Origin of the sequence: Glutamicibacter sp. (assembly GCF_050701915.1) — a bacterium.
Lineage (GTDB): Bacteria > Actinomycetota > Actinomycetes > Actinomycetales > Micrococcaceae > Glutamicibacter.
This window is the reverse complement of record NZ_JBOGEG010000026.1, coordinates 1-55995: the sequence shown is the minus strand read 5'-3', so window position 1 is coordinate 55995 and position 55995 is coordinate 1. Positions and strand designations below refer to the sequence as shown.

Genomic DNA, 55995 nt, shown 5'->3' with positions numbered 1-55995 from the left:
CCAATGAAGTTGCCGGGGGCCGTCGTTTGCCTGCGGGCCTATTCGGTCGGCTTCAGCACCATGGCTGAACCGCCTCCGCGCCTGGTGGGCTCGGCCGCTGCGGTGAGCGTGCCATCGGCAGCGATTTCCACCGCTTCAACCGCTCCGATTTCCGCCTGCGGAGTAAAGGAATCGCCAGCTGGCGTGAGCTTGTGGCCGAAGGCTTCAAGCGCGGAACCGTGGGCTTCGATAAACTCCGGTTCCGCGGTGACAGCGGCCGTATTGCGCTGGGAAGCACGCGGAGCGGCGATGGCTTCGCTGATGCTCATGCCCAGGTCGATGCGGTTCACCAGGGTCTGCAGAACCGTGGTGATGATGGTTGAACCGCCGGGGGAACCGATGGCCAGCACCGGATCGCCGTCCTGCAAGACAATGGTTGGAGCCATCGAGGAACGTGGGCGCTTGCCAGGTTCAATGCGGTTCGGATCCGTCGGGTCGTACACCGTGGAGAAATCGGTCAGCTCGTTGTTCAGCAAGAATCCGCGATCGGGAACCACCATGCCCGAGCCACCGGTCTGCTCGATGGTCAAAGTGTAGGAAACGGCATTGCCCCAACGATCCACGACCGACAAATGGGTGGTGGAGATGTTTTCCGTATCCTGCTCTTTTACCGGTTCGCTGGTGGCAGCGGGGCATTGGCCATCATAGTTTTCAAGGTCGCCCGGAGCGACCGGCTTCGTTGCAGCCTGCTCCGGATCAATGGCGCAAGCACGATCCGTACCGAATAATTTGTCCGTCAGCGTCTGGGTCGGGACGCTGGTGAAAGCGGGGTCGCCGACGTACTTGCCGCGATCAGCGTAGGCGAGCGCAGTTGCCTCGAAATAATGATGCAACGCATCGGGTGCTTCCATAGCTGGCAAATCGAACTCGCCCAGAATGTTCAGCGATTCGCCGATGGTCGTTCCGCCACTGGACGAAGGAGCCATGCCGAAGACGTCATAGCCCCGGTAGTCCACCTTAGTTGGTGCCTGCTCCACCACTTCGTAGCCGGCCAGGTCGGCGGTGCCCAGCTGCCCTGCGGGAACCGGGAGGGCGGTGTCTTCGCTCTTTGGCGGAGCCTGCACCGTTTGGGCGATTTCGGCAGCCAATTCGCCCTCATAGAATCCCTGGAGGCCTTGCTTGGCCAGCATCCGGTAGGTGTGTGCGAGATCCGGATTCTTGAAAATGCTCCCGACCTCCGGGGCATCTCCGCCGGGCAAGAACAAGTCGCTCGTGGAGGTGAACGCGGCGAATCGTTCCTTGTTATCCAAGGTCTGTTCACGGAACGTCTCATCAATGACAAAGCCGCGTGAGGCGATCTGGGTCGCCGGCCGCAGAACCTGCTTCAGATTCTGCGAACCCCAATTATCCAGTGCGCGCTGCCACGTGGCCAAGGTCCCGGGCACGCCCACGGCCACGCCACTGGTGACCAGTTCCGGGGTGAAGTTGTACGGCTCGCCGGTTTGAGGATCGATGAATGCATCATGCGCAATGCCTGCCGGTGCGGTTTCGCGGCCGTCGATGGTGCTGACCTTGCCCGACTTCGCATCGTAGTAGAGGAAGTATCCGCCACCGCCAATGCCTGCGCTATATGGTTCGGTGACGCCGAGTGCTGCTGCGGTTGCCACGGCCGCATCGACGGCGTTGCCTCCCTTGCGCAGGACTTCGATGCCGGCAGCGGTGGCCTCCGGGTCTACCGAAGAGACTGCGCCACCAGTTCCGACAGCAGTCGGGTCCTTCTGGGTGTGTCGTGGTTCCGCGCTCGCCGGGAAGGCCGAGAAAGCTCCCAGGCCCAAGGCAAGGGCGGCCGCGCAGGCAACTGACCTTAAACGTGCTCGTGACATACTTTGATCTCCTCTGGAGGTGGGGATGAAGTATGCGCAAATTTACGGGAGCGGGAACTCGCCGCACGGTTGTGACACGCGGCACTATGGGTTTGCGCGGCAATTTCGCCCTGGTCGCGCGAATATTCTTGGTTATGACGCTTTAAAGCAGCGGGCAGGCACCACGGCCTTGATCGCCGCGAATGCCTGCCCGCTGGAACCCGATTCCGAATGGGCTACTTGTTCAGGTTGTCCTTGATGACTTTGCCCAAGGAGGCTGGGGTGCGGCCGATCAGCTTGGCCAGCTCCCCGGAGTTCACCTCCAGCGCTCCTTCTCGAATGCGCATGTCGGTATCGACGAGGATGTGCGCGAATGGTCCGGGGACGCCAGCATCAGCGTAGATCTTTTCCAGCTGTTCGGGATCCATCTCCTGGTAGGCGATGTCCTGGCCGGCGGCGGCGCCAACAGCGCCAGCAAGCTGGGCGAGGGTGAATGGCTTGTCGCTGCCCAGCTCGTAGATATTGCCGTTCTGGTCCTCATCGGAAAGCAGCACGGCCGCAGCGGCCTCCGCATAATCGGCACGGGCGGCAGCGCTGATTTTGCCCTCGCCCGCTGCACCGAGCACCATGCCGCTGTTGAGGTAGCCCATCAGCTGGTCGGTGTAGTTCTCGATGTACCACCCATTGCGCAACAGCACGTAGTCGATGCCGGATCCGGCAAGCAGGCGCTCGGTGGCGATGTGCTCGTCGGCGAGCTTCATGCCGCCGGTCAGGGCGTTGGCAATGGAGGTGTAGGCGATCAGCGAGACATCCATGTGCTTGGCTGCGTTGATGACGTTCTCGTGCTGGGCGACGCGCTGGCCTACTTTGCTGGCCGAGATCAGCAGCAGCTTGTCTACGCCTTCGAGTGCGGACACCAGAGTTGGCTGGGCGTTGTAATCGGCAACGCGGGTTTCCAAGCCTTTGCCCGCCAGCGGTTCCAGCTTCTGCTCGGAGCGGCCAATGGCGACCAGGTCAGCGGCATTCGCCCCACGAGCCAGCAATGCGTCGATGACTAGATTTCCAAGCTGTCCGGTGGCACCGGTAATTGCGATCTTCATGAGGTCCTCTCGTTGGTCTGCAATCCACTACAACCATCGAAGGCATCGCCGAATTCCCCACCCATGATTGCTGGGGAAAGTCAGCGAGCGGGGGCAGAACTCCAAAGGTTCCGTCATAGAAGGGAAAAGTAGCGAAATATGTCAGATTGCTACGTGGATTGTTGCGCGATTTCCATGTGGAACCGGCCGGACTATGACTTGATGACGCCGATTGAAGTAACGCTTGCCGGCCTGCGGGCATGGACTACAGACTTGAATTGTTCGGCTCGTACAACCGAACACACACCATCCAGAGCGACTGAGAGATCTGGCTCAACGACGTCGCAGCAACCACCCGAAAGGGAGCGGTGCTACAGCCAGGACCGATGGAGTACTTTCACTTCGCGACGGAAAATCTGTGGATCACAGATGATTCTCGCGAGGTACGCTCCGCACAACCACGCACCAAGGGAGCGATGATGATTCGTCTTGAAAACGTAACGACCGCTTTTGGCAAGAGCAAAGATCAATTCACAGCCGTCAAGGATGTCTCACTGGAAATCCAGGCCGGAACCATCCACGGAATTATCGGATTTTCCGGTGCCGGCAAATCAACGCTGTTGCGCAATATCAATTTGCTGCAGCGTCCCACGTCGGGCCAGGTCATCGTGGACGGCGTCGAGCTGACCGGGCTCAGTGAAGGAGACCTGCGAAAGCAGCGCCACGAAATCGGGATGATTTTCCAGCACTTCAACCTGCTTAACAATCGCACCGCGCAACAGAATGTCGAGCTGAATCTGAAGTTCGCCGGTGTTCCGAAAAAGCAACGCCGTGAACGCGCGCTGGAAGCGCTGTCCATTGTAGACCTCGCTGACAAGGCCACCGCCTATCCTGGACAGCTTTCGGGCGGCCAGAAACAGCGCATCGCCATTGCCCGCGCGCTGGTCACCGAACCCAAGGTCCTGCTGTGCGATGAGCCAACCAGTGCCGTGGATCCAAGAACGACAACCTCGGTGCTGCAGTACCTCAGCGACATCAACGCCAGCCTTGGCATCACCACCGTCATCGTCACCCACGAGATGAACGTCATTAAAGCCATTGCCGACAAGGTTTCGGTCATGGAAGACGGAGCGGTAGTCGAAGAGTTCGCCTTGAGCTCGCTGCAAGAACCAAGCTTTGAACCGACGACGCCAATCGGCCGCTACCTGATCAGTGACGAAATCACGCTGACCCGCCAGCCCAAGCAGGCCCAAGCCCTCGCTGCCACCGTAGCCCGCGTATAGAGAACCTGGATTACCAATGAACTTCACGACAGTAGTGCTAGCCACGAGCAACGGCAGCGCAGCAGCTTTCAACCTTGACCGCATCATCGAACTTGCCCCGGAAATCTGGGTGGCCATGGCGCAGACCTTTGCGATGCTGCTGGTCTCCATCCCGATCGCGATTCTCCTGGGAACCCCGCTGGGTATTTGGCTGTACTCAATGTCTCCCAACGGTTTGCGCCCACGTCCGCGACTGCACCGAATCGTTGACGGGCTGGTCAATACGATCCGTTCCTTCCCATTCCTCATACTGCTGATCGCCATCATCCCGTTCACCCGATTTGTTGTGGGAACCACCATCGGCACCGCGGCGGTTATCGTGCCGCTGACCATCAATGCGATCCCCTATTTCGCCCGCTTTGTGGAGCAGAACATCAGCCAGCTTGGCAATGGCGTTGTCGAAGCAGCGCAGGCCATGGGCGCCACCCGGGGGCAGATCATCCGCGAAGTGCTGTTGACCGAAGCCAAGCCCGCACTGCTGTCTTCCATCACCATCATGACCGTCAGCTTCATCTCGTATTCGGCCATGGCCGGCCTGGTCGGCGGAGGCGGCATCGGCGACTTCGCCATCCGCTACGGCTACTACCGCTATGAAACCGGAGTCATGCTGCTGGCCATCGTCCTGATGATCCTGCTGGTGCATGCAGTTCAATTCTTCGGAACTCGGCTATCGCGCGCCGCCGACAAGCGCTAAACACAGAACCCGCTCAACTCGCATTTCAGCAAAGGACAACACCATGGCATTCTCTCGCCGCACCTTCTTGACTCTCGCCGCCGGCTCCGCCGCGATCCTCGCACTGTCTTCTTGCGGCCTGGCAGGTGGACAGGCAGCCGGCACGGGTGACAAGACCATCAAGGTTATTGTCACCGAATCGGCCCCATCCCAGGAACCAACCAAAATCGCCCAGAAACTGCTGGCCGAAAAGGGCTGGACCCTGGAAGCGACCTATGTCACCGACATCGTGCAGCCGAACCACGTGGTGTCCAATGGCGAATACGACGCCAACTTCTTCCAGCACGGCGCCTACCTCGAACAGTTCAAGAAGGACCAGAACGTCGACGTGGAGCCGGCCTTCTACATGTACAGTTCACCTGCCGGAGTGTACTCGAAGAAATACGACGACATCAAAGAGCTTCCCAACGGCGCGACCATCGCATTGCCGGTGGATACCGCCAACAACGGACGCGCGTTGGCCCTGCTGGATAAGGCCGGTGTCCTGAAGGTCGCCGAGGGCAAGAGCGTGATCCACCTGTCGCAGAACGACATCCTGGAGAACCCCAAGGGCCTCAAATTCGTTGAGGTAGATCAGCAGTCGCTCTCCAAGACCCTGCCTGACGTGGATGCCGGGTTCCTCTTCGCCCGGCTCGGCGCCGAGATCGGGCTGGCCCCGAAGGATGCACTGCTCTTTGAAGAGGAAGAGGAAGCGCTTCCGTACATCAATATCATCGGCGCAAAGCCAGGGTTTACGGACACCGAAAAGGGCAAGGCGCTGGAAGAGGCCTACCACTCCGACGAGGTGCGCGAATGGTACGCGAGCTACCTCGACGGTGCGTTGGGCACTCCATGGGATCGCGATCTTGAAGCGGACTTCGCCACCTGGAATAAGTAGGCCCTTGGCCCCCACGACGGTGATTTTCGGCGTTGTGGGGCCGCCACATTTTCTGACTCCTCTACTCAAAGCATCGACGTCCTGCAGGGAGAACCAATGACGATTATCGCCACGGCCGCAATCGAAAGCCGCTACCAGGAACTTCTCGAGCGATTCCAACCAGTCTTTGCCAGAATTGCTGACGGAAGCCGCGAACGCGAGCAGAACCGCATCCTGCCTTTCGAGCAGGTGCAATGGCTCAAAGATGCCGGTTTCACCACCGTGCGTGTGCCAGAAAGCCATGGCGGTTCGCCAATCAGCCACGAGCATCTGTTCCGCTTGCTGATCGAGCTGGCCGCGGCGGACTCGAATGTGGCGCACCTGCTGCGCAGCCACTTCTCCTTTGTCGAAACCATTTCCCTGCAGCCCGCAGAATTCCAGGACCGCTGGTTCCCGCGTGTGCTGGCCGGAGAAATTTTCGGCAACGCCGCCACTGAACGAGACGGCAACGCTTTGGGCACTACCAATACCAAACTGGTCCAGACCGAACAAGGCTGGGTGCTACGCGGCGAAAAGTACTACACCACTGGCTCGATCTTCGCCGATTGGGTAGTGGTCATGGCGACGACCGATGGTGTCGAGGGGCGCCAATACGCCATCATTGATCGCCATGCCCAAGGCGTGGAGATCCTTGACGATTGGGATGGATTCGGCCAGCCGCTGACCGGTACCGGTACAGCGATATTCACTAACGTTGCGGTGGAAGAAGCCAACATCATTCAGCGCAAGGTAGCTTCCACCCTCGAACCTGCCTTCTTCCAGCTGTGCTTGCTCGCCGTGCTGGCAGGTATCGGCAAGGGGGCCCGCAATGCCGCAGCTGACATCGTTGCCAACCGCACGCGAACATTCAACACCGGGTCCGGCGCACTGTTCAAGGATGATGCGCAGATCCAGGAACTTGTCGGCCGTTTGGCGGCTAATGTCTTCGCTGCCGAGTGCATCGTGGTCACCGCTGCCAGGGAATTGGACTCAGCGGTGGATGAGGAGTTGGGACTGGATCCGCAGGCTGCCTACCTGCGTGCGGAGCTTGCAGTGCAGCAAGCGCACGTGGCGACTCCAAAACTGATTCTCGATGCCACCAGCGAAATCTTCGACGTCACCGGTGCCTCGGCAGTATCGACTTCGAAATCGCTGGACCGCTTCTGGCGCAATGCCCGCACGGTGGCCACCCACAACCCCGTGGCCTTCAAGGCACGCTCGGTGGGCGACTACTTCATCAACGGCACCATTCCAACCGGTCTGAACTCGATCGGCGAAGCAAAGGCAGGAAAATAATCATGGGTACCTTCAACGAACGCCCGCGTTTGCTGCTTTCTGCCTTCTTGATGAACACCTCCAGCCACATCCTTGGAGGAATGTGGCGCCACCCGGCAGCGCAACAGCATCGGTTCAATGAGCTGGGACTGTGGGTTGATCTGGCCAAGAAGCTGGAAGATGCAAAGTTCGATTCGCTGTTCTTTGCCGACGTTGTCGGCCTGTACGGCGAGCATGAGGGCGGCTGGGCATCGCACGTGCGCAAGGGGCTGCAGGTCCCGAGCCATGATCCGCTGGTTCTGCTCTCGGCATTGGCCGCCAGCACCAAGGACATCGGCCTGGCGATGACCAGCTCGGTCATCCAATCCCACCCGTTCCAATTCGCCCGGCAGATCTCCACCCTGGACCACCTGTCGCAGGGGCGTGTGGCCTGGAATATCGTCACCAGTGTATTGGAAAACGCGCACCGCAATTTCGGCGGGAAGGAACTGGTCGGGCACGATGACCGCTACGGCTGGGCCGAAGAATACGTGGATGCCGCCTACAAGCTGTGGGAGGGTTCCTGGGAAGACGATGCCCTGCTGGCCGACAAGGCTTCCGGTGTCTACGCAGATCCGGCCAAGGTCAACAAGATCAACCACCGTGGCGACTACTACTCCATCGATGGTCCGCACCTGGCACTGCCAAGTGCCCAGCGCACCCCGTTCCTTTTCCAGGCTGGTTCCTCGGCTCGCGGCTCGCAGTTCGCGGCCACCCACGCCGAGGCGACTTTCCTCTTTGCCCCGCACGCCCAGTACGTGGCGAAGAAGAATTCCCAGCTGATCGAGCATCTTGCTGCTGCCGGACGCGAACGCGAAGACATCAAGGTCTTTGCCGGATTGTCCTTTGTCGTCGGTTCCACCGAAGCTGAAGCCAAGGCACTGGAAGCCGAATACGACGATTATCTGGATTTGGACGCCATCATTGCGCACATTGGCGGCGGCATCGGAGTGGATCTGGGCGGACTGGACCTGGACACCCCGATCGGCCAGATCCAGACCGAGGGCGCGCAGGGAGTACTGGAAGCAGCCCGCGCTTCGGTGCCGGGCGGCAATCCAACCCTGCGCGACTTGGCCTATTACCGTGCCAAGGCACAGCAGATTGTGGGAACCCCGGAGCAAATTGTCGATGAGCTTGAACACTGGCAGGATGCCGGCATCGATGGCCTGAATGTGATGAACCATGTTCTTCCCGGCTCCTACGACAACTTCATTGACGGAGTGCTGCCAGAACTGCGCCGCCGCGGCCTGGCCCAGGGCGAATATGCAGACGGCAGCCTGCGTCACAAGGTCTTCGGCCGTGGCGATTACCTGCCCGCGCATCATCCGGCAGCCAAGCACCGCAGGGCTTTCTCGCAGAACAGTGCGGCAGCCACGTCGAAAGCAGGTCAGCTGCAGTACTGAATTCCAAAAGCTTGAACGGCCAGTGGCATGGATGGGTCCTGGCCACTGGCCTTTCTCCAGTACCCTGACGCCAAAAGCTCCAGCAAAGCGGTATGGTGTCGTGCATGGACACGCACCACGTAAATGATTCGGGAACGATCCGCAGGCTGTTGAGCACACCTGGACGCTGGGCGGTTGTCGGGCTGACCAATAACCCAGCTCGCGTGGCTCCGTCCATCGCTCGTTTCTTGCGCGATGAACTGTCGATGCAGGTTATTCCGGTGTCGTTGGGCGCGGAAACTGTCATGGGTGAACCGGGGTTTGCGAAGCTTGCCGATATTCCCGGACCCATTGATGTGGTGGATTGCTTCGTGAACTCTTCCAAGGTGGGGGACATCGTTGACCAAGCCATCGCCGTGGGTGCGAAAGCGGTGTGGTTGCAGCTGGGCGTCATTGACGAAGCCGCTGCCCAACGGGCGAAGGCAGCGGGATTGGACGTGGTGATGGATACCTGCCCTAAGATCGAGTACCCATTTCGGTAGTGAGGCATTGATGGCAGAAACAGCTGGTCAAGAAGAATTGGAAAATGCGTGGGCGCAGCTGTGCCTGAGCATGCCGTGCGCTTACGCCGATTACCCCTTCGGCCCCGACAGCACCGTATTCAAGGTGGCGGGCAGGGATCCGAGCAAAGGCAAAATATTTGGGCTGCTCATGCACCTGCACGGTGAATTGGTGCTGAATCTGAAGTGCGAACCTGCCCTGGCAGACCAGCAACGCAGCGAGCATTCGCAGATTACCGCGGGCTATCACATGAATAAGAAGCACTGGAATTCCGTTCGTCCAGGACTCGACCCGCACCTGATGCGTGAGCTCATCGAGGATTCGTACGATTTAGTGGTCGACGGCATGCCCCAAAGGGACAAAGAATACATCCGTTTGCAAGGCACAATTAACGAGGGAACCCTAGACTAGAGACATGTACTTCATCGTTGTTAAATACCAAGTAAAGCCAGAATCCACCCCGAACTTCATGGGCCATGTCGCTGAATTCACCGCGGCAACCCGCGCCGAAGAGGGCAACATCTTCTTCGATTGGTCCGTGAGCGTCGAAGACCCCAACGAATTCGTCCTGGTTGAGGCCTTCCGTGATGACGAGGCCGCCGCGAACCACGTGAACTCCGCTCACTTCGCTGCCGGCCTTGAGTCCATGCGACCACACCTGGTCTCCACCCCGAAGATCGTTTCCCGCAAGGTAGACGGCGAAGGCTGGGATTCCATGGGCGAATTGGTCATCGACTAATTTATTGGGACAAAGGCAAAGGGAAGAACCTCTTGGTTCTTCCCTTTGCCTTTGCCAGCGGACTTTAGCGGCCGGCCTTGTTGCCGAAACGGCGTACCAGTACCAAGGCGATGCCTGCCAGGACAACCACACCAGCGACGATGCCGATCCAGCTGGTGCCGAATCCGGTATCGGCTAGATCTTCAGTGTCCCGGTTCTTGGAATCATCCTTCTGCTCATCCTTTGGCTCGTCAGTCGAGTCAGGGGACCCAGTCGCGTCCTCAGTTGGCTCTGGCGAACTGGATGGTCCTTCGGTCGCGTCCTCGGTTGCATCTTCAGATGGTTCCGGCGAATCGGTTGGATCCCCGGTTGGGTCATCTGAAGGATCCGGCGACTGCGTTGGTGCGTCAGGCTCTTGCAGGACCGCGCGGCCCAGTGGAGCCGGCTCAACAACGTCGTGTGCCTTGAAGTAGTTCACGGTAGCGTCCAAATCGATCTGGCCGGAGTCAGCATGATCGGTCCCGGCTGCGAACGCAGCGAAGTTATCGCCACCGGTGGCCAGGAAGGCATTGGCTGCGACACGGAAGGTCGCTTCCTCGTCCAGTGGCTCGCCCTGGAAATCGATGTCTTTGATGTGCTCGCCCTGGGCGGCCTCCTCGACGTAGGTGTAGGAGAGTCCCTCGGAAATACCCAGGTGCAGCTTGTTGCGCTCCGATCCTGCGGGCTGCCACTGCTGCTCCAGGGCCTCGCGGATCTGCGCCCCGGTGAGGTTGAAGGTGATGAGGGTGTTGGCGAATGGCTGGACCTCGGCTGCGGCCTTGTAGGACACTGTGCCGTCCTCGCCGTAGAGCAGGTCGGCACGCAGGCCGCCTGGGTTCATGAAAGCGATCTCGGCAGGTTCGCTGGCGAAGTCTTCATTCGAGGTAGCCCATAGGTGGATGTCGGCTACGGTGTTGCCCAGGGTGGATTCAACGCCACGGTCCTGGCCGGGCTCTTCGCCACCACGCAGGATGTCTTCAGAAATAGCGCCGATCTTCACGCTGCCGACCACTTCAGCCTCGGCTTCAGCGGCGCTAACGATCTCTGCGACCTCGGCATTGGCGTCGAAGTTGCCCACCCAATCGCCGTCGGCAACCTCGGTGGCCAAGGCGATGCGCTCGGTAGCGGCCTCGGTGACCTCGCCAGTCTCGGGATCTACCTGCAAGGAAACCTTGCCCAAGGTGGTGCCGTACTGGTGGGACTGGACAACCGGGCGGTCCGCGATTTCGCAGTCGTAGGACTGGTGGGTGTGGCCCGAGAAGATCGCGTCAATCTCGTTGCTGGCCTCGCGAATGAGCTTGCCATAGGTGCTGTCCTCTGCGGCAATATCTGCGCACTGATCGCCAGCGGAACCGTTGTGGGTCAGCAGTACCACTACGTCAGCTTCTCCGTTCGCTTCATCGCCATCGGAGAGCTGCGCAGCTACACGGTTCGCTGCTTCCAGTTCGCTACCGAAATCCAGGTCGGCAATGCCCGCCGGGGAAACCAGCGATGGCATGTCTTCGGTAACGGTGCCAATGAATCCCACGGAGACACCGGAGACCTCGCGGATCGCGTATTCCTGGAGGGCAGGAGTAGTGGTGCCCTTTTCATAGACGTTGGCACCCAGAGCGAAGTCTCCGCCGTTTTCGCCGGAGGAATCGGTGTAGCTTTCGATGACGCGCCCGGTCAGATCCGCGAAGCCCTTGTCGAACTCGTGGTTACCTACCGCCGAAACATCCAGGCCGCCAGCCCCCAGGGCAGCGATGGTTGGTTCGTCGTCCTGTGAAGCGGAAGCGAAGGTCGAGGCCCCGATGTTATCGCCGGCAGAGACGAAGAGGGTGTTTTCGTTTTCTGCGCGCATCTCATCCACAGCACCGGATAGTACTGCAGCGCCTGCGGAGCTTCTGTCAGCGGAAATGCGGCCGTGGAAGTCATTGATGCCAACTAGATCCACGGTGACGGCTTCGGTACCCGCCGCTGGGGACAGGGAAGCGCTCTCGGTGGATGTAGCCTGAGCTGTTGCGGCACCGGTGGCGGCCAGCGAGATCGTTGCCAGCGAAGCGAGGCCGAGTTTTCTTATCTGCCTGAATGCAGACATGGGTACTCCTAAAAGTGACGAGTGTGACAAAACATATGTCTATCGCATCTGAATGAACCTGTCGATGCTTTGGCGTTAAATTCATCTGAATGAACCTGTCGATGCTTTGGCGTTAAATTTAGGTGCAGAGGTACAAGTTCTGTCGGTTATTCAACAGAAGCAACCTCCCAGCCGTAGGCCGAGAGGTTGCTTCTGGTGAAAGAGGCAGGCAGCTACTGCTGACGCTTTTGCGGCGGGTCTCCTGCGGTGACGGAAGAGGTTCCAAGAATCGCACTCAGCAGCAGCATGGCTGCTCCAATGAACATGAGGGCGGAGACTACCCAGCAGGCAGTGGCTGCACCACGCTGTGTGGCGGTCAGCGCAAAGGTGAAGATGCACACGCTGGAAACCAGTAGGAGGACTCCGGGAACTCGTGTCTTCATCATGCGCCCTTGCAGTAGAGGATTAGGCCAAACCATCGCAGAACATAATCGCTAACGTGTTGAATAACATCCATCTTGCCACAAGTCCATCGATTTGACGATAAGCCTTAAGGCGGATGTTTCCTTGCGTTGTGCTGCGTGCGGCCATGGATCGCGGTGAAGCTGCTTGGCTGCTAGATGCAGGATTTCAGGATGTTCCCGATCGCAGCGTGCTCTGCCTTGGTCATCCAAACGTCGTATTTTGCTTTTACCTGGGTCTGTCGCGAGACATAGGCGCATCGGAAACTCTTGTTGGGCGGCAACCATGATGCCGCGTCCTTATCGCCCTTGGAAGCATTGGTTGGGCCATCGGAAGCCAGCAGGTTCAGCGGATCATTGGCAAATTCCAAGCGGGTGTCGGCATCCCAGCGCTGCGCGCCCTTTTGCCAAGAGTCGGACAGGGCGACAACATGGTCGATTTGCACTGCGGTGCTCGTGCCCTGGCCGCGCTTGAAGTCGATGGTCTTGCCAGTGTAGGGATCATCGAACTTTCCGCTCAATACAACGCAGGGCCGCTTGGCCGATTTATAGGTCACGTCCACTAAATCGCGCGAGAGGATGTCGTTGCGGGCATCGCATCCATTGCGGTCCGGATCTTTCCATCCCTTGCCGAACTCCGCTCTTTCGTAACCGGTTTTCGGTGCGCGGCCTTTGACCGTAACCTCATTGAGCAGTTCAAGGGATTCCGCGTAGATATCACCTTGCTCCGCGGTGCTTGGGGTAGGTGCGGCTTGCGCATCAGGCAGGGGCGGGAACTCCATGGTTTCCAATGAAGAACACGAGCTTAGAGCCAGAGTGGATACGAGGACGAACAAAGATAAGGTGCGACGCAGCGAACGCATGCGGTAGTACTACTCCTAAAGTGGCCGGTGCTTGAGCTAGAAGGTGCTCTGCCTTGAACTATAGGCAGTGGGGCCGACCGTATAGTTGTGGATGGTCCGTGTTGTGGCGTGATATCGAATGTACTGACTTCAAAGGATGCTGCTACTCGAGCTCAGAAGAGCTCAGACCTGGAAAATCGTGTTCGAAATAGTCCAAGATTTTCTGGGCTGCGTAGTAGTCCAGAAGGTGGGGAGAGGTGAGCGGGAAGACGCTGCCGCTTTGCACCGATGGCAGCTGGGCCAATGATTCATCCGAGGTAAATGCCGTGGTGGCTTTTTTGCCCGCTGCCAATAAGAAGGTGGCATCTGCAGTGAGCGTTGCTGGCAGATCGTTGTAGCTGACGAAACTGAAATCTTCTCTTGGCTGTGTGGAGGTGTCGAACTTCTTTGGCGCTGAAACCACAGTGAAGCCGAGTCCTCTAAACAGCTGCGCGTATGGCCCGGTGGTTTTAGCGATCGGAGAGATGCCGTGGGCTGCGTAGGAAATGATTGAAGCAGTTGTTCCGGAAGGGATCGCCAGCATGCTTCTTATTGTTGAAACCCGTTCGCTAACGGCGGCAGTGTTCTGCTGTGCTTTTTCTTCAGTACCGGTGGCTTCCCCGAGCAACTTTGAAAGTTCGTTCCAATCCTTATCTGCGTAGTCCACGACAATGGTTGGTGCAATCTTTCGCAGGGCACCAAGGCTGTCCACTTCGGAGTCTGCTCCGGTTGCTGCCACGACGATGAGGTCGGGCTTCTGGTCCTTGATTTCTTCCAGATCGAACTTTCCGATTTCGTAGAGCGGTTCAACTTTGCGGTCCGAAGCAACATCAGCCCAGTGCTTGAAGAAGCCGTCTCCATCGGCGTCGGGCCCCTCCGGTGCCGTTGCGCTGGCAATGACCGGCGCGTCCAGGGCCAGTAGTGAACCAGTGAGTCCTACCGAGGTCGAGACGATACGTTCAGGTTTTGCCGGGATCCTTATGGCGTTATGCATTGAATCAGTGAAAGTGCGTGGCCAATGCCCGACTTCAAATGCCGCGGTGCCCGTATCCCGCGCTTGCTCGGCGGGTGCCGTCGCGCAAGAGCCAAGGGAAAAGGCCAATGCACCGATGCACAGGACAACTGCGATTCGTGACAAGCTGGGACGCACTAGGATTCTCCTGGGCCGACGGCCAAAAAATGGCCAGGCGGCATAGAATGGCAATGAATTATTGGAAGTCTTTCCGAACCTATTTTATGTTCCCCAGCCACGGGCTCGCGTGTTGGTATAACAACATAAGGAATCAGGTTGATGGTGCAAAAGCTCATTTCCTGCACAAGGTGGTGCCTTCGGGGAAAGCTGGCTTCCCTTCAAGCAACGAGCCGGTGAAGGCCACAAGATCCTCATTCAGGGCTGAGCCTGTCCCGACTAGCGGCATGTGGTCCAGTCCGGCGTACTCGCGGTAACCGATCTGAACATCCGGGGTACAGGAACTTCTGAAGAACTCGCGCTGCATTGAGGGCAGGACCAAAGAGTCCGCAGCGCCCTGGGCAATAAACACCGGGTAGCCAGCCGGCACGATCGACGAATTGCGTTTCAGCACCGAGTGCAGCTGGCCGTCGAGAGTTTCGGGACTAAGAATCGGTTCGAAGAGCTGGCTTGCCTGGGCTAACCCGGTCAGTGCGCCTGTACCGGAAAAACAATTCTGGGATAACTGGTCTACCGCCATGCGAGAACGGGCTGTCAGCCGCTCTTCGATGCCCAAGCCCGGATACAGCTGGTTCCAGCTGGCGGCAATGTAGCTGGAAATGATTTTCCCCGCCGCGGTATCAGCAACCGACTCGGCCAATTTCGGGAGGTTAGTTGCCGGGGCCATGGCGGCAATGCCGAGAATCTCCAGGTTTGGCGCGTAGTCCCCGGCGGCTTCAGCCGTGGCCAGAGCCGCGTGGCCGCCCTGGGAATGGCCCCATACTACGCTGGACTGTCCCAGCTGGACTCCGCGTGAATGCAGGTCTCGCAGCTGACCTGCTGCGAGGGTAGCGTCGAGCACCGCGTACGCCTCGGCAGCAGGAATCAAGTAGGGATGAGGGCCAGCGGTGCCCAAGCCGACATAATCGGTGGCGACGATCGCCCATCCGTCAGCCAACATGGTTTCACGGGCAACAGCTGGACCATCATCATAAGGATTCGGTCCCATGGACAGCGCGCACTGTGAAATAACGCCCTTGGTCCCATTGGCCCAAGAGATAACCGGTAGGGTTCCCGTGGCGGACTCGGCCACGGTCACCACGCCCGATGCTATTGCTGGAGAGCCATCGGGACCTTGCGTTGTATACAGTATTCGCCAGGCAAGAGTATTCGGCGGAGTGCCCTTTGCCAGCGGTTCTGCGCGCAGCAACTGACCATGTGCAGCAGGAACGCTAGCCGGTGGCAAATAGAAATCATCTGCGGCGGCCATATTGCTTTGGCCATGGAGGAAAGCGGTGATTGTTCCGAGCCCGAGCACGGCGACGAGACCCATCGCGCTCATTCCTGTCACGCCAGCGCTACCGGCAGTGCGGAGCCAGGCAGGAATTGCCGGAAGGCGAGGCCGGAGAAAAGGCCACAAGCAGCGGGCGCCCAAAAGGAACAGCCAGCCGCCAAAAGCGACACCGAGAACCCACAAGGAGAGCCTGGGCCAAAACATCACGAGAGCCGCGCCAAAGACACCGGTAAGTGCTGTGAGAGCGCCGCGGAAGGAATGCTGCCGCTGCCCGCGGAGCACCGCGGCCAGTCTGAGCACTCCGCCCAGGAGAAGAACCAGCGATACCGCCAACGCCAAGACCGGCAAGCTGGCGCCCTGCCAGAGCGGGAGAGCGAACCCGCTGAGCACCAGCAGGCCACCAGAAAACAAGACCGGCCAGCGGCGAACTGAGCCGTGTTGCGCCTCGGCAAGACGCAGCAGGCCCGCAATCAACAGGCCAGCGCCCAGCAGCCAAATGATCAGTCGGACCGCGCTCGCCGAGTTGAACACTAGGACGAGTCCGATGGCAATCAGCAAAACACCGCCGAGAAAGCGCGCGAAGTTGCTGGTGCTATCGGGCTGGGCCATGAACACTCCTTGGGAAACCAATGCGGATGCGATTCTTCCAAGGTTATCCGGAGTTCAAGCGCTTGCCCCCGTGCGCGCAGCTGTGATGTTGAGGATCACTCTGATTTAGCTTTTAGCGGCGTAATCTCCCCTCGCGCAGGGTCCAGTAAGAGGAGATATGGGTGGAACGCTTGTCGAGGTGCCAGTGTCGCGCAATTTGGCTGATCTCTTTGACCGTGGAACGCTCAGCGTGAGCGATTAGCCCAAGCCGACGATGGGGCAGCGGCAAGGAACGGAGCTCGTCGGCCAGCAATGAGCTGCGGCCCGACGGAACGCCGTCGCGCGGCAACCAGCGTAAATCAACGCCTGGAGGATGTTTCACGTCAAACATTGCGTTCTGATCGGCAACTTCGAGCAGCGCTAGACCGCGCGCCTCTGCGGGCAATGCTTCGAGGGCTTTGCAGATCGCGGGGATGCCTGCTTCATCCGCGGCCAGCACATAGTACTCGGCATTCAGCGACAACGATGACTTGCTCCGTGATGGTGAAATCACCAGCGGGGCCCCGGGCTGCGCTGTCCCGGCCCAATGGCCAACAGTTCCCGGCTCGCCATGAACTACGAAGTCGATAGCTATTTCCGGCACGACCGCATCGATCCAACGTATCGTGTACGACTTGGACCGTGGAACTTGGTCGCGGGGCAGGCGCTGCCGCAAGGCGCGCAGGTCATAGGGAGGCTCTAATCCGAGCGCGGGATCAGCAACAAAGACTTTCACGTATTCATCGAGTGCCCCGTTGGAACGGTAGCCGTCCAAGTCGGGGGCCCCGGCAATGATCCGCACCATCTGGTCGTTCAGCTGTTCTACCCGGGTGATTGTCAGAATGTGCTGATCAACTTTTTCCCTTGGCGGTTCCAGATATCCCAAGGCGGGGGTGTGCTGGGCGACGGGCTCCTCGTAGGTTTCCGAATAGCTGCGCGTCTGCGGAGGAGCGAATGGCCGCGGGGCAAGCGGCCCGGCGGGCTCCTGCGCCGTCGCGTGGTGGTGGTGCTTGAACGAGGTGCGCAGTGTCTTATCCAGGACTTTGCGTGCCGCGGTGAGTGCCGCCGCGGCGCCGGCGCGTTCGGCAGCGGCCAACAGTTCGTCGGTTTGCTGCTCGTTGAGCACTGAGCTGTTGCCGATGTTCCGGTACAGCTGCTCTTTGGCCACCGCGTATCCTGCCTTCGCTCCGGCCTTTTCGGCCTGAGCGAGGATTTCCAAGGTGAGCCCTTCTCTTGGCGTCACCGTGTACTGCGGACCGTAGCTCTCGTACTTGTGGTGCTTAGACATGGTGTGCCCCTAACCCGGCTGGTGTGAGCACCAGCCTGTATGCCTGAGTATGGGGGATAGCCGGCGCGGAAAACAAGTAATTTCAAGCTGGAGCGCAGGAAGCGTTCAGGACCTGGGTTTCGGACCGTTTTTACCGCGAAATTCCGCGGATTATTCGATATTCGATTCATTCGACAATGGGCACAGCGGGTCACTAAAATTAGCTCCATGTCTGATACCTTGCCACCGTGCCCTGAATGCTCCAGCGAATACACCTACGAAATGGATGCCCTGCTGGTCTGCCCAGAGTGCGCGCATGAATGGAACGCTGAGGCCGAAGAAGCCGAAGCCGCCGAAGCAGTTATCAAGGATGCGGTCGGTAATGTGCTGGAGGACGGCGATACCGTCAGCATCACCAAGACCATGAAGGTCAAGGGCGCGCAAAGTGCACTGAAGGCCGGAACCAAGGTACGCAACATCCGCTTGGTCCAGGGCTCGGGCGACCATGATATCGCCGCCAAGGTGGACGGCTTCGGCCAGATGGAACTGAAGTCTTCCATCGTCAAGAAGATCTAGGCTTTCCGCCCGCAGTGCCAACGGCTCCCAGCATCCTCGGATGGTGGGAGCCTTTCAGTTTTCAATGCTGCTTGGCGCGTGCCACGGCATGCAATTTACCTGGCAGCGTCGCCGGCCGGAATCCTCGCGCCATGGCTTATTCGGTAGAGGAAACCTGCTGGCTCTTCTTCTTGGCGTACGAGCGGGCCGCCCGCACGCGATCGCCGCAACGCGTGGAGCACCAATGCCTGCGGCCATGGGTCTTGAGCAGGTAGCGGGTGCATGGCTCGGCCTCGCATTGGGCCAGCAGGCCCGCTTCTTCGCTGCTCAGCAGTGCTGCCGCGTCCTCGGCAAGCCGCGACATGGCGTGCTCAGTCAATTGCGTGGCGGGGTGTTCCAGGGCGCGGAAGAATCCCTTGCCCTGCTCTTGGTGCAGCAAGGGGGTGCTCGGCGCTGCCAAGAGCGCGGCGTTGATGCCCTGCAGTACTTCCGCGGCCACAGGCGTGCCCGAGGCGCTGGCATGGAAAGCTTTCCTGATCTGGCTGCGAAGGGTGACTAGCCGATTCTGGCAATAGCTTTGCAATGCTGCATCCTGGGGCACGAGGCCCCGCGCGATGAGCCATTGCGTGGTGCCCTCCGGGCTGGCCAGCGCGTCGAAGCTCTTGCCTCCGGGCAGCTGGATTTCGCTATTGGCCAGATCGATGCTGCAGTGCTGCGCTGTTCCGGGACTCGGGGGAAGGGGCATCTGGGACATAATCCTCATGGTATCAGTATTGCTTTACCGTGATCACCTGCTAGTGTAGGTATCACGGTAAAAAATAGAAATAACATGAGAAAAGAGGTTGGCCTTGCAGCCAGTGCCACGATTCGGCTCCGCTCCCTTCGCCCTGTCGGTTCATACCGGTGGCGGCCCCGGCGTGGGGCAAACCGCCCAGCAGGGCCTGAATGACACCATCGGCATCGCCAAGGCCGCGGACCAGCACGGATACCACCGTTTCTGGATGTCGGAGCACCATGCCATGCCCGCACTGTCCGTGGCTTCGCCGCTGCTGATGATGGCCCGGCTCACCGCTGACACCCAGCGGATCAGGTTGGGTGCCGGCGGAGTAATGCTGCCCAACCATGCACCGTTGGTGGTCGCGGAGCAGATCGGCATGCTCGAAGCGCTGGCCCCGGGGCGCATCGACCTGGGGGTCGGGCGCGCGCCAGGCACCGACGGGGGCACCGCGGCCGCGTTGCGCCGCGGCACCGGAGCCAACGAGACCTTTGACGAGCAACTGGCCGAGCTCGTGGGATTCCTGAATGATGATTTCCCCGCAGGGCACCCCTACAGCGAAGTCCATGCCGTGCCCGGCCCGTGGCAGAACGAGCAGAACCGCCTGCCGGCACCGGAAGCGCAGACCCCGTTGTGGATCCTGGGTTCCTCTGCGTATTCGGCGCAGCTGGCCGCGCGGCTGGGTCGCCCCTACGCATTCGCCTTGCAGTTCGGCGACGCCGATATCGACACCGCGCTGCGCATCTACCGCGAGAACTTCGTGCCCTCGGCAGCGCTCGACCGTCCCTACGTGCTGGTCAGCTTGAGTGCCATTGCGGCCGAAGACCCCGAATATGCCCGTGCCGAGGCCTCCACCGCGGCCATGGCGATGCTGCGGATGTTCAAGCGCGAGCCATATGCGCTGCTGTCCGCCCAGGAAGTCGCGGAATATCCCGCCACGCTCAACGAGCGGGCGATCCTCGACATGTACACCAACCGCACCCTGGCCGGCACGCCTTCCCAGGTGGCGCAGCGCCTCGAAGCGCTGCAGCAGCGGACCGGAGCCGATGAGCTGATGATGGTCACCGGAAGCCATGCCCCTGGCGCAGCGGTGCAAACCGTGCAGCTCATGGCCCGGCACTACCAGCCGGCCGAATAAACCTGGACCACCTGGCACCTGATGGTGCCAAATCGACAAATCAGAAAGAGGAATACGGCATGTCCGCACCACGCAGAGCACTGATCGTCATCGACGTGCAGCAGGAATACTTTGATGGCCTGCTGCAGATCCAGTACCCGGATCGCGAGCAGTCGGTAGCCGCCATCGCCAGCGCCATGGACGAAGCGGCAAAGGCCGGCATCCCGGTTGTCGTCGTGCAGCACCAAGCACCCGCAGGATTCCCCGTCTTCGCACCCGAATCCTCCACCTTTGCCCTGCATCCGCAGGTGCTTGCACGGGTGGAAGCGGCCGACCACAAGTTCGCCAAGGGCTACGCCAGCATCTTCGCCGGAACCGGGCTGGAAGAGTGGCTGCGCGAGCGCGAAATCGACACGCTGACCCTGGTGGGGTACATGACCAATAATTGCGTGATCGGCTCTGCCGCTGCCGCCGAGCCTCTGGGCTTCTCGGTAGAGGTGCTCTCGGACGCCACCGGCGCCATCGGCATCGCCAATGCCGCCGGTTCCATCCCCGCCCAGCAGGTGCATGAAACCCTGATGGCCGTGCTGAACTCCAATTGGGCCTCGGTGGCGCCGACCGCCGCATGGGCCAGCGCGGTGGCATCGGGCGGTGCGCTGCCAGGCGATAACCTCATCGAATCGGCTGCCCGCGGCCGTTCCCTCCAGTAGCCGGGCAAGCTCGGAGCAAGCGTCGGATCGCATTCTGCAAAGGATGCGGTCCGCCGTTTTCCATCGGCGGGCGGTCCGGGCCAAGGTTGACGGAAGCGGCCTGCGGGAACAAGACTCGTGCTAGGACAAGGCGGCAACAGCTAGGGGATTATCGTGGGTTCAGCAAGCGCGGACGGAAAGCTCGAAGCGATCGTGATCGGGTGGGGCAAAGGCGGCAAGACCCTGGCAGGTACCCTGGCCCGGGCAGGGCAGCGGGTGGCGGTAGTCGAGCAGTCCTCCCAGATGTATGGCGGCACCTGCATCAATATCGGTTGCGTGCCGACCAAAGCCTTGATCCATGATGCCGAATCCCGGGATGGCACCGGATACGACCAGCAGGTCTTCCAGGAGGCCGTCCAGCGCCGGGACAAGCTCACCGCCATGATGCGCGCCAAGAATTTCTCCATGCTCGACGACCTGGAGTCGGTGCTGGTGGTCAATGGCAAGGCCGCATTCACCGGACCTCGAAGCATCAAGGTCACTGCCGGTTCCGAAGAGCTGGAACTGAGCGCAGGGAAGATCATCATCAACACCGGCGCGCTTCCTGCGGTCCCGGACATCGAAGGAGCGCAGATCGGCGGGCGGGTTCATGATTCCACAACGATCCAGCATGCCCAGCTGCCCCAGACCCTGGCTGTGGTGGGCGGGGGATATGTCGGCATCGAGTTCGCCTCGATGTTTGCCCAGTTCGGTTCTAAAGTCACGGTGCTGGATCGCGGGAGCCGTGCGCTGTCCAAGGAAGACCCGGATGTGGCCGGGGAAGTCCAGGCCTGCCTGGAAGATGCCGGAGCCGCGATCATCAGTTCGGCTTCGGTGCGCTCGATCAGCCAGGACGAGCATGGCGCCACTGTCAGCTACGAGCGCCAGGGCGAGGTGCACCAGCAGCAGGCGGATGCCGTGCTGATTGCGCTCGGGCGGGTGCCGAATACTGCCGGCTTGGGGCTGGAAGCCGCCGGGGTCCAGACAGGCTCTCGAGGGGAAGCCGCGGTGGACGAGTTCCTGGCTACCAATGTCGAGGGCATCTATGCCCTGGGCGATGCCAACGGCGGTCCCCAGTTCACCTATGTCTCGCTCGATGACTACCGGGTCCTGGCCAGCGGGCTGCTGGGAGACGGAGCACGCAGCACCAAGGACCGGGTTGCTGTTCCGTACACCATCTTCACCACTCCGCCGCTGGCTCGCGTTGGCTTGAGCCAAGAGCAGGCAGCGCAGCAGGGAATCCAGGCCAAGATCGCGGTGAAAAAAGTTTCCGAGATCGCGGCGATGCCGCGCCCCAAGATCGTGGGCGACCCGCGGGGCATCATCAAGTTCGTCGTCGATGCGCGCAGCGACCAGATCCTCGGAGCGGCGCTGATGCACGTGGACTCCCAGGAGGTGGTAAACCTGGTGGCGCTGGCCATGCGGCAGCAAATGACCGCCGCTGAACTGCGCGACCAGATCTTCACCCACCCTTCGTCTACCGAAGCGCTGAACGAGGTGCTCGCGCAGCTAGGCTGAGGTCTGGACCTGCGCGGCATCGATGAGCTCTGCGAGCTCGGCCAGCGGCTTGTTCGCGCCGAAAGCAGGCTGGCCAGGCTGCAGGCGCAAGCCTTCAGCCAAGGCGCCGATCGGCAGCGGATCAAAGCCGAAATCATCAACGATCCGTGCCACCTGATCAACGTCGGAGCCCAGCTCCCCGGCCACCGCGATGGCCTTGCGGCGCTCGGCGCCGGCTGGACGGGATTCGTCCTGGAGGTCGTGGTAGCCCATGTGGTTGAAGGCCTTGACGATCCGCGAACCTGGCAGGAACTCCTGGATCAGATTGCTGGTGGAGACCGCAGGGTCGTTCAGGTCCTCGCGAATGCCGTCGGTTTCCCACCAGTAGTTCATGGCATCGATAACCAGCTTGCCTTCAAGCTCGCCAGCCGGAACATTCTGGTACTTGCCCAGCGGCAAGGCCAGTATGGCAATGTCGGCTTCCCGTGCGGCGGTTGCCGGGTCCACGGCTACGGCGCCCGGAGTCAGGATCTCAACGGTCAGGGCAATGGCACCAGGGTCGCCGGAACCGGCGATGAGCACCTTGTAGCCGGCCTGCAAGGCGCGGCGGGCCAGGACCGTGCCGATCTTTCCGGCGCCCAGGATGCCGATGGTCTGCTGTGTCATTTTTTCTCCTTCAGGCAAGTCTTCGAATCCAGGTTTAGCGCTCGGCGAGCATTTCGCGCACCAGCGGGATGACCTTCTCGCCGTAGAGTTCCACGGCACGCAGGCGGGCACCGGCTTCTACTGCGCCGCCGGAGTAGATCAAATCGAAACGGCCGATATCCAAGGTCTTGATGGTCTTGGCGATCTTGCGCGCCACGGTTTCCGGCGAGCCGACGTACAGCGATCCTTCACTGATTTCGTGCTCGAATTCGCCGCGGCTCATTGGGCTCCAGCCACGGGTGGCGCCAATGCGGTCGCGCTGCTCCTTGTAGGCGTCGAACATGTGCTCCCGGGCCAGCTCGTCGGTTTCCGCAACGAAGCCGGGGGAGTGCAGGCCCACCGGCAGGGTCGGGTGGCCGAACTGGTCGTTGGCCCGGCGGTACAGGTCGATGTAGGGTGCGAAGCGCTCGGGGGACCCGCCGATGACCGCGAGCATCATGCGGAATCCGTAGTGCGCCGTGCGGATGACCGACTGCGGGGAGCCTCCCACTCCCACCCAGGTGTTCAGCCGTCCGGACTCGGTCTTGGGGAAGACATCCATATCGGCCAGCGGTGCACGCTTGGTTCCCTGCCATGTCACTGGCTTTTCGTCGAGCAGCTTGTGGAACAGGTCGATCTTCTCGTCGAAGAGCAGTTCGTAGTCAGCCATGTCATGGCCGAACAACGGGAAGGACTCGGTAAAGGAGCCGCGGCCCAGCATGACTTCGGCACGGCCGTTGGACAATGCATCCACGGTAGCGAAGCGCTGGAAGACGCGGACCGGATCGTCGGAAGACAGCACGGTCACGCCGGATCCGAGGCGAATGCTCTTGGTCGCCGTGGCAATGCCCGCAAGAACGGTCTCGGGGCTGGAGATGGCGTATTCCGGGCGGTGGTGCTCGCCGACAGCGATCACATCGACGCCGGCCTGGTCGGCAGCAATGGCTTCCTGGACCGTGGCGCGGATGCCCTGGGCATGAGTTACCGGCTTGCCGGATTTGTCGCTGGGTACATCGCCAAAGGTGTCGAGGCCGAATTCGATGTTCTCGAAGGCATTCATTGCGGGCTCCCTGTATTCCGAAACTTTGTTGATGCATCAATCATGACTTAAAGTCATTGACGTGTCAACCACTTTCGGCAGTTGCTCCGCAGCTGATCCCCAGTGGAGCCGCAAAGGAGCCAAACTGCAACGGATTCGTGCTGGATTGGATCAGCTGGGCACGGCTACGGTTGGGAAACCAGTCGTACGAGTCTCGCGGGGAGGAAATCATGCGAACTCAACGAACTTCTCCAGCATCACTGGCGCTTGTCCTTGGAGCGCTCATTCTGGCTTCCGGCTGCAGTCCAGGATCCGGCGGCGAAACGGCCGAAAGCCCGGCACCGCCAACCAGCGCTGGCACTGCCACCCCCGCGCAGAGCAGTGCGCCAGCACCGAGTTCTGCGGATCCGACGACAGCTGCCCTGACGCTGTTCTATGTTGCCGTGGGCGATGAGGGGAAATCGGGACCGGCGATCGGCTGCGGCGACTCCCTGGTCTCAAGCGAAACCGGTCCAGAGGAATTCACCAACCAGGTAGAAGCCTCAATTGTTGCCCTCCTCGCTGATGACGAGGAAGAACTCGGGGAATCCGGGTTGCGCAACGCCTTGGCCGGCTCTGATCTCGAATACGTTTCATCGATGGTGGATGGAGATGTGGTGAGTGTCGAATTGAGCGGAACTTTGAGCTCTGGCGGCACCTGCGATGATCCGCGCATTATCGGACAGCTCGAATACACCGCGATGACCGCGGCCGGTACCGGCGAGGCCCGGATCCTTGTTGACGGCACCGTGCTTGAAGAAGTGCTCAGCGCCAAATAATCTGCGCAAGCAAGAACGGCGGCTCTCCTCAATGAGGAGAACCGCCGTTCAGGGTGGGGCCAGTGCCTAGCCGAAGTACTTCTTCATGGTGCCCTCGGAAGCTTCACGCAGCTCGTCCACCGAAACGGTGAACTCGCCCTGGACTTCCAGGACGCCGGACTGCGCATCGACGATGCCCATGCGGGCCACGGTTACACCGCGGGCGCTGGTCATGTCGTTGAAGCGGACCTCTTCGCTGCGTGGAACGGCGACCAAGGCACGTGCCTGGGACTCCGAGAACAGCGCGGTGAAGGAATCGATGCCGTCACGCTGCTTGATCTCGTCCAGGGCCACGCGAGCGCCAACGCCGTAGCGCAGGACCATCTCGGACAGCGCTGCAAGCAGGCCGCCCTCGGACAGGTCGTGCGCGGCGTCGATCATGCCATCGCGGCTGGCGTTGATCAGGATTGCGCCCAGTGCCTTTTCGGCAGCCAGGTCAACCTTTGGCGGCAGGCCACCGAGGTGGCCGCGCAGGTTGGCGAATTCCGAGCCGTCCAGCTCATCGGCGGTGGTGCCGATCAGGTAGATGGCCTGGCCGTCGGCCTCTTCGCGCCAGCCCGAAGGAGTGCGGCGAGCGACGTCGTCGAACTTGCCCAGGGTCGCAACCACAGGGGTCGGGTGGATGGCCTTGTCGCCGGTCTGGTTGTACAGCGAGACGTTGCCGCCGGTGACCGGGACGCCGAGCTCCATGCACGCATCGGACAGGCCGCGGATGCCCTCGGCCAGCTGCCACATGACATCCGGGTCCTCCGGGGAGCCGTAGTTCAGGCAGTCCGAAACAGCGGCAGGGATCGCACCGGAAGTGGCGACGTTGCGGTAGGACTCGGCCAGCGCCAGCTGGGCGCCGGCGTACGGGTCCAGGTAGGTGTAGCGGCCGTTGGCATCGGTGGCGATGGCCACGCCGAGTCCGGTGGACTCGTCGATGCGGACCACGCCAGCATCGTCCGGGGCGGCCAGCGCGGTGTTGCCGCCGACGTAGCGGTCGTACTGGCTGGTGATCCAGGACTTGTCGCACATGTTCGGGCTGGCGATCAGCTCCAGGGCGGCGGCCTTCAGCTCTTCCCCGGTAGCTGGCAGGTTGGCGCCGGCTTCCGAGGACTTGAAGGTGTCAGCCTGCAGCGCATCCTGCCACTGGGGGCGGGCATACGGGCGGTCGTAGACCGGGCCGTCGTGGGCGACGGTCTTCGGATCCACATCCACGATGACTTCGCCATCCCAGGTGATGATCAACCGGTCGGTGTCGGTGACCTCGCCCAGCCAGGAGAACTCCACGTTCCACTTGGCCATGACGGCCTCGAACGCCTCGATGTTCTCCGGAGTGACTACGGCCATCATGCGTTCCTGGGACTCCGACATCAGGATTTCGCCCGGGGTCAGGGTGGAGTCGCGCAGCAGCACGTTGGTCAGCTCGACCTGCATGCCGCCTTCGCCGTTGGAGGCCAGTTCGCTGGTGGCGCAGGAGATGCCCGCAGCGCCCAGGTCCTGGATGCCCTCGACCAGCGAGGCCTTGAACAGCTCCAGGCAGCACTCGATGAGCACCTTCTCGGCGAACGGGTCGCCTACCTGGACCGCCGGGCGCTTGGATGGCTTGGTGTCATCGAAGGATTCCGAAGCCAGCACCGAAGCGCCGCCAATGCCGTCGCCGCCGGTGCGCGCACCGAAGAGCACGACCTTGTTGCCTACTCCCGAGGCGTTGGCCAGGCGCAGGTCCTCGTGGCGCAGTGCGCCCACGGCCAGGGCGTTGACCAGCGGGTTGCCCTGGTAGATCGGGTCGAAGACGGTTTCGCCGCCGATGTTCGGCAGGCCCAGCGAGTTGCCGTAGCCGCCGATGCCCGAGACCACGCCGTGCACCACGCGCTGCGAGTCCTCGTGGTCGATCGCGCCGAAACGCAGCGGATCCATCACGGCGATCGGGCGGGCGCCCATCGAGATGATGTCGCGCACGATGCCGCCGATGCCGGTAGCGGCACCCTGGTACGGCTCGACATAGGAAGGCGAGTTGTGCGACTCGATCTTGAAGGTCACGGCCCAGCCGTCGCCCAGGTCGGTAACACCGGCGTTTTCGCCCATGCCGACCATCAGGTCCTTCTTCATTTCCGGCGTGACCTTCGAGCCGAACTGGCGCAGGTGGTTCTTGGTGGACTTGTACGAGCAGTGCTCGGACCACATGACCGAGTACATGGCCAACTCAGCGGCGGTCGGACGACGGCCCAGGATCTTGACGATCTCGGCGAACTCGTTGTCCTTCAGGCCCAGCTCTGCCCATGGCAGTTCTACATCCGGGGTGCCCGCTGCGTTATCGACGGTGTCGATATTGAATTCCTTAGTGGCTTCCTGGCTCACTTTTTGCCTCCAACAAGGTGGGTCAGAACACTGGTGAAGAATGCCAGCCCGTCGGTGCCGCGGTGGTCCGGGCCGAAGCCGGCCTCGATGGCATGCTCCGGGTGTGGCATCAGGCCGACAACGTTGCCGGCCTTGTTGCTCACGCCGGCGATCGAGCGGCGCGAACCGTTCGGGTTCCAGCCCACGTAGGAGAACGCGATGCGATTTTCCGCCTCGAGCTCGTCCAGGACCTTTTCGTCAGCCACGTACTGGCCGTCCTGGTTCTTCAGCACGATGGTGATCTCCTGGCCAGCTTCGAACCCGTTGGTCCAAGCGGTCTGGTTGTTCTCCACGCGCAGCAGCTGGTCGCGGCAGATGAACTTCAGGTGATCGTTCTTGATCATCGAACCGGGCAGCAGGTGCGACTCGGTGAGGATCTGGAAACCGTTGCAGATGCCCAGCACGGGCAGCTTGGCGTCGGAGTTCGCGGCATCAGCGATCTTCGCCATCATCGGTGCGAAGCGGGAGATCGCGCCGGCGCGCAGGTAGTCGCCGTAGGAGAAGCCGCCGGGGATCACCACGGCGTCGACATCCTGCAGGTCGGTGTCGGCGTGCCACAGGGACACCGCTTCGGCACCGGCTGCGCGTACCGCGCGGGCGGCGTCACGGTCATCGAGGGTGCCCGGGAAGGTCACCACGCCGATGCGCGCTCCGGAAAGTTCAGTGCTTGGCGTTGAATAGTCGCCAATCAGGGGAAGTTCGGCGCTCATTAGTCTTCGAATACCTCGACGTTGACGACATCTTCGATCACCGGGTTGGAAAGCAGGGTTTCTGCAGCCTCGCGAGCCTGAGCGAGGATTTCTTCGGTCACCTCGCCGTCCACGGACAGTTCAAAGCGCTTGCCCTGGCGGACAGCTTCGAAGGAGGTGAAGCCTAGGCGGGGAAGAGCTCCCGCGATGGCCTTGCCCTGAGGGTCAAGGATTTCTGGCTTGAGCATGACATCTACAACGATGCGGGGCATCCGGCATATCTCCTGTTGGCGAGGTTAAGTTAAATGCCACACGGAGATGCCGTCTCACACCAGGGGGATTTGGCGCTCCGCGAGCTTGCCTTCATAGTCTACCCGTGAATGTGATGGGGAAAACGTCCCTGTGTGCGATAGCACCGATATCCTGCGGTTTAAGTCATGTGATCTTTGGCTCATGGGCTGCCGGGGCGCACGCGACGCGTATGCTGAAACTGTGAAAAATGCTAGTCAAACCGTCTGCGCCTGCCGGGTTCTGGACGCTGGGAAGCTGTCCTACGAGAACTGCTGCAAGCCGTTGCATGACGGAAGGGAAGATGGATCCTTGCTGCCGCAGACCGCGGAGCAGTTGATGCGCTCGCGCTACAGCGCCTTCGTGCTGGGGCTGGCGCAGTATTTGCTGGCGACCTGGCATGAGAGCACAAGGCCCAAGGAGCTGGAATTGGATCCGCAGATGCGCTGGACCGGTTTGGAGATCATTTCAACCCGCGCTGGCGGTGCGACGGCCTCCCGCGGTGTGGTGGAATTCGCTGCGCACTACCGCGACGGGCGGCTTGAGGCGCAGCAGCATGAGGTCAGTACCTTCGTGAAGCAGGACGGCGCCTGGTTCTACCTCGACGCCCTCTAGGATTCAGCGCTTGGTTGCGGCCTGCAGCATGGTCAGCATCTGGCTCTGCTGGCGTTCACGCGCTAGCTTGAATGCATCAGAACCGGAATGGTCCTTCAAGTGCGGGTCGGCGCCGTTGATAATCAGCAAACGCGCGATGGTGATGGCATTAGTGGTGCCCTGGCCCAGGACGATGGTTTCGTGCAGGGCAGTCCAGCCCAGGTCGTTGACCTGGTCTACAGGGATATCGGTGCGGAGCAAGTGGCGTACGGCCTGAACCCGGCCATTCTCGCTGGCGACGGCCAGGGCGGTACCGCCCATGCGATTTACCGCCGTGAGGTCGGCCCCGCCGTCAATGAGAAGCTTCAGCGTCTCAACCTGGCCATTGGCGCTCGCGCGCAGGAATGGCGACTCGTAGAAGTCATCCTTCTTGTCGGGATCTGCGCCTGCTTCGAAGAGTTCCTTGGCGATGGCAGGGTTCTTGTTGATGACTGCACGCATCAGCGCGGTGCGACCGGCCTGGTCTTGCGCGTTGAGGTCCGCTCCATCCTTGAGCGCCGACTTGACGTCCTTCAGCTTGCCTTGGTTCACAGCAGCGAACAGCTGCGTGGTGGCCTTGGACATTTCGGCCGCTGAACTGGGAAGGGCCTTGATGGAGGCACCCGTGTTGGCACCCGAGGCCAGGGGCGAAAGCGAGGTTTCGGAGCTTTCCGGCTTAGCCGGAGTGCCGGTGGGCTTCTTGGCTGCATTGCTCGGAGCCATGGTCGGAGCAGTGGTGTTGCTCCGGGTTGGAGCCGGAAGCGGGAGACTGGAGCCTGATGCAGCCTTGCCCGGAGCGGGCAAGGATTTTTCGGCGGCAACGCTGGAAGAAGGGACAGGAACCGGGGTGGAAGCAACTTCATGGGCCTGGGGTGAAGAAGCGGCGCAACTCGTGCAGGCACCGATCACGGCAGCAAGGGGGAGTGCAAGCAACGCAATGCCACGGCGATGCGTGGATAGCCCGGTATGAAGTGCCATCTGTCCTTTCGCGGTTCAACAACCCATCCCCGCATTGCTTTCGCATCATGCAGGGATTCTGCTCAGTAACTTTTGATCAATTGAGAGCTTAGCGGCCAAAGCTGAAAATTTGCGGTCAATCGGCGTCAAGATTTCTCTGTGCTCGGTGCCGGCCGATCTTCGCTAAAATCATAAGCACCATGGAATGCCTTTACTTTTCTGCCTCCCGCTGCCGCTCATGCACCTTGATGACGGTGCCCTATGCCCAGCAACTGCAATCAAAGGTCGAGGATTGCCAGCAGCTACTGGCCGGCTTCCCGGGCCTGGAATTCCTTCCGCCCCAAGCCAGCAACGAACAAGGCTTCCGCAACAAAGCCAAAATGGTCATTTCCGGAACCACCGGCCAGCCGACCATCGGCATCTTGGATGCCGACGGCCACGGCGTCGATCTGCGCAACTGCGGAGTCATCGCAGCACCGCTACGTGCCATATTCCCGGTCATCGAGCAGTTCATCCATGATCTGAAGCTCATTCCCTACGACGTTCCCAAGCGCAAGGGCGAACTGAAGCATGTGATTCTCACCCTGTCGGATACCGGCTCGGTGATGGTTCGTTGGGTGCTGCGCACCAAAAAGCATTTTGTGGCCCTGCGCGATTCACTGCCGCAGTTCCTTGAGCAACTTCCACGCCATAGCGTGGTGTCGGTGAACTTCCTGCCTGAGCACAAGGCAGTGCTGGAAGGCGAGGAGGAAATCATTCTTACCCGCCGAAGCACCTTGGAATTCGGGCTGAACGGCGTACCGATGCATTTGCGTCCCCAGGGCTTCTTCCAGACCAATAGCGAGATCGCTGCCGCCTTGTACCGGCAGGCCCGCCAGTGGATCAACGATGCCAACCCGGAAAGCGTTTGGGATCTGTACAGCGGGGTGGGCGGTTTCGCACTGCATTGCGCAACCGAGGACCGTACCGTGTATGGCATCGAGACCAGCGCGGAAGCCGTTGAAGCGGCAAAGACCAGCGCCAAATCCATGGAACTGGATGACATCCATTTCAAGGTCCAAGACGCAACCGAATTTGCGCTGAGTGCCGGCTGGGCGCCAGAGGCAGTAATCGTGAATCCTCCACGCCGCGGCATCTCTGCAGAGCTATCGAAGTGGCTGAATGGGTCCGATGTCCAGCACATCATTTACTCCAGCTGCAACGCGAAGTCACTGGCCAGGGACCTGGAGCGTTTGGACAACTACGCTCCGCAGCTGGCCCGCGTGATGGACATGTTCCCGCAGACCGGCCACTACGAAGTCATCGTGAAGCTGGAGCGCAAGGCCGCCTAGCGATCCAGGGTTGCGGTGCGCCGGTCAAGACGGCCGACAATCTCATCAACAATATGCGGGTCGATATTCGGTTCGCGGCGGGCCTTGAGCAGCTCGTCGCGGGCGGCTTCCAGGGCGATGGCCTGGATCGAATCGGCCTTGGCGATCACCGCGCGAATCTGCGTGTACTTTTCATCCGAGATCGCATCGTGCGGATCCGGGTCCTTGGCCAGGATGGTGTGCAACGAGTTCATGCGCCGGCGCACCGCCTGCTGGTAGTTCTCCGGCAGCTCTTCCAATTGCACGTTCTTGCGCAGCGCCGACAGTGCGACAGCCTCGGCGCGGCGGGCCAGGGCCCGGCGGGCACGCTTGGCGTCTTGCTCGTTATTGCGCAGCTTCAGCACGCGCATCAGCGCTGGCAAGGTCAGGCCCGGCAGCACCAGAGTGCACAGCAGGACGGAGCACGCGGCCACCACCACGAAGTTGCGGCCCTCGATTGCCGTGCCGTCGGCGGTGACCTTGGGCAGTGCCAGTGCCAAGGCCAAAGTCGCCAGCCCGCGCATGCCGCACCAAGTGAGCACCAACGCATCCTTGCGCGCAGGAATCTTGGGCTTGCTGCGGTTGGGCAGGTAGTAGGTTCCCAGCATCCACAGCGCACGCACTGCGATGACCACGAAGCAGATCGCGGCGATGCCCGGGATGAAGCCGATCAGGTTGCTGCCTTCCTCCTGGATCACCTGGTTCATCTCGATGCCCATCAAGCCGAAGGCCAGGCCGGTGGCCAGCAGCTCGAGCACTTCCCAGAAGGACTGTCGGGTCAGGCGTTCGGCGGAGTCCTGGGGGCGGTCCCGGCGCACCATTTCAAGGGCCGTAACCACCACTGCGATGACGCCGGAAATATGCAGCTCCTCGGCAATCATGTAGACCGCATACGGTGCCACCAACGTGGCTGCGCAACGTGCAGCCAGGTTGGGAACGAAACGGTTCAAGGCGCCGATGGCCCAGCCCATGGCCAGACCCAGAACTACCGCACCTGCGGCGCCGAGCAGGAACTGCGGAATGATTTCGAGTCCGACTTCCGAGCCATTCAAGGTTGCCTGCACGGCCAGCTGGAAGATCACGATGGCCATTGCGTCGTTGAACAGGCCCTCGGTTTCCAGCAGGGACGTCAGGCGCCGCGGCATTTTCACCTTGGTGGCAATCGCATCCACCGCTACCGGGTCAGGCGGGGCGACTACTGCGCCCAACGCTAGTGCCAGAGGAATGGAAACGATCGGGGAGAAGGCCAGCGCGGTAGCGGCCACGGTGCCTGCTGTCACCACGATGAGCACCACGGCCAGCCGGATCAGAGCCTTCCAGCGGAAGCGGAACACCGACCAACTGCTGCGCTGGGCCGTAGCGAAAAGCAAGGGAGGCAAGAAGATCGGAAGGATCAGCTCGGGCTCAATGTGCATTTCGGGCATGAACGGCAAGAAACCTGCCAGCGTCGCGAAAATCAGCATCAAGATCGGGTAGGGCAGTTTAATGCGTTCCCCGATGCCGACAATCAAGATCGTGGCGAATAGCAGCGCGATAACCAGCAGGAAAAAATCCATAGTCTTACTATTCTAGTTTCTCCGCGCAACTATTCAGGCCAATTGATTCATAGATTTTCGGATCCGAGTAAAAATGAGGCGGTATCCCAACGATCGATGGCGCAGCCGTTATGCCGTGAAAAACTCGCATTTACCGGATCGCCATGCAGGGCTCCGCTCACTTCGGCCCGTTGCGGTCCACCGTATATTTCGGTGCAGATCTCGTGGGGATCGACTTTTCTGGTGATAACGCTGGGCTCAAGTTCGAGTTGCAAGCAAGCCTTGGACGCGTCAGGCAATGTGCTGGAATCAGCGGCTTGCTCGCCAGCGCATTCCAGGGAGTACTGCTGTGAAATTTCGGCGCCGTTATCTCGAATGATGATTTCCAAGCGGGTTTGCGGTCCCTGTCCAATGCTGGTGGCGCAAGAAGCCAGCACGAGGCTCATGCTGCTGACCGCGATGCCGGTCAGAATCAGATGAAAGCCCCGTGCAGTGCCCATGAATCCATCTTGCCTCCGGCCAAAATTAAAGTTCTAGTCTTCTGGGAAGATTGGCAGGTTATTGGCGACTTGCAGCAATTGATTGCGCAGCAAATCGGCACGCTGCGCAAATTCCTTTTGCAATCGCACATACGCGGCCTTGCCCTCGGGAGTTTCAATGCGGATGGGTTCGTGGCCCCAATCGCCCAGATCATAAGGGGACGCCTGCATATCCATGGTGCGAATGTCCCAGGCGAGCTCGAAGCAGTCCATGACCAAGTCGCTCGGTACTGCAGGGGAGAGCTTATAAGCCCACTTATACAGATCCATATTGGCATGCAAGCAGCCAGGCTGCTCCAGATCGCGCTGGGTTTCCCTTGTCGGCTGCAGCTCGTTGAGCTCGATGGCCTGGGGCGTGTAGAAGCGGAAGGCGTCGAAGTGGGTGCAACGGATCTTGTGGGTTTCCACCACTTCGTCGGTTCCCTGCGCACCCAAGCGCAGCGGGAGGTACTCATGGCGGATGCCGTTGGCCTCCGACTTGTAGGCCATCGCCCATTCATGGAGGCCGAAGCAGGAGAAATTGCCTGGGCGCTGCGCGGTGCCGGCCAGGATGATGCGGGCGAACTCGATGGCGCGGGCACGCACCTTGCCGAAAGCCTGGGCATCAAATTGGAATCCCGTACCGTGGACGGTCTGGACGTTGCGGTAGAACTTCCAGTCGCTGCGTTCCTGGGCTGCATCTCCGGCCAGGGCCACGTTCATCCCCGGATGCCAGCGGTAGAGCTGGCCCGGTTTTTGCGTGTAATAGGTGAACAGGAAGTCCTCGATGGGATGCTTCTTGCCCTTCATCCGCCGTTCCACGAAGGGTTCGCCAAAGGCCCGAGCCCGTGCTTCATGCGCAGCGGCACGCGGCATCCACTGCGAGGGTTCCAATATGGCGGCGGTCAGAGGCATACTTCTAATTATTCAATTCATGGGCCGATGAAACCAGTTTGGTACGCCAACTCACACTTCCTGCAAAGGGGTACGCCATGGAAATCCTCCCTCCCTGGGAACCGCCGATGAGCGGCTCCGACCAACAGCATCTTTTCGGGATGCTCGACAGGCTGCGCGCCACCTTCAGGTACAAGGCTGACGGGCTGGGCATCGAGCAGCTGGCAGCGAAGCTTCCCAGCAGCCAGCTGAGCCTGGGCGGATTGCTCCAGCATCTTGCCCTTGTCGAAGATGAGAAATTCACCCACTTCATTGCCCGGCAACGCCCTGAAGTGCTCCTTGGACTCACTGCCAACGGGCGCGAGCACTTCGAGGTAGATCTGGAAGACGATCCCGCAGAAATCTATGCGCGATATGACCAAGCTGTGGCCAAGAGCCGGAAAATTCAGCGGAGCGTCATCGATATCGGGAACCTGGATGCGCAATCGGCGCTGGAATTTGAAGGAAAGCACCTATCAATTCGCCGGATCATTTGCGACTTGATTGAAGAATACGGCAGGCACACCGGGCACGCGGACCTGTTGCGTGAAGCTGTGGACGGACGAGTAGGCGAGGATCCGCCGTGGGAGTATCTGCCCCGGTGGTACCGGGAATAGCGCTTGAAAGAGGAAACTCAGTTGTGCCGCAGCAGGTGCCAGAAGCCCGGAACCTTGACGGGATATAAGCCGGTACCAGTTCAGCTTCTTCAAAACTAGCCTAGGGGGAACAGGGCTGAGAGTGAGCTATGGCAGGAGCCTGGAAGTACATAGGACAAGTTTGTCCCGGCGCATACTATGGGGCCATGACTCTCAAACGCTCCAGCCAACTTCCGGCAACCCCACCGGAAGTCCTTGCATGGTTCTCACGTCCTGGTGCCATCCGGCGCTTGTTGCCACCGTGGCTGCCAGTCCACGTGATTCAGGAAGCAGGATCGCTGCGCGATGGCGTCGCGATCCTTGGCTTGCCAGGCGGAATCCGCTGGCATGCTGAGCATCAAGCGACTGGCTGCATTGAGAATGAGAAGTTCGTTGACCAGTTGAAGCCCCGTGGCCTAAGGGGAGCAATTACCAGCGCACTGCAGTGGAAGCACGAACATTTCTTTGAAGCTACTGGTTCCGGAACGACTATCGTTGGCGATCATGTCACGTCTAACCTGCCGGCAAGGCAGGTAGAACGGATGCTGGCTTACCGTCACCGCCAGCTGGCGGCAGATTTCGCGGCCCACCAGCGCGCAAGCGATGCTGGCCTGCGTCCGCAGCGAATCGCAATAACTGGTACTAGCGGACTAGTCGGCGAGGCGCTATGCGCTTTTCTTGCTACCGGTGGCCACCAAGTCATCAAGCTTGTCCGGCGGAGCCCAAAATCAACAAGTGAGCGCAGTTGGGATCCGGCTGCTCCTGCCGAGGATTTGTTGGAAGGCGTTGATGCGGTTATCCATCTGGCCGGTGCCAGCATCTTTGGCCGTTTCGGCGAAGCGCACCGCAAGGCCATTGAAGCCAGCCGGGTGGGACCCACCCGTGCGTTGGCCCGACTGGCTGAACGCACCGGGGTGGCAGTATTCATCAGTGCTTCTGGGACTGGATACTACGGTTCCGATACTGGTCCCGGGCCAGTCTCGGAAGATAACCTGGCTCCCGCGGCCGGATCAGATTTCTTGGCGGACGTGGTGCGCCGATGGGAGCAAGCCGCGCAGGAAGGCGGCACATCAATGCGCCGAGTTCAGATCCGAACCGGTGTGGTGCTCAGCCCTCGCGGTGGCATGCTCGCGGTGCTTCGTCCCGTCTTCGCGGCCGGCCTAGGCGGCCGCTTAGGAACCGGAGCCCAGTACCTTTCCTGGATTGGCCTGGACGATCTGCTGGATATTTACCATCGAGCGCTCTGGGATTCGCGGCTATCGGGGCCGCTGAACGCGGTAGCGCCGAACCCGGTGACTAATGCCGAGTTCACCCGTGCGCTGGGCAAGGTGTTGCGCCGTCCGGCTGTTATTCCGGTGCCAGCGGCGGCGCCCATGGTCGCCCTTGGGGCAGATGGAACCCGGATGCTAGCCATGGCTAGCCAAAACGTCATCCCGCGAAAACTGCAGGATGCTGGACATGCTTTCCGTCGCGGACGCATTGAATTGGAGTTGGCGCATAACCTCGGTGCTCGGTTGCGTCGCTGAGTGCCCGTCAATTCCACCGGGGTAACACCAAACCCCGTGCCACTGGTAAGCGGCACGGGGTTTGGCTGACGACGGACCTTTGGTCCTTTGGGGGGGCGCTAGCCCATGTGGATGACACCGAGGAGCATGCCCGAAGCGAGCATGACCAAGGAGACCACCAACGCACGCCACAGCACCTTCTTGTGGTGATCGCCCAAGTCCACACGAGAGAGCGACACCAGCAACAAGATGGCTGGAACGAGCGGAGACTGCATGTGCACCGGCTGTCCGGTGATGGAGGCACGAGCCATGTCCACCGCTGGTACGCCGAAGTGCGCGCCGGCTTCGGCGAGAACTGGCAAGACGCCGAAGTAGAAAGCGTCATTGCTCATCAGGAAGGTAGCAGGAATCGAGATCAGGCCGGTCAGTACCGCCATGTATGGGCCCATGGAGGTTGGAATGACATCGACCAGCCACTGGCTCATGGCATCGACCATGCCGGTGCCGGAGAGCACACCGGTGAGCACTGCCGCGGCGAGCACCATGGAGACTACCGCAATGATTTCGCTGGAGTGCGCAGCGATCATCTTCACCTGGTCGGAGACCTTGGGGAAGTTGACGATCAGTGCGATCGCGGTGCCCACCATGAACAGGTAGGGCAGCGGCGTCACATTGACCACCAGCAGCACCATGATGGCGACGGTCAGTGCCAGGTTGAAATAGAAGGTCTTGGGACGCAGGGTCTCGCGATCCGGATCCAGGACGGTGCCGTCCATGGTGGAAACTTCGGTGCCATCGCCCTTGCGGGCCACGGACTCCAGAACGGCCAGGTTGCCTCCGGCAGGGGAAGTGCCGGCAGGGCTCTTTCCTCCGGTTGGGGTGGAAACGTTGCCGCCACCGAGTTCGGTGCCCCAGATTTCCGGACGCTCGCGCTGCAAGCGGCGGCGTTCGGATACGCCCATCTGCCATGCGAACAGGGCAATGACAATGAGTGAAATACCCAGCGAAGGGAGCATCGGCACGAAGATCTCTGAAGCGTCAACACCCAGCGCCGCAGCCGCACGGGCGGTTGGGCCACCCCAAGGAACGATGTTCAGCGTGCCATTGGTCAGGCCGGCCACGCAGGTCAGGACCACTGGGCTCATGCCCAGGCGCTGGTAGATCGGCAGCAGAGCCGCGGTGACCACAATAAAGGTGGTCGAGCCGTCGCCGTCCAGGGAAATTACCGCGGTCAGCAGCGAGGTGCCCATGACGACCTTGGCGGGGTCGTTGCCTACTAGCTTCTGGATGCCGGAGACCAGGCGGTCGAACAAACCGACATCAATCATGATGCCGAAGTACATGATGGCGAACATCAGCAGGGCTGCGGTGCTGGACATGTCCTTGACCGCATCCATGACCATATCGCCAAGGCCGAATCCAGCACCGGTGAACAAACCGAAGATGGTTGGAACCAGAATCAATGCCAGCAGCGGCGTCATGCGTTTTGTCATGATCAGCACCATGAAGGTGGCGACCATGAGGAATCCGAGTACAACGAGCATTGACCCGACCTCCATTTCAGTGTGAGTGAATCCTTAGTCCCCACAAGCTAGGAGGGGCACCCATTCAAGGTACGTGTCGGTGCTCACTTTGCGCGTCTTGTGCTTATTGTTGAAGGCTTAAGTTCTTTGCCAACTTTTTGCTCATTAAAATCACGAGAGTAGAAAGATGGGTTTATGCTGGGTGGCATGTTCCGTTCTGGCGCCGGCACCCGGCATTTCGCATCACGCATCATGCGACTGCAATTCCTGGTCGTAGGTGTTTTGATTGTTCTAGTTACTGCCGGAACACTTTTCGCCAGCTATGACCGCGTCTATTCGAAAGCCGAAGATACCTCGCTGACCATAGCCCGTTCCGTGGCTGTCCTGCCGGAAGTGGTTGAGCAGGTCTCGCACTATGCCGAGCTGGACAAGCTGGATTCCAAGGCGCTCGCCGACGGAAAACTGCAGCAACTAGCTAACGCCGTCATTGGGCAAGAACAAGCGTATTTCGTAGTGATTACCGAGGACCGCGGACTGCGCTTGAGCCATCCGAACCCCGAAGAACTAGGCCAAATGGTCTCCACCGACCCGGTGGCGTTGGAAGGCATCGAAGCGGTCTCCCGAGAACACGGAACTCTTGGTGAATCGGTGCGCGCCAAAGTCCCGATCTACGGCACCGCGGGTGCCGTCATCGGAGAGGTTTCCGTGGGCGTGACCACTGATTCCTTGACCGGGGCACTGCTTGAATCCTTCGCTTGGATTGTGCTGTTTGCGGTGATCTGCGCAGCCTTGGCGGTATTCGCCGGACGAGTCACCGTACGCCGCTTGAAGCGCCAGACCTTAGGACTGGAACCTGCTGAAATTGCCCAGCTTGTCAGGGACCAGCAGGCAGTGCTCTACGGTGTTACCGAAGGAGTCATGGGCATTGGCGCAGACAAGCGGATCACCGTGCGCAACAGGGCTGCCAGGCAACTGCTGGGACTGCCGCACCGCACCGAACTGGAAGACGTAGTCGGCCGCCACTTTGAATCCGCCGGTTTGGATCACCGGCTGGTCAGGGCGATCAAGGAATGCGACCCGGCGCCGGTACGCTTTGGAGCCAATGGCAACTCGCTCATTGCCCGCGTGACCAAGGTCGACCGAGACGGAGTGGACCTCGGGTTGGTAGTGCTGCTGCACGATGTCACCACCCTTGAAGCGCTGGGCACCAAACTCGATGCAGTCCAGGACATGGCAGATGCGCTGCGCGCCCAACGCCATGAATTCGCCAACCGGATGCATGCGGTCCTGGGGCTGATCAATCTCGGCAAGATCGAGCAGGCGGAAGACTACCTGCGTGAGGTGATGGAAGCCGGGCCGAAGATCGCTCAGGTACCCGGGCTGGAGGCCATCCAGGACGCCTACCTCGCGGCCTTTATTTCGGCGAAGGCGGTGCGCGCCCACGAACAAGGCATCGAGCTAAGGGTGTCTGCGCAATCCATGCTTTTCGGGCACATCGCCTCGGCCCATGATGCCCAGGATGCCACCGCAGTCCTGGGAAACCTGCTGGATAATGCCTTCACCGCGGCTCTTTGCACAGATGCTGAACCCTGGGTGGAAATCGATTTGCTCTCCGAGGGGAACACCTTGCACATAGCCGTGGCCGATTCTGGACCCGGCATTACCACCGACGAGGACATCTTCGCACGGGATGTCAGCACTGGATCCCATCTGGGAAGCGAGCATGGGCATGGCGTAGGACTGCCACTGATCAGACGGCTAGCCCAAGCCCGCAGTGGGGACGTCTGGATAGCGGACCGCGGAACAGAAAGTTCCGGGGCAGTTATCGCAGCAAGATTGCCGGCGGTATTGGCCGAGCCAGCCAGCCCAGAAAATGATCAGATTGAAGGAGCGCAACTTTGAGTGAGAATTCCAGCGGTAACTACCGGGTGCTAATTGTCGACGATGATTTCCGAGTCGGTGAGCTGCACGCGGAGATGGTCAACGCCATCCCCGGGTTCCAGGCCTTGGAGCCTGTGCAGGATCCGCGCGTTGTGCCCAAGATGGTGCAGAGCCTGAAACCTGATTTGGTCTTGCTGGATCTCTACCTTCCGCATGTCAGTGGAATCGAGCTGCTGAGAGAATTCGATGTTGATGCGATCATGATTTCCGCGGCGATCGAACCGAAGAACATTGACAAAGCGCTGCGCTCGGGTGCGCTGGCATTCATCATCAAGCCCTTTGATGCCAAGACCTTGGCCTCCAAGCTCAAAGGCTGGGCTCGCTATCGTCGCCAGTTGACCGGAACCGCGGAGTTCAACCAGCAGGGCGTGGACCGGTTGTATCGGGCGCTGCAAGGGGGCGAGGAAACCAGCGCGTCGGTGGGTGCTGCCCCAACCGAACAGGCAGTTCTTTCCTGCGTCAAGGACGCTACCGAACCCATGAGCGTCGCTGAAGTCGCAGAGGCAATTGGGGTTGCCCGTGCGACAGCGCAACGGTATTTGGCGGCGCTGGTGGCCAATGAATCCCTGGAGCTGCAGCTTGGGTATGGAACCCGTGGCCGTCCCGAGCACCGTTACGTGGCGCGCTAGGGATTTGGCCTTCTAGGTTGAGTCCCAGACCCTTCGGTAGAACGAGATTTTCCGCTCATCGGGGTCGATTCCGTAGCCCGCGTACACGTATTGTTCGAAACCAGGCCCGTAATTCCACTCGGTGCTCCACGCGGCAATGGCGAGATCTGCCCAGCGGTCTCCGAGGCCCAACTTCCCCATATCCACATGCGCGCTGAAATCATGGTTATCGGTGATAATCGTGTTGGGCAGGCAGGCATCGCCATGGCAGACCACAAGATCAAGTTCCGGGACCTCAGTCAGCAAAGCAGCTTGCTGCTCGGACGGTAGGTGCTGAATACGAGATTCCAGATCCCAGCTGAAGGGGCACTGGTCGGCAGGCAGTCGATCGTGCAATTGGCGCAGACCGGAGCCCACTGCAAACGCAGATCGCGCCGGATCGCTTTTGCCGAGGCCGCTGACTGCACTGTGCCCGGGCAATGCTGCCGTTAAGAGCAACTGGCCGTCAGCATGTTGACTGCAGGAGAGCACTTCGGGGACTCTGATGAATTGTCCTGCCCATCTCATGCGCTGGGCTTCAGCCAGGAGATCGCCGTCCTCTGCGGGAGGGCATCCAGGCGACCACTTGGCGAAGCGCATCTGCTCGCCGTGTCCAAGCCGGTATGTTATCCCGCCAAATGCGTTCTGCCAGATACCTTCGATTTCCGCCTGGCCGGCTGCACTGCGCACGGCTGGAGGAATCCGGTGATCGGCCATCGGCGGGCCTGAAATGACTTGAGGCGAACTCATTTTTCTAGTCTGCCAGTAATGGGCGTGCTTGTGTCCGGTTTCAAGAACCCTGGGAATCTTGAGCGGACAATTCGGGTGAGAAGTGGATGACGGCCCCGTGCAGGTGGCCTGGCAGCTGAGGTGGGCCTGCTTTGGAGTTCAGAATCTCTGGATACGTGGTGTGGACTGGACACGAATGATTTCTCTTGGTGTTCATCTCGGCTCAAGGAAATGGCTGATCAAGTCGTGAACACTGAAACCCATGAATAATATTTCACGACGCAAATTGCTCACCGGCGCTATTGGCGCAGGTGCATTGACCTTGGTCGGGCCGACTGGAGCAGCGCTGGCTTCCAGCAGCCCCCGCCTCGTGCGTTCCCGGCTGGGTTTGACCAACGGATTTTCCATGGGAGATGTCTCCACCAGCAATGCCGTACTCTGGGCTCGCAGCTCTGGGGAAGGCCGTTTGCGCGCTCAGCTGCGTGCGGTAGACGAAGCTGGGGAAGTCATCCGCGGCCGTGGATCTTTCGCCAAGACTTTGCGCGGTGCCTACGCCCGCGAGGCCACTGACTTCACTGCAAAGATCAATGCCGAACATCTGCCTGCAGGTACCCGTTTCGCAGTCAGCATCGGTTTTGAAGACGATAACGGCACCCTCGGCGAGACTCAGAACGGCTGGTTCAGCACGGCACCAGCGTTGACCGGTCGCCGCAACCACGATGCCTCCCTGGCCCAGAGCTTTGTGTGGTCCGGAGACACCGCTGGCCAGGGCTGGGGCATCAACGAAGAAATCGGTGGCATGCGCGCCTACGCGGCCATGCATGCAACCAAGCCGGACTTCTTCGTGCACAGCGGCGACACCATCTACGCCGACGGCCCGATTGCCGCAGAAGTCGTGGAGCCGGACGGCCAGATTTGGCGCAACTTGGTCACCGAGGAAGTCTCCAAGGTGGCCGAAACACTGGCCGAGTACCGCGGACGGCACCGCTACAACCTGATGGACCACAACGTGCGTGCCATGTATTCCGAGGTTCCGGTGATTGCCCAGTGGGATGACCACGAGACCCACAACAACTGGTGGCCAGGCGAGATCATCGAAGACGAGCGCTACACCGTTCGCGATATCAACACCCTGGCCGCCCGCGGACGCCAGGCCTGGCAGGAATACCAGCCAATCGCCGACCCGCGCGCCATGCGCGGGGGCACCGGTTTCGAGGCAGCGCGCATCTACCGCAAAATCTCGCGTGGTCCAGCCCTGGACCTGTTCGCATTGGACATGCGCAGCTACAAGTCCGAGAACACCGCAGGAATGGAAGAGAAGGCCACTTCGATTCTCGGCGAAGAGCAGCTGAATTGGCTGGTCGATTCCTTGGCGAAGTCCAAGGCAACCTGGAAGGTCATTCTCAACGACCTGCCACTGGGCATCATCGTTCCGGACGGCAAGGCGCAGGAATCAATTTCCAACGCAGACCACGGCGCACCACTGGGCCGCGAGCTGGAGCTTGCCCGCCTGCTCAAGGCCATCAAGGACCGCGGCATCAAGAACGTCGTCTTCCTGACTGCGGATGTGCACTATTGCGCAGCGCACCACTACTCGCCAGAGCGTGCCGCATTCAGCGAGTTCAATGAGTTCTGGGAATTCGTGGCCGGTCCAGTCAATGCCGGTTCCTTCGGCCCGAACCAAATGGATGGCACTTTCGGACCGCGCGTGGACTTCTCGCTGGCTGGCACCACCAACCAGTCACCGCGCGATGGCAAGGGCCAGTTCTTCGGCCACGTCGAGCTGGATGAGCAGGATCTGTTCACCGTCACGCTGCGCAATGGATTGGGAGAAATCGTCTACACCAAGACGCTGGAACCGAATAAATAGCAGCTCATACGAAGAACGCCTGCGAAACAGCAATTGTTTCGCAGGCGTTCTTCGATTGGGCTCGTCGGCGCTTAGCGTCCGGTGCCGCCGTAAACGGTGGCTTCCACATCGGTGTCCAGATCGAACGCGGTGTGGATAGCGCGTACTGCATCGTTGAGCTTGTCGGCATCGGTGACCACGGAGATGCGGATCTCTGAAGTGGAGATCATGTCAACGTTCACGCCCGCGCGGTGCAATGCCTCGAAGAAGGTGAAGGAGACGCCTGGATTCGAGCGCATACCGGCGCCGATCAGCGAGAGCTTGCCAACCTCGTCATTGTGCTCGATTTCCTCGAAGCCGATCTCCGGCTTCGCGGTGTTCAGCGCTTCAAGCACATGCTTGGTTTCGGTCATCGGCAGGGTGAAGGAGATGTCGGTGGCACCCGAGCCGCGGGTCGAGATGTTCTGCACAATCATGTCGATATTGGCCTGCGCGGCGGCGATAACACCGAAAATCTGTGCTGCCTTGCCCGGGATATCAGGTACGCCAATGATGGTGACCTTGGCTTCGGAGTGGTCGTGGGCGACACCTGAGATGATTGGCTGTTCCAAGGGTTCTCCCTCTTGAATTTTGATTTTGTCTTCGGGATCCGGGAGCACCCAGGTGCCCTCGTTGGTGCTGAATGAGGAGCGCACGTGCAGCGGCACGCCGAAACGGCGGGCGTATTCCACGCAACGCAGGTGCAAGATCTTCGAGCCGCTGGCGGCCATTTCCAGCATTTCTTCACTGGTGATCTTCTCGATCTTCTTGGCCGAGGCGACCACGCGCGGGTCGGCGGTGTAAATGCCGTCAACGTCGGTGTAGATTTCGCAGACATCGGCGCCCAGTGCTGCGGCCAGTGCGACGGCGGTGGTGTCCGAGCCGCCACGGCCCATGGTGGTGATGTTTTTAGATTCCTTGCTCATGCCCTGGAAACCAGCGACGATGGCGATGAATCCGCGGTCGATGGCACGGCGTACGCGCTGCGGGGAGACCTCCATGATGCGGGCTTTGCCGTGGGTGGAGTCGGTGATCAAGCCTGCCTGCGAGCCGGTGAATGAAGCAGCCTGCTCGCCGAGCTGGTTGATCGCCATCGCCAGCAGCGACATCGAGATGCGTTCGCCAGCGGAGAGCAGCATGTCCATCTCGCGGGCTGGTGCATCATCGGTAAGCTGGCCTGCCAGATCCAGCAGGTCATCGGTGGTGTCGCCCATTGCGGAAACAACGACAACGACGTCATGGCCCTTGGATTTAGTATCAATAATCCGGCGTGCTACACGCTTGATGCCTTCGGCATCTGAAACGGAAGAACCGCCAAATTTTTGAACAATTAGGCCCATGGGCACTCACTCCACCTGTTGAAAGCTGTGCCTCGCCGCCGGGGGTTTTGATGGAACTTTGGCGCGAGACATCTACCAGATAAATATTGTGACAGCTACGGGGCGACATGTCCTAGTTGTGAAGGTAACCATTGGTCATATTGCCTAGGAACCTCAGCGTGAGTTGTTGAAAAACACTGGCTATCCCTTGAATTCAGCCAAAATTTGTCGCCAAAAGCTCTTCCAATCAGACACCTGTTCAGGTGTTTCAGCCTTAGAAATGTTTATGGCAACCGAGGATTTTCCACCTTTGAGGCCAATGTCTACCTGTGCCTTGGTTCCGTCGCTGAAGTCAGCTCGCCAATAGCGCCATCGCTCTGAGCCGCTGGTGCGTGCAGGTTCGGAAAGCTGCTGGCCGTTGAACTCCTTGCGACCCTGGACGCAGGCGACCCAGCGCTCCAATGCGGTATCCAAATCAGCCTCGATGGTGCTGCTCACCGAACCTTGGAAGGTGCCGTCTTGGGATTGGCCGGGTAGGCGCCGGCCGATATGCTGCTCATAGGCTACAGCCACGGATTGAGCCCACCAGCCCGGAGTGTCGACCGTTGTGGGAATGTGGGTGAAAGCCAGTTCGGCTATTTGCTTGTGCGTAAGTTCATCGGCTCCGCCGGCGCGCAGTTTGGCGCACCACTGATCCCATTCAATGCCGGTGGCCTTGGCGATGGCTGCGAGGTTGCTGCTTTTTGTTGCCATGAGGACAGTCTAGGGCGGACTTAGAACCGTCGGTACTCCGAAGCAATGCGCCGGGCCCAGAGGAGCCTGCCAGTTTCTTGCTGGTCCTGCATCAGCGGAAGCAGCATCTGAACCCGTTCGTTCTGCTTCATGCCGCGCAGGCCGGCGGCATCCATGATGCCTGCCCATTCCTCCATGCTTGACCCAGTGTGGTTTTCGATTTTCTCGGCGCTGCTCAGTGATTCGGTCATGTGCCAAAACCTAGCAAGCTTCAACGACAAGTTGGCCGCGGCCGCCGCTGACTGGCGCCGAGGAATGGGCTTGAATGGGAAAGAGTCTCGAAGTCGTGGAATTCCCGTTCAAGCAAAGGCGATTAAATGCCCCTGGCAGGTCTTCTCGGTGACTCCGAGAAGACCGGCCAGGGTTTGGAACGCTCTAGAGGGACTTGATTTCCAAATTCAATCGGCTCAGAAGATCGATGAGTGCCGACAGATCCTCATTGTCCCAGTTGGTCATGCGCGAGCGGAGCTCTGTCCGCCACCCTTGGAAGCATTCATGCCACCTTTCTACCGCAAGCTCGGTAGGCAGGAGGTGGAAGACCCTGCGGTCTTCCGGGTCGACTTCACGCTTGACCAGTGCCAGCTGTTCCAGCTTGGTGATCATGCGCGATAACGAAGCTTTGTCGACCAGCAAATGTTCACAGATTTCAGACTGGGTGATGCGTTGGCTCCGCAGAATCATGCCCAGCACGGGCAGGTATCCCGGGGTGAGCCGGCTGTCGAGCCGAGTGGCCAATTCCCGCTTGGCACGCGCAGTCAGCGCGATCAGTGAAAACAATTCCTGTTCGGCTGACGCGTAGAGATCGGGACGTTCCGCAGTCGGGGCGTCTTCGGCTTTGCTTGAAACCTGCACCGGATCTCCTAGTTGCCAGCTGGCGTTTCTGCCTTGGCAGCGTCCTGATCCTCAGCAGCCAGATCCTGCATGCGTTCGCTTGCTGTTTGGGTCTTCAGCGACTGGTTGGGAATCAGGCAGACAGCCACGACGACGAGCAGCGACAGCGGAGCGGCAATGGTGAACAGCGAAGGCACAGCATCGCCGTAGATGGATTCGAAGATCACGCGGACCGGTTCAGGCATCGCGGCCACCGAAGGCAGGGTGCCCGATCCCAAAGCTGCGGTCAGCTCCTTGGCCTGGTCGCCCAGGGAAGCCAGCGCTGCGGCCAAATCGGACTGGCGGTCGGCGATCATGTTCGGCACGGTGGTCGCCAGTATGGCGCCCAGGCCAGCGGTACCTGCAGTGCCGCCCAAGGTGCGGAAGAAGTTCACGGCCGAGGAGGCTACACCCAGTTCCTTGACGTGGACCGAGTTCTGCACCACCAGCACCATGTTCTGCATGACAAGGCCCATGCCGGCGCCGAGGATGAACATGTAGGTGGCGACCAACGCGTAGTTGGTGTCGTAGTGAATGGTTCCCAGCAGGAACAGCCCGATGACAATCAGCACCGAACCGGTGACTACCAGTGCCTTCCACTTGCCAGTGCGCGAGATCATCGCACCGCCGATGGTGGAGATGACCAGCAGGCCACCCATGAGCGGGAAGGTCATCAGGCCAGCCATGGTGGCTGATGCGCCGCGGGCCATGATCATGTACTGGCTGAGGAACACCGAGGTGCCGAACATCGAGACGCCAACGGCCAGCGAGGCGATGACCGCGAAGGTGAAGGTGCGGTTCTTGAACAGGCCCAGGCTCAGCAGTGGCTCAGAGGACTTGGCTTCGACCAGAATGAACAGTGCCAGCAGGATTACCGCTCCGGCAATCATCAGGTAGCTGGTCGTCGAGGCCCACTCGAACTGCGTGCCGCCCAGCGACATCCAGATCAGCAGCAGCGAGACGCCGGAGGAAAGCAGGACGATGCCCCAGTAGTCGATCTTGACCTTGCGCTTGGCAATGGCCGGAAGGTGCAAGGTGCGCTGGATCAAGATGACCGCAGCGATGGCGAAAGGCAGGGCGATGAAGAAGTTCCAGCGCCAGTTAATGGTGTCAGTAACGAAGCCGCCGATCAACGGGCCACCCACGGTGCCAACGGCCATGACAGCGCCGAACAGGCCCATGTACTTGCCGCGTTCGCGAGGGGAGAGGAAATCGGCCATGACGATCTGCGCCAAGGCGCCAACGCCACCACCGGCCAGGCCCTGGATAACGCGCATGGTGATCAGGAAGCTGGTGTCCTGCGAGAAACCTGCGGCGGCCGAGGCCAGTACGAAGATGCCAAGCGAGATCTGCAGCAGAAGTTTGCGGTTGCCCAGGTCAGCGAGCTTGCCCCAGATCGGGGTGGAGATGGTGGTCGCCAGCAGGGTGGCGGTGACCACCCAGGTGTAGGCGGTCTGGCTGCCGTTGAGATCGGAGACGATCACTGGCAGCGAGCTGGAAACTACGGTGCTGGCCAAGATGGAGACGAACATGCCCATCAAAATGCCCGTGAGGGCAGTGAGGATTTCGCGGTGAGTCATCTTGGGCTTGGCGACCGGTGCGGTTGCGGTCATGGAAGCTCCAAAAATTTAGGGTCAGGCGTAGAGGGCCTGAATGGTTGATTGATGTCAACTATACGGCGATAGTTGACTATTATCAACTAAGCGTGTTTCACCCCACATCACTGTTCGGGCATGGAAAAACGCTCCGCGCTCAAGCCGGTAAAACGGAAGAGTGCAGAGCGTTCCAAGACAACTAGAACTACTGGCTGCGGCGGTTATCCATCTCGGGAACTACTGGGTGCGAAGGCGCTTCGCCTGCGTTGCCGGATGAAACCGGCGCACCGGCAACGTGCAGCAGGCGAGGTTCGGATAGCTGGGCCTTTGGCTTTTCTGCAGGTCGTCCAGCACCTTCGTGCGCCGCTTCCTCCTCGGATCCCTGCTTCTCTGCCTTGGCACGGGCCGGGCCCGGAGCGGTGCGACCGGCAGCTCGACGCCCCTCGAAGGCGCGGGCCAAGGTCACTTCATCGGCGTATTCCAGATCGCCGCCCACCGGCAGGCCGGAGGCCAGCCGGGTGATGTGGATGCCCAAAGGAGCTAGCGCGCGCACCAGGTACACGGCGGTGGCTTCGCCCTCAAGATTCGGGTCGGTGGCCAGGATCAGCTCGGTGATCGAATCATCGGCCAAGCGGGTTACCAGCTCGCGGATGTGAAGCTGTTCCGGGCCGATGCCTGCCAGCGGATTAATGGACCCGCCGAGCACGTGGTACTTGCCGGAGAACGCCCGGGTGCGTTCAATGGCCAAGACATCCTTGGATTCTTCCACGATGCAGATCTTGGAGCCATCGCGGCGTTCATCGCGGCAAATGGCGCAGGTTTCCTGCTCCGAGATGTTGAAGCAGATCTCGCAGAACTTCACCTTTTCCTTGACCAGCTGGATCGAGGCGGCTAGCCGGGTCATGTCCTCGGCATCGGCGTCTAGAATGTGGAAAGCAATGCGCTGAGCCGACTTCGGGCCGATGCCAGGCAAGCGACCGAGCTCGTCGATCAGTTCCTGTACAGCACCTTCGTACACGTGCGCCTACTTTCTTGCTTGCTTCAATACCGTGAAATTGTTCCGTGGTACACCCTAGTGTCTCACTCCGACAGTTCGCCGTGGCGCCGGCTACAAGCTTCGTTTGATTTCCACTACATTCCCGTTCACGTCGCGCTGCTCGATGACCATGCCGCCGAGCAGGCGTTCCACGGCTGGAACACCGATCAGTGCCGAATCCTCGACCTCGATGTCATCGTCGCTCGGGACAAATTCCTCGGGTTCTTGCACCGGAGCAGGGGCGGGAGCCGAAGCCGGGCCGCCCCAACCGCGCGCCGCCTGGGCAGGCGCTGGTGCGCTTGGTGCGTTCTTCGCCTGGTCCATCAGCTGCTGGTATCGGCTCATGCGGCCCGAGACCGCAGGTGCCGAGGCCGCAGGATCCGGTTCCGGTTGGGCCTGTGGAGCGCCCCACCCCGGAGCGGCTTCAGGGGCAGGCTGCGGGACTGCTGGCGGTTGCGCCGGTGCGGCCTGTTCCTGACGCGGCTGTTCCTGGTCCCGGGAGCGAACCTGCGGCTGCGCTTGGGCAGCCCGAGGCGCCGGAGCCGAAGCCTGTGGAGCCTGCTGCTCAGGTTCACTAACCGCTAGATTCTCGAAGGAATCGGTGGTGCTTTCCGGGTGCAACGGGGTCGAAGACACCGGACGTGCGATGTTCGGAGCGCCGCCCTCAGCCTGGCGCGCCGTCATGCCGGCAGTCATCCGGGGCTTGGGAGCCACCGGAGGTCCACCGAAACTGCGTGGTGCACTAGCTGCCGGAGCAGGCGCTACCGGGGCCTGCTGCGGAGCAACAGCCGGTGCCGGAGCCTGTTGCTGCGGCTGAACCTGCTGCGCTGCCGGAACGGAGCCAGCTGGCACGTAGTACGGGTCATCCGGGAACGGGGGCTCGTCGAAGTAGGGCTCATCCGCGGGAGGCGGAACGTCATCATAAGAGCTGTCGTACCCGTCATGGGCGCGTGGTGCTGGCGCGACCGGTGCCGAGCTCGGCGCAGCGGATGCCGGACGCTGCTGCGGTGCCGGAGCGGCAGCTTGGGCCCGTGCCGCAGCGCGCGCAGCCGCCCCAGCAGAACTTACAGCCTTGGTGAACTTAGTTGGTGCTGGGGTTGGCGCCGGGATTGGCCGGCGCTCACCTTTTGGGGAACCACCACCGTTGGGGTTGGAGCCGCCTTCGGTGAGGACCACTTCGATCGGTGAACCGGAGACCTGGGACAGAACCCCGGTCAGCGTATTCATCAGATCCGGCCGGTTGCGCAGATTCACGATTGGGCCAGTGTTGCTGAACGCCAAGGTGAGGGTGCGGCCATCGAAGCCTGCCACAGAGCCATAAGTGGCAACCATGGAATGCAAGACGCGCGAGCTGCCCTGCAACTGCTGCAAGATCATGGGCCACGCTTGTTGGAACATCGCCACCGGCGATCCAGCGCCCTGTGGTGCTGGCTGCTGGCCCTGCGGCATTCCGCTAGGAGCACCATGTTGAGGTTGCTGGGGAGCCTGTTGCTGCTGTTGCGGTGCCTGGGAACGCTGGGCTTGTTCTTGCGCGGCACGCTGTTGTGCTTCGCGTTCGGCTTGCTCTCGCTGGGCTTGTTCTTGCGCGGCACGCTGCTGTGCTTCGCGTTCGGCTTGCTCTCGCTGGGCTTGTTCTTGCGCGGCATGCTGTTGTGCTTCGCGTTCGGCTTGCTCTCGCTGGGCTTGTTCTTGCGCGGCACGCTGTTGCGCTTCGCGTTCGGCTTGCTCTCGCTGGGCTTGTTCCTGCGACTGATGGGCAGCTTGGCGCTGAGTATCCATGCCAGCCTGGCTAGCTTCCGGTGCCTGTTGTGGCTGTGCTGACTGCGGTGCTTGCGGTGCTTGCGGTGCTTGTGGTGCGCGGTTGGCAGCCGCGCGACGTGCGAATTCGGCCATGGCAGGATTCTGCTTCACGTCATCGATGGAGACACCGGTGCCGAACGACAGGTCTTCACCACTGGAAGGATCAGGAACCAAGCTGAATGGTGCCACGCCTTCCGGACGAGCTGCCGGAACACTCGGACCAGGCTGCACCTCGGTGGTCACCGAGCGGTTTTCGCCCTTTGGACCCCAAGTCGCGCCCCAGTCAGCGGCTTCACCGGTGTTCAGCGATGCTGCCGCGCCCGGATCCAGCGGGGCATTTGGATCATCATCAGCCGGCTGTGGCTGTGGCTGTGACTGCGGCTGTGACGGCATGGACTGCTTGGGGTGCGTTTCCTGCGGGGCAGGAACCGACCGTGGAGTCTCATGAGGCTGCTCGGTAGGCTGGGCTTGGACTGGTTCTGCGTGCTGCGTAGGCTGCTGCATCTGCGCTGGAGCCTGGGGAACCTGCTGCTGCGGCTGGGCATGAATTGGCTGAGCTTGAGCCTGTGGTGCCTGCTCTTCGGCCACTGGTTCGCCCTGCGCCTCAGCCGGTTCCGGAACACCGCCACGACGGGACTTCGCGGCGGCCAAGGCTTCGCGTACTGCGGCAGCACCTTGACGCGCGGCGCCCGGGTTGGGGGTGGCGTTCATCGAGGCGTCAGCACCCGCAGCGTCGTCCTCGTCAAGCGCAGGTAGCGCTCCACCGGTCATCGCGTGGCGCTCCAAGCGATCCAGCCGAGCGGCAAAAGCGCTGTCGGAGTTCTGCGAACCGGGCAGCATCAAGCGCGCGGCCAGCAATTCCAGGTGCAGACGAGGCGAGGTTGCGCCGGTCATCTCGCTCAGGGCTTTGTTGGTGACATCGGCCCATCGCGATAGTTCGCCTGCGCCGACCAAGCCAGCCTGCAAGCGCAGGGATTCGAGCTGGTCTTCTGGCACGCCGCGCAAGATCTTCTCAAGACCTTCTGGCATGGCCTTGGCAATGATTAGATCGCGGAAGCGCTCCAGCACATCTTCAACGAAGCGCCGGGGATCCAGACCGGTCTGGATGATGCGGTCAATCGCACCGAACAGTCCGGCGCCATCGGATTCGTGCAGCGACAAGGTGACCTCATCGAGCAGCGTTGAGTGGGTGTAGCCCAGCAGCGCAATGGCTGTCTCGTAATCCAGATTGCCGTCGCGGGCACCAGCGATCAGCTGGTCCAGCACCGAGAGGGTATCGCGGACCGAACCGCCGCCAGCACGGATCACCAGTGGCAGAACGCCCTCGGCTACCGCCACGCTTTCGCGTTCGCAGAGCACTTGCAGGTACGCCAGCAATGCCTCTGGGGGAACCAAGCGGAATGGGTAGTGGTGGGTGCGCGAACGGATGGTGCCAATGACCTTTTCCGGTTCGGTAGTCGCGAAGATGAATTTGATGTGCGCCGGTGGCTCTTCAACGATCTTCAGCAGGGCATTGAAGCCTGCCGCGGTGACCATGTGGGCCTCATCGATGATGAAGATCTTGTAGCGGTCGCGAGTTGGTGCGAAGGTTGCGCGCTCGCGCAGGTCGCGGGCGTCATCGACGCCGCCATGGCTGGCCGCGTCAATCTCGATGACGTCGAGCGAACCCGGGCCGCCATTGGCAAGGTCCACGCAGCTTGGGCAGGTGCCGCAAGGAACGGGCGTAGGGCCCTGCTCGCAGTTCAAGCAGCGGGCCAAAATGCGAGCAGAAGTCGTCTTGCCGCAACCGCGCGGGCCGGAGAATAGGTAGGCGTGGTTGACGCGGTTCTTCTCCAGCGCCGTCATCAAGGGCGCAGTAACGTGCTCCTGCCCGATGACGTCGCCAAACGTATCGGGACGATATCTGCGATATAGCGCTGTACTCACACCGGTTCCCTATCAGTTGCCTGATGCATTAGGCATCAGCTGTTGGACAATATTCAATGGTTCGACGGTCCACGGTTCACGTGGCAGATTCGCCGGATCGAAAGCTTCCAGGGCTGCCTGCAAACTTGTGCTGGGCAAGCCCAATGACTCTAGCAAAATCGCCACAATGTTGGCTGAATGCACGCCTTGTTCGGTGATCTCTTCGAGTGTTACCGCACCGTCGCGTTTAGCCAAGCGCTGGCCCTTGGCATTCAGCGCCAGCGGTACGTGCGCGTAGGCCGGGACCGTGTAGCCCAGAAGCGTTGCCAAATAGGCCTGCCGCGGCGCAGAAGAGAGCAAATCATCTCCGCGCACGACCTGGTCGATGCCTGATAACGCATCGTCAACGACAACCGCAAGATTGTAGGCCGGAGCGCCATCATTGCGTACCAGAACAAAATCATCTACCGCACCGGCGTAATCGCCGAATAGCTCATCATGAACAGAAAATTCTCTCACTTCTGAACGCAGGCGCAAGGCGGCTGGACGGTTCTGCGCTTTAGCCGAGCGTTCGCTGGCACTCAGATCGCGGCAGGTTCCCGGGTAGGCGCCGGGCGCAGCATGCGGAGCGCTTCCGGCTTCGGCGATGTCCTTGCGCGAGCAGAAGCATTCATAGACCAAACCGCGGGCTTTGAGTCTCTCAACGGCCTGGAGATAAATCGGAAGGCGGTCGGACTGCCGGAGCATTTCACCGTCGAAATCAAGGCCCAAGGACGCTAATTCAGCAATCTGGGTGGCTTCGGCACCGGAACGAACACGATCCAAGTCTTCAATGCGCAGTAGGAAATTGCGTTGAGTAGAGCGGGCAAAAAGCCAAGCGAGGATTGCCGTGCGTAAATTGCCAAGGTGGAGTGGCCCCGAAGGGCTAGGGGCGAAACGGCCAGCGCCCACGTGGACTCCATTCGGCTTGCGTAAGAAAGTAAAAGACCCCTCATGCACCTGCCAGAGCCCATCTACCCTTGCTACCTTCCGGTCCTGGGGGAGTTCAACAGGATGACACCACACGAGGGGTCACCCAAAATACTACCTGAGGTTGGCGCTTGGATGAAAATCGGCAGGCGTGCGCTTGCTCTCAACTGGCAAATCTTGGATCAAAGATCTTGACCAAAATGCCGTTCGTCCTCAGCCTGTCCCTTCTTCAGGCGGCTCTAGCCAGCCAAGCACGCGACGAACGCGGTCATTGAGCTGGATGGTGGGCAACATGGGGGTCTGCTCTTTTTCGAAATCGAAGTTCTGGACGCTGGTGACACTGCCGGGAAGCTCAACACAGATCATGCCGTTGGGGGTGCGCCAGTTCACTGAGCCGTCCGGAAGGTAGGTGGCTTGCCATCCCAGCACGTGCTTGAACATCTGGTGCCGCTTGCACAATAAATGCGTATTGCTCCGGGTGGTATGCCCGCCCTGGGCCCATGCGTCGATGTGGTCAATCTCAGATGCTTCGGCAGGCCGATTGCAGCCGGGGAAGCGGCAGACGACATCCCGATTTCGCAGCAGATCACGCAGTGCCTTGGAAGGACGGTACTTTTCGCGACCAACGTCTATAGCTGCCCCCGACCAGGGATCGGTGAGCACCTTGATGAAGGACGGGGCGTCCTTTGCGATCAGTAGTGCTGTCCCCACTGGGATTGGGCCGTAGCCTTCAAGATCAGCCAGTGCGCGTTTAGGGTCGGCCAGCATTTCCAAGGCAGGAATCGTGACAGCTACACGAGCTTTTAGCGGGGTGCCTTCGGTTGCCGGCCAACCATCGAGCAGCGCGTCGCAAACAATGTCCAGCCGTCGTTGCTGTTCGGTCCGATTATCGGCTGGGTCAGCATTGCGTACGGCATGCCAATTGACCGTGTTGATTATGCCCAACGCTTTTTCTACCGGCAGGTGCAGCTGAATCACGCTCATTCCATTGGCCTCATGCCAATAGGTGACCTTGCGGTCCTCCGCACCTTTCTTGTGGCGTTCTTCAATGGGCTTTGGATGCAGTCGCTCACGCATTTTCCGGGCACGTTGGGCTATCGCGGAGTCAGTGGTCTGCCGAGCTATCGGCAGCAAGGTTTGCTGCATCAGCTGCACGTCATCGGGTGCAAGATCCTGAGAGTTCTTGACGATCTCTTGCGCGGATCTGGTCGTGATCTCGCCGACGCTCAGGGCGTCCAAAGTGTCTGCGCAAAGATGGCGCAGTCCTTCGGCGAAGAACAACTTGTCCTGGATTTTCTTGTCTGAGGACCGCATTGCCACCGCTGCCTCGGCAACAAAGGAAGAACGGATCAGCGACTCATCGGAGCGATTGACACCGTAGAAGTAGGCAGAATGGGATTCAGCTGTTTCTTCTGTTTCGCCGGGGTCATCCAGCAGAGAGTCTTGGGTTCCCTGGCTGACCGCCTCGGCGACCGAATATTCGTAGCTATCGGCCAGCACCGCAGCCTCGGCAGCATCCAGCATGCTGTGCAGCCGGGCAATGGTCTTCAGCCTTTCCAAGCCGTGGGAGGAAGCAGTGACCGGCGACTGGTCATAAAGGCTTGTGGCGGTAGCGGCGATCTGGGTAAAGAGATTGTCCTTATCCAGGTTCGCTGCCCAAAGGCCATCAATTCCGGGGATGCTCCTTGTCCCCGGCGGGCTGATTGGCAGTCGGCGAGGGTCGTCATGGCTGTGAAATACCTCTCTTTTGCTCATGCTTACAGTATTGATCTGTTCAAACGGCAGCCATTGAAGAAAGAATCGGGATGGTGAAAAGGTGCAAAATTACCGGATTTCAGGGGTTTGGCGCCTCGAGGATGGGCTGTGAAGCAGCAGGAGAACGCCCGATTCGTGATTGAGCGAGAATTTAGATATGCTGGATCCTGCTCCACGGAGCAAACTGAGGAGGATTCGCCTAGCGGCCTATGGCGCACGCCTGGAACGCGTGTTGGGTTAACGCCCTCAGGGGTTCAAATCCCCTATCCTCCGCCGAACATAATGTCCCGGTTCATCGTGAAAACGATGGGCCGGGACATTATTTTTTTGAGCTTACCGGCATTGCCTGAACCTGACGGGTAGTATCCGTGGCAAGTGTTCAGCAATCTTTCGACAAGGTAAGACTATGGCAAGTGTATTGAGTGAAATCGCTGTCGACTGCGCGAACCCGATGTTGTTAGCGAGGTTCTGGTGCGAAGCGCTGAACTATGAAGTATTGGAAGAAGAAGCCGGATTGGTCAGCATTGGGTCTCGATCCCAAGGCGAGGGCGGATTGAAGCTGACGTTCGCGCAAGTGCCCGAAACCAAGAGCGTCAAGAATCGCCTCCATCTGGATCTGCGTCCTAGCAACACCCACCAGCAAGAAGAAGCTGATCGTCTTATCTCTTTGGGGGCCAGCTACGCCGATGTGGGCCAGCAAGAGGACGAGAGCTGGATCGTGATGGCCGATCCTGAAGGCAATGAATTCTGCGTGCTTGCCAGCATCGAATGAGCGAGGCGCTTTAAATGCCTGTGAGTATCGAGGTGGTTGGTCTGGGACTAGCTGGCAGGATAAGAACCAGCCGTCCCACCCCTGGATGTGACTCATTAAAAGCCTGACCCGAAAGGTGTCATTCCATTGACCTGTCC

At 60.4% G+C, this 55995-nt stretch carries 49 protein-coding genes, 1 tRNA gene, 1 other RNA gene, 1 pseudogene and 1 riboswitch; of the genes and pseudogenes, 22 read left to right on the top strand and 30 right to left on the bottom strand.

Annotated features, from left to right (window positions below; all coding sequences use genetic code 11):
- Positions 1-38 precede the first annotated feature (38 nt).
- Positions 39-1862: a gamma-glutamyltransferase gene (gene ggt, locus ACRDT3_RS14220; protein WP_431493597.1), complete on the bottom strand. Its 1824-nt coding sequence runs from the start codon at positions 1860-1862 to the stop codon at positions 39-41.
- Positions 1863-2077: 215 nt separating this feature from the next.
- Entirely contained in the window at positions 2078-2941 is an 864-nt protein-coding gene (locus tag ACRDT3_RS14215; RefSeq protein ID WP_431493596.1) for an NAD(P)H-binding protein, read from the bottom strand.
- Between the two features lie 282 nt (positions 2942-3223).
- Positions 3224-3313: riboswitch (SAM riboswitch) on the top strand.
- Positions 3314-3396: 83 nt separating this feature from the next.
- On the opposite strand from ACRDT3_RS14215, the gene ACRDT3_RS14210 reads away from it, so the two are divergent.
- The 8 genes from ACRDT3_RS14210 (at position 3397) to ACRDT3_RS14175 (ending at position 9866) form a co-directional block, all read left to right on the top strand.
- Complete coding sequence (locus ACRDT3_RS14210; protein ID WP_431493595.1) at positions 3397-4203, top strand: methionine ABC transporter ATP-binding protein; 807 nt, start codon at positions 3397-3399, stop codon at positions 4201-4203.
- A 16-nt stretch (positions 4204-4219) separates the two neighbouring features.
- Positions 4220-4936: a methionine ABC transporter permease gene (locus ACRDT3_RS14205; protein WP_431493594.1), complete on the top strand. Its 717-nt coding sequence runs from the start codon at positions 4220-4222 to the stop codon at positions 4934-4936.
- Positions 4937-4979: 43 nt separating this feature from the next.
- Entirely contained in the window at positions 4980-5852 is an 873-nt protein-coding gene (locus tag ACRDT3_RS14200; RefSeq protein WP_431493593.1) for a MetQ/NlpA family ABC transporter substrate-binding protein, read from the top strand.
- Between the two features lie 96 nt (positions 5853-5948).
- Positions 5949-7166: an acyl-CoA dehydrogenase family protein gene (locus ACRDT3_RS14195; protein ID WP_431493592.1), complete on the top strand. Its 1218-nt coding sequence runs from the start codon at positions 5949-5951 to the stop codon at positions 7164-7166.
- Positions 7167-7168: 2 nt separating this feature from the next.
- Positions 7169-8587 (top strand): NtaA/DmoA family FMN-dependent monooxygenase, encoded by a 1419-nt coding sequence (locus ACRDT3_RS14190; RefSeq protein WP_431493591.1) that lies wholly within the window; start codon positions 7169-7171, stop codon positions 8585-8587.
- Between the two features lie 104 nt (positions 8588-8691).
- Positions 8692-9108 carry a CoA-binding protein gene (locus ACRDT3_RS14185; protein ID WP_431493590.1) on the top strand — a complete coding sequence of 139 codons (417 nt, stop codon included), beginning with the start codon at positions 8692-8694 and terminating at the stop codon, positions 9106-9108.
- Between the two features lie 10 nt (positions 9109-9118).
- Positions 9119-9538 (top strand): MmcQ/YjbR family DNA-binding protein, encoded by a 420-nt coding sequence (locus ACRDT3_RS14180; protein WP_431493589.1) that lies wholly within the window; start codon positions 9119-9121, stop codon positions 9536-9538.
- Between the two features lie 4 nt (positions 9539-9542).
- Positions 9543-9866 (top strand): putative quinol monooxygenase, encoded by a 324-nt coding sequence (locus tag ACRDT3_RS14175; RefSeq protein WP_105657965.1) that lies wholly within the window; start codon positions 9543-9545, stop codon positions 9864-9866.
- A 64-nt stretch (positions 9867-9930) separates the two neighbouring features.
- Here the strand turns inward: ACRDT3_RS14175 and ACRDT3_RS14170 are convergent, their stop codons facing one another.
- From ACRDT3_RS14170 to ACRDT3_RS14145, 6 genes are all read right to left on the bottom strand, one after another.
- Positions 9931-11964, bottom strand: a complete 2034-nt coding sequence (locus ACRDT3_RS14170; RefSeq protein ID WP_431493588.1) for a 5'-nucleotidase C-terminal domain-containing protein — start codon at positions 11962-11964, stop codon at positions 9931-9933.
- A gap of 212 nt (positions 11965-12176) precedes the next feature.
- Positions 12177-12389: a hypothetical protein gene (locus tag ACRDT3_RS14165; protein ID WP_431493587.1), complete on the bottom strand. Its 213-nt coding sequence runs from the start codon at positions 12387-12389 to the stop codon at positions 12177-12179.
- Positions 12390-12559: 170 nt separating this feature from the next.
- Positions 12560-13186 carry an HNH endonuclease family protein gene (locus ACRDT3_RS14160; protein ID WP_431493586.1) on the bottom strand — a complete coding sequence of 209 codons (627 nt, stop codon included), beginning with the start codon at positions 13184-13186 and terminating at the stop codon, positions 12560-12562.
- Between the two features lie 223 nt (positions 13187-13409).
- Positions 13410-14435, bottom strand: a complete 1026-nt coding sequence (fepB, locus tag ACRDT3_RS14155) for a Fe2+-enterobactin ABC transporter substrate-binding protein (protein WP_431493585.1) — start codon at positions 14433-14435, stop codon at positions 13410-13412.
- 154 nt (positions 14436-14589) lie between these two features.
- A complete protein-coding gene (locus ACRDT3_RS14150; protein WP_431493584.1) occupies positions 14590-16356 on the bottom strand; it encodes a lipase family protein in 1767 nt (588 codons plus the stop codon).
- Positions 16357-16468: 112 nt separating this feature from the next.
- The gene (locus ACRDT3_RS14145) at positions 16469-17662 is read right to left on the bottom strand and encodes a siderophore-interacting protein (RefSeq protein WP_431493583.1); all 1194 of its coding nucleotides are present in this window, start codon (positions 17660-17662) and stop codon (positions 16469-16471) included.
- 207 nt (positions 17663-17869) lie between these two features.
- On the opposite strand from ACRDT3_RS14145, the gene ACRDT3_RS14140 reads away from it, so the two are divergent.
- Positions 17870-18217 (top strand): zinc ribbon domain-containing protein YjdM, encoded by a 348-nt coding sequence (locus ACRDT3_RS14140; RefSeq protein WP_431493582.1) that lies wholly within the window; start codon positions 17870-17872, stop codon positions 18215-18217.
- Between the two features lie 136 nt (positions 18218-18353).
- Here ACRDT3_RS14140 and ACRDT3_RS14135 read toward each other — a convergent pair whose 3' ends face one another.
- Positions 18354-18941: a CGNR zinc finger domain-containing protein gene (locus ACRDT3_RS14135; protein ID WP_431493581.1), complete on the bottom strand. Its 588-nt coding sequence runs from the start codon at positions 18939-18941 to the stop codon at positions 18354-18356.
- A 112-nt stretch (positions 18942-19053) separates the two neighbouring features.
- Between ACRDT3_RS14135 and ACRDT3_RS14130 the strand changes: the two genes are divergently transcribed.
- From ACRDT3_RS14130 to ACRDT3_RS14120, 3 genes are all read left to right on the top strand, one after another.
- Positions 19054-20109 (top strand): LLM class flavin-dependent oxidoreductase, encoded by a 1056-nt coding sequence (locus ACRDT3_RS14130; RefSeq protein ID WP_431493598.1) that lies wholly within the window; start codon positions 19054-19056, stop codon positions 20107-20109.
- 59 nt (positions 20110-20168) lie between these two features.
- The gene (locus tag ACRDT3_RS14125) at positions 20169-20798 is read left to right on the top strand and encodes a cysteine hydrolase family protein (RefSeq protein ID WP_431493580.1); all 630 of its coding nucleotides are present in this window, start codon (positions 20169-20171) and stop codon (positions 20796-20798) included.
- 153 nt (positions 20799-20951) lie between these two features.
- Positions 20952-22334, top strand: coding sequence for an FAD-dependent oxidoreductase (locus tag ACRDT3_RS14120; RefSeq protein ID WP_431493579.1), 1383 nt, complete (start codon positions 20952-20954; stop codon positions 22332-22334).
- Here ACRDT3_RS14120 and ACRDT3_RS14115 read toward each other — a convergent pair.
- Positions 22326-23078: an NADPH-dependent F420 reductase gene (locus ACRDT3_RS14115; protein WP_431493578.1), complete on the bottom strand. Its 753-nt coding sequence runs from the start codon at positions 23076-23078 to the stop codon at positions 22326-22328. The genes ACRDT3_RS14120 and ACRDT3_RS14115 overlap by 9 nt on opposite strands.
- Entirely contained in the window at positions 23014-24057 is a 1044-nt protein-coding gene (locus ACRDT3_RS14110) for an LLM class flavin-dependent oxidoreductase (RefSeq protein WP_431493577.1), read from the bottom strand. The genes ACRDT3_RS14115 and ACRDT3_RS14110 overlap by 65 nt, the downstream gene beginning before the upstream one ends.
- Positions 24058-24266: 209 nt before the next feature.
- Between ACRDT3_RS14110 and ACRDT3_RS14105 the strand changes: the two genes are divergently transcribed.
- Positions 24267-24854, top strand: coding sequence for a GerMN domain-containing protein (locus ACRDT3_RS14105; RefSeq protein ID WP_431493576.1), 588 nt, complete (start codon positions 24267-24269; stop codon positions 24852-24854).
- Positions 24855-24920: 66 nt separating this feature from the next.
- Here ACRDT3_RS14105 and purL read toward each other — a convergent pair whose 3' ends face one another.
- From purL to purS, 3 genes are read right to left on the bottom strand one after another with little or no spacing between them, the layout of a single operon-like run.
- Positions 24921-27236, bottom strand: coding sequence for a phosphoribosylformylglycinamidine synthase subunit PurL (gene purL / locus ACRDT3_RS14100; RefSeq protein WP_431493575.1), 2316 nt, complete (start codon positions 27234-27236; stop codon positions 24921-24923).
- A complete protein-coding gene (gene purQ, locus ACRDT3_RS14095; RefSeq protein WP_102598680.1) occupies positions 27233-27985 on the bottom strand; it encodes a phosphoribosylformylglycinamidine synthase subunit PurQ in 753 nt (250 codons plus the stop codon). The genes purL and purQ overlap by 4 nt, the downstream gene beginning before the upstream one ends.
- A complete protein-coding gene (gene purS, locus ACRDT3_RS14090; protein ID WP_102598679.1) occupies positions 27985-28236 on the bottom strand; it encodes a phosphoribosylformylglycinamidine synthase subunit PurS in 252 nt (83 codons plus the stop codon). Before purS ends, purQ begins: the two co-directional genes overlap by 1 nt.
- Before the next feature lie 220 nt (positions 28237-28456).
- Here purS and ACRDT3_RS14085 point away from each other — a divergent pair, with 220 nt between their 5' ends.
- Complete coding sequence (locus tag ACRDT3_RS14085; protein ID WP_431493574.1) at positions 28457-28867, top strand: YchJ family protein; 411 nt, start codon at positions 28457-28459, stop codon at positions 28865-28867.
- A 3-nt stretch (positions 28868-28870) separates the two neighbouring features.
- Here the strand turns inward: ACRDT3_RS14085 and ACRDT3_RS14080 are convergent, their stop codons facing one another.
- Positions 28871-29863, bottom strand: a complete 993-nt coding sequence (locus tag ACRDT3_RS14080; RefSeq protein ID WP_431493573.1) for an ankyrin repeat domain-containing protein — start codon at positions 29861-29863, stop codon at positions 28871-28873.
- A gap of 179 nt (positions 29864-30042) precedes the next feature.
- On the opposite strand from ACRDT3_RS14080, the gene ACRDT3_RS14075 reads away from it, so the two are divergent.
- Positions 30043-31173 (top strand): methyltransferase domain-containing protein, encoded by a 1131-nt coding sequence (locus tag ACRDT3_RS14075; protein WP_431493572.1) that lies wholly within the window; start codon positions 30043-30045, stop codon positions 31171-31173.
- Here the strand turns inward: ACRDT3_RS14075 and ACRDT3_RS14070 are convergent.
- From ACRDT3_RS14070 to ACRDT3_RS14060, 3 genes are read right to left on the bottom strand one after another with little or no spacing between them, the layout of a single operon-like run.
- Entirely contained in the window at positions 31170-32747 is a 1578-nt protein-coding gene (locus ACRDT3_RS14070; RefSeq protein ID WP_431493571.1) for a cation:proton antiporter, read from the bottom strand. The two genes, ACRDT3_RS14075 and ACRDT3_RS14070, sit on opposite strands and share 4 nt — an antisense overlap.
- A 47-nt stretch (positions 32748-32794) precedes the next feature.
- Positions 32795-33226 (bottom strand): hypothetical protein, encoded by a 432-nt coding sequence (locus ACRDT3_RS14065; RefSeq protein ID WP_431493570.1) that lies wholly within the window; start codon positions 33224-33226, stop codon positions 32795-32797.
- Between the two features lie 33 nt (positions 33227-33259).
- On the bottom strand, positions 33260-34159 hold the full coding sequence (locus tag ACRDT3_RS14060; protein ID WP_431493569.1) for a 3-methyladenine DNA glycosylase: 900 nt from the start codon (positions 34157-34159) through the stop codon (positions 33260-33262).
- 77 nt (positions 34160-34236) lie between these two features.
- On the opposite strand from ACRDT3_RS14060, the gene ACRDT3_RS14055 reads away from it, so the two are divergent.
- Positions 34237-34794: a DinB family protein gene (locus ACRDT3_RS14055; RefSeq protein WP_431493568.1), complete on the top strand. Its 558-nt coding sequence runs from the start codon at positions 34237-34239 to the stop codon at positions 34792-34794.
- 185 nt (positions 34795-34979) lie between these two features.
- Positions 34980-36338: a TIGR01777 family oxidoreductase gene (locus ACRDT3_RS14050; RefSeq protein ID WP_431493567.1), complete on the top strand. Its 1359-nt coding sequence runs from the start codon at positions 34980-34982 to the stop codon at positions 36336-36338.
- Positions 36339-36436: 98 nt separating this feature from the next.
- Here the strand turns inward: ACRDT3_RS14050 and ACRDT3_RS14045 are convergent, their stop codons facing one another.
- On the bottom strand, positions 36437-37861 hold the full coding sequence (locus ACRDT3_RS14045) for a CitMHS family transporter (RefSeq protein ID WP_431493566.1): 1425 nt from the start codon (positions 37859-37861) through the stop codon (positions 36437-36439).
- Positions 37862-38047: 186 nt separating this feature from the next.
- On the opposite strand from ACRDT3_RS14045, the gene ACRDT3_RS14040 reads away from it, so the two are divergent.
- Together ACRDT3_RS14040 and ACRDT3_RS14035 are read left to right on the top strand one after the other, a co-directional pair.
- The gene (locus ACRDT3_RS14040) at positions 38048-39742 is read left to right on the top strand and encodes an ATP-binding protein (protein WP_431493565.1); all 1695 of its coding nucleotides are present in this window, start codon (positions 38048-38050) and stop codon (positions 39740-39742) included.
- A complete protein-coding gene (locus ACRDT3_RS14035) occupies positions 39739-40410 on the top strand; it encodes a response regulator (RefSeq protein ID WP_431493564.1) in 672 nt (223 codons plus the stop codon). Before ACRDT3_RS14040 ends, ACRDT3_RS14035 begins: the two co-directional genes overlap by 4 nt.
- A gap of 12 nt (positions 40411-40422) precedes the next feature.
- Here the strand turns inward: ACRDT3_RS14035 and ACRDT3_RS14030 are convergent, their stop codons facing one another.
- Entirely contained in the window at positions 40423-41145 is a 723-nt protein-coding gene (locus tag ACRDT3_RS14030) for a phosphotransferase (RefSeq protein WP_431493563.1), read from the bottom strand.
- Positions 41146-41419: 274 nt separating this feature from the next.
- Between ACRDT3_RS14030 and ACRDT3_RS14025 the strand changes: the two genes are divergently transcribed.
- Positions 41420-43027 (top strand): alkaline phosphatase D family protein, encoded by a 1608-nt coding sequence (locus ACRDT3_RS14025; protein ID WP_431493562.1) that lies wholly within the window; start codon positions 41420-41422, stop codon positions 43025-43027.
- Positions 43028-43098: 71 nt separating this feature from the next.
- Here ACRDT3_RS14025 and ACRDT3_RS14020 read toward each other — a convergent pair whose 3' ends face one another.
- From ACRDT3_RS14020 to ACRDT3_RS13975, 10 genes and pseudogenes are all read right to left on the bottom strand, one after another.
- The gene (locus ACRDT3_RS14020) at positions 43099-44385 is read right to left on the bottom strand and encodes an aspartate kinase (RefSeq protein WP_105657993.1); all 1287 of its coding nucleotides are present in this window, start codon (positions 44383-44385) and stop codon (positions 43099-43101) included.
- 180 nt (positions 44386-44565) lie between these two features.
- Positions 44566-45117, bottom strand: a complete 552-nt coding sequence (locus ACRDT3_RS14015) for a hypothetical protein (RefSeq protein ID WP_431493561.1) — start codon at positions 45115-45117, stop codon at positions 44566-44568.
- 20 nt (positions 45118-45137) lie between these two features.
- Positions 45138-45347 (bottom strand): hypothetical protein, encoded by a 210-nt coding sequence (locus tag ACRDT3_RS14010; protein ID WP_431493560.1) that lies wholly within the window; start codon positions 45345-45347, stop codon positions 45138-45140.
- A 184-nt stretch (positions 45348-45531) separates the two neighbouring features.
- Positions 45532-46008: a MarR family winged helix-turn-helix transcriptional regulator gene (locus ACRDT3_RS14005; protein WP_431493559.1), complete on the bottom strand. Its 477-nt coding sequence runs from the start codon at positions 46006-46008 to the stop codon at positions 45532-45534.
- 8 nt (positions 46009-46016) lie between these two features.
- Positions 46017-47639, bottom strand: a complete 1623-nt coding sequence (locus ACRDT3_RS14000; RefSeq protein ID WP_431493558.1) for an MFS transporter — start codon at positions 47637-47639, stop codon at positions 46017-46019.
- Positions 47640-48048: 409 nt separating this feature from the next.
- A pseudogene (recR, locus tag ACRDT3_RS13995) lies at positions 48049-48639 on the bottom strand (recombination mediator RecR); the annotation flags it as partial.
- Positions 48640-48729: 90 nt separating this feature from the next.
- Positions 48730-52383 carry a DNA polymerase III subunit gamma and tau gene (locus tag ACRDT3_RS13990; RefSeq protein ID WP_431493557.1) on the bottom strand — a complete coding sequence of 1218 codons (3654 nt, stop codon included), beginning with the start codon at positions 52381-52383 and terminating at the stop codon, positions 48730-48732.
- 12 nt (positions 52384-52395) lie between these two features.
- Positions 52396-53313 (bottom strand): tRNA glutamyl-Q(34) synthetase GluQRS, encoded by a 918-nt coding sequence (gene gluQRS, locus ACRDT3_RS13985; protein WP_431493556.1) that lies wholly within the window; start codon positions 53311-53313, stop codon positions 52396-52398.
- Between the two features lie 28 nt (positions 53314-53341).
- An RNA gene (gene ffs / locus ACRDT3_RS13980) (signal recognition particle sRNA small type) lies at positions 53342-53438 on the bottom strand.
- Positions 53439-53544: 106 nt separating this feature from the next.
- Positions 53545-55086: a DUF222 domain-containing protein gene (locus ACRDT3_RS13975; RefSeq protein ID WP_431493555.1), complete on the bottom strand. Its 1542-nt coding sequence runs from the start codon at positions 55084-55086 to the stop codon at positions 53545-53547.
- 188 nt (positions 55087-55274) lie between these two features.
- On the opposite strand from ACRDT3_RS13975, the gene ACRDT3_RS13970 reads away from it, so the two are divergent.
- A tRNA-Ser gene (locus ACRDT3_RS13970) sits at positions 55275-55359 on the top strand.
- A 133-nt stretch (positions 55360-55492) separates the two neighbouring features.
- Positions 55493-55858, top strand: a complete 366-nt coding sequence (locus ACRDT3_RS13965; protein ID WP_431493554.1) for a VOC family protein — start codon at positions 55493-55495, stop codon at positions 55856-55858.
- Positions 55859-55995: the final 137 nt, after the last annotated feature.

Bases quoted from the DNA above. Each gene is read 5' to 3' on its own strand.
- ggt (WP_431493597.1), bottom strand. From the start codon at position 1,862: ATGTCACGAGCACGTTTAAGGTCAGTTGCCTGCGCGGCCGCCCTTGCC.
- ACRDT3_RS14215 (WP_431493596.1), bottom strand. From the start codon at position 2,941: ATGAAGATCGCAATTACCGGTGCCACCGGACAGCTTGGAAATCTAGTC.
- ACRDT3_RS14210 (WP_431493595.1), top strand. From the start codon at position 3,397: ATGATGATTCGTCTTGAAAACGTAACGACCGCTTTTGGCAAGAGCAAA.
- ACRDT3_RS14205 (WP_431493594.1), top strand. From the start codon at position 4,220: ATGAACTTCACGACAGTAGTGCTAGCCACGAGCAACGGCAGCGCAGCA.
- ACRDT3_RS14200 (WP_431493593.1), top strand. From the start codon at position 4,980: ATGGCATTCTCTCGCCGCACCTTCTTGACTCTCGCCGCCGGCTCCGCC.
- ACRDT3_RS14195 (WP_431493592.1), top strand. From the start codon at position 5,949: ATGACGATTATCGCCACGGCCGCAATCGAAAGCCGCTACCAGGAACTT.
- ACRDT3_RS14190 (WP_431493591.1), top strand. From the start codon at position 7,169: ATGGGTACCTTCAACGAACGCCCGCGTTTGCTGCTTTCTGCCTTCTTG.
- ACRDT3_RS14185 (WP_431493590.1), top strand. From the start codon at position 8,692: ATGGACACGCACCACGTAAATGATTCGGGAACGATCCGCAGGCTGTTG.
- ACRDT3_RS14180 (WP_431493589.1), top strand. From the start codon at position 9,119: ATGGCAGAAACAGCTGGTCAAGAAGAATTGGAAAATGCGTGGGCGCAG.
- ACRDT3_RS14175 (WP_105657965.1), top strand. From the start codon at position 9,543: ATGTACTTCATCGTTGTTAAATACCAAGTAAAGCCAGAATCCACCCCG.
- ACRDT3_RS14170 (WP_431493588.1), bottom strand. From the start codon at position 11,964: ATGTCTGCATTCAGGCAGATAAGAAAACTCGGCCTCGCTTCGCTGGCA.
- ACRDT3_RS14165 (WP_431493587.1), bottom strand. From the start codon at position 12,389: ATGATGAAGACACGAGTTCCCGGAGTCCTCCTACTGGTTTCCAGCGTG.
- ACRDT3_RS14160 (WP_431493586.1), bottom strand. From the start codon at position 13,186: ATGGAGTTCCCGCCCCTGCCTGATGCGCAAGCCGCACCTACCCCAAGC.
- ACRDT3_RS14150 (WP_431493584.1), bottom strand. From the start codon at position 16,356: ATGGCCCAGCCCGATAGCACCAGCAACTTCGCGCGCTTTCTCGGCGGT.
- ACRDT3_RS14145 (WP_431493583.1), bottom strand. From the start codon at position 17,662: ATGTCTAAGCACCACAAGTACGAGAGCTACGGTCCGCAGTACACGGTG.
- ACRDT3_RS14140 (WP_431493582.1), top strand. From the start codon at position 17,870: ATGTCTGATACCTTGCCACCGTGCCCTGAATGCTCCAGCGAATACACC.
- ACRDT3_RS14135 (WP_431493581.1), bottom strand. From the start codon at position 18,941: ATGCCCCTTCCCCCGAGTCCCGGAACAGCGCAGCACTGCAGCATCGAT.
- ACRDT3_RS14125 (WP_431493580.1), top strand. From the start codon at position 20,169: ATGTCCGCACCACGCAGAGCACTGATCGTCATCGACGTGCAGCAGGAA.
- ACRDT3_RS14110 (WP_431493577.1), bottom strand. From the start codon at position 24,057: ATGAATGCCTTCGAGAACATCGAATTCGGCCTCGACACCTTTGGCGAT.
- ACRDT3_RS14105 (WP_431493576.1), top strand. From the start codon at position 24,267: ATGCGAACTCAACGAACTTCTCCAGCATCACTGGCGCTTGTCCTTGGA.
- purQ (WP_102598680.1), bottom strand. From the start codon at position 27,985: ATGAGCGCCGAACTTCCCCTGATTGGCGACTATTCAACGCCAAGCACT.
- purS (WP_102598679.1), bottom strand. From the start codon at position 28,236: ATGCCCCGCATCGTTGTAGATGTCATGCTCAAGCCAGAAATCCTTGAC.
- ACRDT3_RS14080 (WP_431493573.1), bottom strand. From the start codon at position 29,863: ATGGCACTTCATACCGGGCTATCCACGCATCGCCGTGGCATTGCGTTG.
- ACRDT3_RS14075 (WP_431493572.1), top strand. From the start codon at position 30,043: ATGGAATGCCTTTACTTTTCTGCCTCCCGCTGCCGCTCATGCACCTTG.
- ACRDT3_RS14070 (WP_431493571.1), bottom strand. From the start codon at position 32,747: ATGGATTTTTTCCTGCTGGTTATCGCGCTGCTATTCGCCACGATCTTG.
- ACRDT3_RS14065 (WP_431493570.1), bottom strand. From the start codon at position 33,226: ATGGGCACTGCACGGGGCTTTCATCTGATTCTGACCGGCATCGCGGTC.
- ACRDT3_RS14060 (WP_431493569.1), bottom strand. From the start codon at position 34,159: ATGCCTCTGACCGCCGCCATATTGGAACCCTCGCAGTGGATGCCGCGT.
- ACRDT3_RS14055 (WP_431493568.1), top strand. From the start codon at position 34,237: ATGGAAATCCTCCCTCCCTGGGAACCGCCGATGAGCGGCTCCGACCAA.
- ACRDT3_RS14050 (WP_431493567.1), top strand. From the start codon at position 34,980: ATGACTCTCAAACGCTCCAGCCAACTTCCGGCAACCCCACCGGAAGTC.
- ACRDT3_RS14045 (WP_431493566.1), bottom strand. From the start codon at position 37,861: ATGCTCGTTGTACTCGGATTCCTCATGGTCGCCACCTTCATGGTGCTG.
- ACRDT3_RS14040 (WP_431493565.1), top strand. From the start codon at position 38,048: ATGTTCCGTTCTGGCGCCGGCACCCGGCATTTCGCATCACGCATCATG.
- ACRDT3_RS14030 (WP_431493563.1), bottom strand. From the start codon at position 41,145: ATGGCCGATCACCGGATTCCTCCAGCCGTGCGCAGTGCAGCCGGCCAG.
- ACRDT3_RS14025 (WP_431493562.1), top strand. From the start codon at position 41,420: ATGAATAATATTTCACGACGCAAATTGCTCACCGGCGCTATTGGCGCA.
- ACRDT3_RS14020 (WP_105657993.1), bottom strand. From the start codon at position 44,385: ATGGGCCTAATTGTTCAAAAATTTGGCGGTTCTTCCGTTTCAGATGCC.
- ACRDT3_RS14015 (WP_431493561.1), bottom strand. From the start codon at position 45,117: ATGGCAACAAAAAGCAGCAACCTCGCAGCCATCGCCAAGGCCACCGGC.
- ACRDT3_RS14010 (WP_431493560.1), bottom strand. From the start codon at position 45,347: ATGACCGAATCACTGAGCAGCGCCGAGAAAATCGAAAACCACACTGGG.
- ACRDT3_RS14000 (WP_431493558.1), bottom strand. From the start codon at position 47,639: ATGACCGCAACCGCACCGGTCGCCAAGCCCAAGATGACTCACCGCGAA.
- ACRDT3_RS13975 (WP_431493555.1), bottom strand. From the start codon at position 55,086: ATGAGCAAAAGAGAGGTATTTCACAGCCATGACGACCCTCGCCGACTG.
- ACRDT3_RS13965 (WP_431493554.1), top strand. From the start codon at position 55,493: ATGGCAAGTGTATTGAGTGAAATCGCTGTCGACTGCGCGAACCCGATG.